This is a genomic window from Streptomyces sp. NPDC032721, assembly GCF_055579625.1.
Genome location: NZ_JBVIMX010000011.1, coordinates 1 through 55,634 on the forward strand (window position 1 = coordinate 1; position 55,634 = coordinate 55,634).

At 71.5% G+C, this 55,634-nt stretch carries 55 protein-coding genes (1 of these 55 running past the window's edge); 37 read left to right on the forward strand and 18 right to left on the reverse strand.

The window, feature by feature from the left end; genetic code table 11:
- Positions 1-49: 49 nt before the first annotated feature.
- Positions 50-1,723 carry a cell division protein PerM gene (locus tag ACZ5PB_RS23035; protein WP_468693873.1) on the forward strand — a complete coding sequence of 558 codons (1,674 nt, stop codon included), beginning with the start codon at positions 50-52 and terminating at the stop codon, positions 1,721-1,723.
- 70 nt (positions 1,724-1,793) lie between these two features.
- Here ACZ5PB_RS23035 and ACZ5PB_RS23040 read toward each other — a convergent pair whose 3' ends face one another.
- Positions 1,794-2,684, reverse strand: a complete 891-nt coding sequence (locus ACZ5PB_RS23040) for a hypothetical protein (RefSeq protein ID WP_468693606.1) — start codon at positions 2,682-2,684, stop codon at positions 1,794-1,796.
- Positions 2,685-3,024: 340 nt separating this feature from the next.
- Between ACZ5PB_RS23040 and purN the strand changes: the two genes are divergently transcribed.
- The gene (gene purN / locus ACZ5PB_RS23045; RefSeq protein ID WP_468693874.1) at positions 3,025-3,675 is read left to right on the forward strand and encodes a phosphoribosylglycinamide formyltransferase; all 651 of its coding nucleotides are present in this window, start codon (positions 3,025-3,027) and stop codon (positions 3,673-3,675) included.
- Entirely contained in the window at positions 3,659-5,215 is a 1,557-nt protein-coding gene (purH, locus tag ACZ5PB_RS23050) for a bifunctional phosphoribosylaminoimidazolecarboxamide formyltransferase/IMP cyclohydrolase (RefSeq protein ID WP_468693607.1), read from the forward strand. Before purN ends, purH begins: the two co-directional genes overlap by 17 nt.
- Positions 5,216-5,323: 108 nt before the next feature.
- Here the strand turns inward: purH and ACZ5PB_RS23055 are convergent, their stop codons facing one another.
- The 4 genes from ACZ5PB_RS23055 to ACZ5PB_RS23070 form a co-directional block, all read right to left on the reverse strand.
- Positions 5,324-5,728 (reverse strand): hypothetical protein, encoded by a 405-nt coding sequence (locus ACZ5PB_RS23055; RefSeq protein ID WP_468693608.1) that lies wholly within the window; start codon positions 5,726-5,728, stop codon positions 5,324-5,326.
- Between the two features lie 111 nt (positions 5,729-5,839).
- Complete coding sequence (locus tag ACZ5PB_RS23060; protein WP_468693609.1) at positions 5,840-7,402, reverse strand: serine/threonine protein kinase; 1,563 nt, start codon at positions 7,400-7,402, stop codon at positions 5,840-5,842.
- A complete protein-coding gene (locus tag ACZ5PB_RS23065; RefSeq protein ID WP_468693610.1) occupies positions 7,399-8,151 on the reverse strand; it encodes an FHA domain-containing protein in 753 nt (250 codons plus the stop codon). The genes ACZ5PB_RS23060 and ACZ5PB_RS23065 overlap by 4 nt, the downstream gene beginning before the upstream one ends.
- A 159-nt stretch (positions 8,152-8,310) precedes the next feature.
- Positions 8,311-9,081: an RDD family protein gene (locus ACZ5PB_RS23070; RefSeq protein WP_468693611.1), complete on the reverse strand. Its 771-nt coding sequence runs from the start codon at positions 9,079-9,081 to the stop codon at positions 8,311-8,313.
- A gap of 242 nt (positions 9,082-9,323) precedes the next feature.
- Here ACZ5PB_RS23070 and ACZ5PB_RS23075 point away from each other — a divergent pair, with 242 nt between their 5' ends.
- Positions 9,324-10,193, forward strand: coding sequence for a bifunctional methylenetetrahydrofolate dehydrogenase/methenyltetrahydrofolate cyclohydrolase (locus tag ACZ5PB_RS23075; protein ID WP_468693612.1), 870 nt, complete (start codon positions 9,324-9,326; stop codon positions 10,191-10,193).
- A 20-nt stretch (positions 10,194-10,213) separates the two neighbouring features.
- The gene (locus tag ACZ5PB_RS23080) at positions 10,214-10,852 is read left to right on the forward strand and encodes a DUF3017 domain-containing protein (RefSeq protein ID WP_468693613.1); all 639 of its coding nucleotides are present in this window, start codon (positions 10,214-10,216) and stop codon (positions 10,850-10,852) included.
- 98 nt (positions 10,853-10,950) lie between these two features.
- Here the strand turns inward: ACZ5PB_RS23080 and ACZ5PB_RS23085 are convergent, their stop codons facing one another.
- The gene (locus tag ACZ5PB_RS23085; protein WP_468693614.1) at positions 10,951-11,412 is read right to left on the reverse strand and encodes a hypothetical protein; all 462 of its coding nucleotides are present in this window, start codon (positions 11,410-11,412) and stop codon (positions 10,951-10,953) included.
- A 341-nt stretch (positions 11,413-11,753) separates the two neighbouring features.
- Here ACZ5PB_RS23085 and ACZ5PB_RS23090 point away from each other — a divergent pair, with 341 nt between their 5' ends.
- The 16 genes from ACZ5PB_RS23090 (at position 11,754) to ACZ5PB_RS23165 (ending at position 29,746) form a co-directional block, all read left to right on the forward strand.
- Positions 11,754-12,518 (forward strand): helix-turn-helix domain-containing protein, encoded by a 765-nt coding sequence (locus ACZ5PB_RS23090; RefSeq protein ID WP_468693615.1) that lies wholly within the window; start codon positions 11,754-11,756, stop codon positions 12,516-12,518.
- Positions 12,519-12,577: 59 nt separating this feature from the next.
- On the forward strand, positions 12,578-13,501 hold the full coding sequence (locus ACZ5PB_RS23095; RefSeq protein ID WP_468693875.1) for a helix-turn-helix domain-containing protein: 924 nt from the start codon (positions 12,578-12,580) through the stop codon (positions 13,499-13,501).
- Between the two features lie 411 nt (positions 13,502-13,912).
- Positions 13,913-15,247, forward strand: a complete 1,335-nt coding sequence (locus ACZ5PB_RS23100) for a helix-turn-helix domain-containing protein (protein ID WP_468693616.1) — start codon at positions 13,913-13,915, stop codon at positions 15,245-15,247.
- A gap of 315 nt (positions 15,248-15,562) precedes the next feature.
- The gene (locus ACZ5PB_RS23105) at positions 15,563-16,552 is read left to right on the forward strand and encodes a malate dehydrogenase (protein WP_468693617.1); all 990 of its coding nucleotides are present in this window, start codon (positions 15,563-15,565) and stop codon (positions 16,550-16,552) included.
- A 142-nt stretch (positions 16,553-16,694) separates the two neighbouring features.
- Positions 16,695-17,381: a hypothetical protein gene (locus ACZ5PB_RS23110; protein WP_468693618.1), complete on the forward strand. Its 687-nt coding sequence runs from the start codon at positions 16,695-16,697 to the stop codon at positions 17,379-17,381.
- Positions 17,382-17,461: 80 nt separating this feature from the next.
- Positions 17,462-17,710, forward strand: coding sequence for a helix-turn-helix transcriptional regulator (locus tag ACZ5PB_RS23115; protein ID WP_468693619.1), 249 nt, complete (start codon positions 17,462-17,464; stop codon positions 17,708-17,710).
- Entirely contained in the window at positions 17,710-18,228 is a 519-nt protein-coding gene (locus tag ACZ5PB_RS23120) for a hypothetical protein (protein WP_468693620.1), read from the forward strand. Before ACZ5PB_RS23115 ends, ACZ5PB_RS23120 begins: the two co-directional genes overlap by 1 nt.
- A 219-nt stretch (positions 18,229-18,447) precedes the next feature.
- Entirely contained in the window at positions 18,448-20,352 is a 1,905-nt protein-coding gene (locus ACZ5PB_RS23125; RefSeq protein ID WP_468693621.1) for a hypothetical protein, read from the forward strand.
- Entirely contained in the window at positions 20,339-20,713 is a 375-nt protein-coding gene (locus ACZ5PB_RS23130) for a hypothetical protein (protein ID WP_468693622.1), read from the forward strand. Before ACZ5PB_RS23125 ends, ACZ5PB_RS23130 begins: the two co-directional genes overlap by 14 nt.
- Positions 20,714-20,716: 3 nt before the next feature.
- Positions 20,717-21,538 carry a hypothetical protein gene (locus ACZ5PB_RS23135; protein WP_468693623.1) on the forward strand — a complete coding sequence of 274 codons (822 nt, stop codon included), beginning with the start codon at positions 20,717-20,719 and terminating at the stop codon, positions 21,536-21,538.
- A gap of 244 nt (positions 21,539-21,782) precedes the next feature.
- Entirely contained in the window at positions 21,783-22,115 is a 333-nt protein-coding gene (locus tag ACZ5PB_RS23140) for a hypothetical protein (protein WP_468693624.1), read from the forward strand.
- Between the two features lie 267 nt (positions 22,116-22,382).
- Positions 22,383-23,834: an aldehyde dehydrogenase family protein gene (locus ACZ5PB_RS23145; RefSeq protein WP_468693876.1), complete on the forward strand. Its 1,452-nt coding sequence runs from the start codon at positions 22,383-22,385 to the stop codon at positions 23,832-23,834.
- 186 nt (positions 23,835-24,020) lie between these two features.
- Positions 24,021-25,604 carry a GMC family oxidoreductase gene (locus tag ACZ5PB_RS23150; protein WP_468693625.1) on the forward strand — a complete coding sequence of 528 codons (1,584 nt, stop codon included), beginning with the start codon at positions 24,021-24,023 and terminating at the stop codon, positions 25,602-25,604.
- Entirely contained in the window at positions 25,604-26,716 is a 1,113-nt protein-coding gene (locus ACZ5PB_RS23155) for a quaternary amine ABC transporter ATP-binding protein (protein ID WP_468693626.1), read from the forward strand. The genes ACZ5PB_RS23150 and ACZ5PB_RS23155 overlap by 1 nt, the downstream gene beginning before the upstream one ends.
- An 88-nt stretch (positions 26,717-26,804) precedes the next feature.
- Positions 26,805-28,778, forward strand: coding sequence for an ABC transporter permease (locus ACZ5PB_RS23160; protein ID WP_468693627.1), 1,974 nt, complete (start codon positions 26,805-26,807; stop codon positions 28,776-28,778).
- A complete protein-coding gene (locus ACZ5PB_RS23165) occupies positions 28,775-29,746 on the forward strand; it encodes an ABC transporter substrate-binding protein (RefSeq protein ID WP_468693628.1) in 972 nt (323 codons plus the stop codon). The genes ACZ5PB_RS23160 and ACZ5PB_RS23165 overlap by 4 nt, the downstream gene beginning before the upstream one ends.
- A gap of 68 nt (positions 29,747-29,814) precedes the next feature.
- Here ACZ5PB_RS23165 and ACZ5PB_RS23170 read toward each other — a convergent pair whose 3' ends face one another.
- The 3 genes from ACZ5PB_RS23170 to ACZ5PB_RS23180 all read right to left on the reverse strand — a co-directional run bounded on the left by ACZ5PB_RS23170 (position 29,815) and on the right by ACZ5PB_RS23180 (position 32,387).
- Positions 29,815-30,438: a histidine phosphatase family protein gene (locus ACZ5PB_RS23170; RefSeq protein ID WP_468693629.1), complete on the reverse strand. Its 624-nt coding sequence runs from the start codon at positions 30,436-30,438 to the stop codon at positions 29,815-29,817.
- Positions 30,439-30,720: 282 nt separating this feature from the next.
- On the reverse strand, positions 30,721-31,659 hold the full coding sequence (locus ACZ5PB_RS23175; protein WP_468693630.1) for a hypothetical protein: 939 nt from the start codon (positions 31,657-31,659) through the stop codon (positions 30,721-30,723).
- 149 nt (positions 31,660-31,808) lie between these two features.
- Positions 31,809-32,387: a TetR/AcrR family transcriptional regulator gene (locus ACZ5PB_RS23180; RefSeq protein WP_468693631.1), complete on the reverse strand. Its 579-nt coding sequence runs from the start codon at positions 32,385-32,387 to the stop codon at positions 31,809-31,811.
- Between the two features lie 99 nt (positions 32,388-32,486).
- Between ACZ5PB_RS23180 and ACZ5PB_RS23185 the strand changes: the two genes are divergently transcribed.
- The 5 genes from ACZ5PB_RS23185 (at position 32,487) to ACZ5PB_RS23205 (ending at position 35,453) form a co-directional block, all read left to right on the forward strand.
- On the forward strand, positions 32,487-32,933 hold the full coding sequence (locus tag ACZ5PB_RS23185) for an anthrone oxygenase family protein (RefSeq protein ID WP_468693632.1): 447 nt from the start codon (positions 32,487-32,489) through the stop codon (positions 32,931-32,933).
- 41 nt (positions 32,934-32,974) lie between these two features.
- A complete protein-coding gene (locus ACZ5PB_RS23190; RefSeq protein WP_468693877.1) occupies positions 32,975-33,400 on the forward strand; it encodes a DUF4267 domain-containing protein in 426 nt (141 codons plus the stop codon).
- Positions 33,401-33,536: 136 nt separating this feature from the next.
- Positions 33,537-34,469 (forward strand): SDR family NAD(P)-dependent oxidoreductase, encoded by a 933-nt coding sequence (locus tag ACZ5PB_RS23195; protein WP_468693633.1) that lies wholly within the window; start codon positions 33,537-33,539, stop codon positions 34,467-34,469.
- Between the two features lie 141 nt (positions 34,470-34,610).
- A complete protein-coding gene (locus ACZ5PB_RS23200; protein WP_468693634.1) occupies positions 34,611-35,036 on the forward strand; it encodes a hypothetical protein in 426 nt (141 codons plus the stop codon).
- 3 nt (positions 35,037-35,039) lie between these two features.
- Complete coding sequence (locus ACZ5PB_RS23205; RefSeq protein WP_468693635.1) at positions 35,040-35,453, forward strand: transcriptional regulator; 414 nt, start codon at positions 35,040-35,042, stop codon at positions 35,451-35,453.
- Between the two features lie 110 nt (positions 35,454-35,563).
- Here the strand turns inward: ACZ5PB_RS23205 and ACZ5PB_RS23210 are convergent, their stop codons facing one another.
- The 4 genes from ACZ5PB_RS23210 to ACZ5PB_RS23225 all read right to left on the reverse strand — a co-directional run bounded on the left by ACZ5PB_RS23210 (position 35,564) and on the right by ACZ5PB_RS23225 (position 39,157).
- Positions 35,564-36,202: a hypothetical protein gene (locus tag ACZ5PB_RS23210; protein ID WP_468693636.1), complete on the reverse strand. Its 639-nt coding sequence runs from the start codon at positions 36,200-36,202 to the stop codon at positions 35,564-35,566.
- A 386-nt stretch (positions 36,203-36,588) separates the two neighbouring features.
- On the reverse strand, positions 36,589-37,713 hold the full coding sequence (locus ACZ5PB_RS23215) for a sensor histidine kinase (RefSeq protein ID WP_468693637.1): 1,125 nt from the start codon (positions 37,711-37,713) through the stop codon (positions 36,589-36,591).
- On the reverse strand, positions 37,710-38,435 hold the full coding sequence (locus ACZ5PB_RS23220) for a response regulator (RefSeq protein ID WP_468693638.1): 726 nt from the start codon (positions 38,433-38,435) through the stop codon (positions 37,710-37,712). The genes ACZ5PB_RS23215 and ACZ5PB_RS23220 overlap by 4 nt, the downstream gene beginning before the upstream one ends.
- Before the next feature lie 212 nt (positions 38,436-38,647).
- Entirely contained in the window at positions 38,648-39,157 is a 510-nt protein-coding gene (locus tag ACZ5PB_RS23225) for a carboxymuconolactone decarboxylase family protein (RefSeq protein WP_468693639.1), read from the reverse strand.
- 46 nt (positions 39,158-39,203) lie between these two features.
- Between ACZ5PB_RS23225 and pdxR the strand changes: the two genes are divergently transcribed.
- Positions 39,204-40,625, forward strand: coding sequence for a MocR-like pyridoxine biosynthesis transcription factor PdxR (gene pdxR, locus ACZ5PB_RS23230; protein WP_468693640.1), 1,422 nt, complete (start codon positions 39,204-39,206; stop codon positions 40,623-40,625).
- 19 nt (positions 40,626-40,644) lie between these two features.
- On the opposite strand, the gene ACZ5PB_RS23235 is transcribed toward pdxR, so the two are convergent.
- Positions 40,645-41,043 carry an STAS domain-containing protein gene (locus ACZ5PB_RS23235; protein WP_468693641.1) on the reverse strand — a complete coding sequence of 133 codons (399 nt, stop codon included), beginning with the start codon at positions 41,041-41,043 and terminating at the stop codon, positions 40,645-40,647.
- Positions 41,044-41,370: 327 nt separating this feature from the next.
- Between ACZ5PB_RS23235 and ACZ5PB_RS23240 the strand changes: the two genes are divergently transcribed.
- Both ACZ5PB_RS23240 and ACZ5PB_RS23245 read left to right on the forward strand, forming a co-directional pair.
- Complete coding sequence (locus ACZ5PB_RS23240) at positions 41,371-41,679, forward strand: hypothetical protein (RefSeq protein ID WP_468693642.1); 309 nt, start codon at positions 41,371-41,373, stop codon at positions 41,677-41,679.
- Between the two features lie 2 nt (positions 41,680-41,681).
- Entirely contained in the window at positions 41,682-42,872 is a 1,191-nt protein-coding gene (locus ACZ5PB_RS23245) for a glutathionylspermidine synthase family protein (RefSeq protein WP_468693643.1), read from the forward strand.
- 48 nt (positions 42,873-42,920) lie between these two features.
- On the opposite strand, the gene rocD is transcribed toward ACZ5PB_RS23245, so the two are convergent.
- Entirely contained in the window at positions 42,921-44,186 is a 1,266-nt protein-coding gene (gene rocD, locus ACZ5PB_RS23250; RefSeq protein WP_468693644.1) for an ornithine--oxo-acid transaminase, read from the reverse strand.
- 233 nt (positions 44,187-44,419) lie between these two features.
- Between rocD and trpS the strand changes: the two genes are divergently transcribed.
- Positions 44,420-45,430, forward strand: coding sequence for a tryptophan--tRNA ligase (trpS, locus tag ACZ5PB_RS23255; protein WP_468693645.1), 1,011 nt, complete (start codon positions 44,420-44,422; stop codon positions 45,428-45,430).
- A gap of 163 nt (positions 45,431-45,593) precedes the next feature.
- Positions 45,594-46,175 carry a 2'-5' RNA ligase family protein gene (locus ACZ5PB_RS23260; protein WP_468693646.1) on the forward strand — a complete coding sequence of 194 codons (582 nt, stop codon included), beginning with the start codon at positions 45,594-45,596 and terminating at the stop codon, positions 46,173-46,175.
- A gap of 35 nt (positions 46,176-46,210) precedes the next feature.
- Here the strand turns inward: ACZ5PB_RS23260 and ACZ5PB_RS23265 are convergent, their stop codons facing one another.
- The gene (locus ACZ5PB_RS23265) at positions 46,211-46,966 is read right to left on the reverse strand and encodes a decaprenylphospho-beta-D-erythro-pentofuranosid-2-ulose 2-reductase (protein WP_468693647.1); all 756 of its coding nucleotides are present in this window, start codon (positions 46,964-46,966) and stop codon (positions 46,211-46,213) included.
- Between the two features lie 47 nt (positions 46,967-47,013).
- Positions 47,014-48,384 (reverse strand): FAD-binding oxidoreductase, encoded by a 1,371-nt coding sequence (locus ACZ5PB_RS23270; RefSeq protein ID WP_468693648.1) that lies wholly within the window; start codon positions 48,382-48,384, stop codon positions 47,014-47,016.
- A gap of 144 nt (positions 48,385-48,528) precedes the next feature.
- Between ACZ5PB_RS23270 and ACZ5PB_RS23275 the strand changes: the two genes are divergently transcribed.
- Positions 48,529-49,446, forward strand: a complete 918-nt coding sequence (locus ACZ5PB_RS23275; protein WP_468693649.1) for a YihY/virulence factor BrkB family protein — start codon at positions 48,529-48,531, stop codon at positions 49,444-49,446.
- On the opposite strand, the gene ACZ5PB_RS23280 is transcribed toward ACZ5PB_RS23275, so the two are convergent.
- Positions 49,394-50,617: a D-alanyl-D-alanine carboxypeptidase family protein gene (locus tag ACZ5PB_RS23280; protein ID WP_468693650.1), complete on the reverse strand. Its 1,224-nt coding sequence runs from the start codon at positions 50,615-50,617 to the stop codon at positions 49,394-49,396. The genes ACZ5PB_RS23275 and ACZ5PB_RS23280 overlap by 53 nt on opposite strands.
- Positions 50,618-50,786: 169 nt before the next feature.
- Here ACZ5PB_RS23280 and ACZ5PB_RS23285 point away from each other — a divergent pair, with 169 nt between their 5' ends.
- The 5 genes from ACZ5PB_RS23285 to ACZ5PB_RS23305 form a co-directional block, all read left to right on the forward strand.
- Positions 50,787-51,032 (forward strand): SCO4848 family membrane protein, encoded by a 246-nt coding sequence (locus tag ACZ5PB_RS23285; RefSeq protein ID WP_468693651.1) that lies wholly within the window; start codon positions 50,787-50,789, stop codon positions 51,030-51,032.
- Entirely contained in the window at positions 51,029-51,571 is a 543-nt protein-coding gene (locus ACZ5PB_RS23290) for a hypothetical protein (protein WP_468693652.1), read from the forward strand. The genes ACZ5PB_RS23285 and ACZ5PB_RS23290 overlap by 4 nt, the downstream gene beginning before the upstream one ends.
- Positions 51,572-51,685: 114 nt before the next feature.
- Positions 51,686-52,990 (forward strand): metallophosphoesterase, encoded by a 1,305-nt coding sequence (locus ACZ5PB_RS23295; RefSeq protein WP_468693878.1) that lies wholly within the window; start codon positions 51,686-51,688, stop codon positions 52,988-52,990.
- A 162-nt stretch (positions 52,991-53,152) separates the two neighbouring features.
- Positions 53,153-54,718 carry an ABC transporter substrate-binding protein gene (locus ACZ5PB_RS23300; RefSeq protein ID WP_468693653.1) on the forward strand — a complete coding sequence of 522 codons (1,566 nt, stop codon included), beginning with the start codon at positions 53,153-53,155 and terminating at the stop codon, positions 54,716-54,718.
- Positions 54,719-54,854: 136 nt separating this feature from the next.
- Positions 54,855-55,634 carry the start of an alpha-N-acetylglucosaminidase gene (locus ACZ5PB_RS23305; RefSeq protein WP_468693654.1) on the forward strand. The gene runs 1,401 nt beyond the window's last position, so 780 of the gene's 2,181 nt are visible here — the first part of the coding sequence; the start codon lies at positions 54,855-54,857; its stop codon lies beyond the right edge, outside the window.

Below are 55,634 nucleotides of genomic sequence, written 5' to 3' on the forward strand. Positions count from 1 at the left end.
CGCCCCCCGGCACCCCCAATCCGCCTGGGTCGTCTGCCTGTTGCGCGGGATGCTGGCCGCCGGGCTCGGGCTCGGGACGTTCGCCGTGGTGGTCATGGTGATGTGGATCAGCTCGCCGTACCCGGACGCGGGGGCCGGGGCCGCGCTGCACATCGCCGCCGGACTCTGGCTCCTCGCGCACGGCGCCGATCTCGTACGGACGGAAACCCTCAACGGCGCCGCCGCCCCCGTCGCGCTGACCCCGATGCTGTGCGCCGTACTGCCCCTGTGGCTCGCGCACCGCGCGGCCAGGGACGCGCTGGAGGAGGACGGGGAGGGTGGGGAGGACGGTGCGGAGGGTGCGCGGTCGGACGGCGTGCGGAGCGTGCCGTCCGGGTGGGCGGCATTCGGCGGGGTGACGGCCGGATACCTGGCCGTCGGGTTCGCCGCCGCGCTCTACGCCTCCGACGGCCCGCTGCCCGCCGTGCCCGCGACCGTCGCCGTGTGGCTGCCGCTCGTCGTGTGCTTCGCCGCCGCCGCAGGGGTGTGGAGTGCGTACGGCCGGCCGTACGGACCGCTGCCCGCCTGGGTTCCGCGTGAGGTGCGGCGGGCCCTGGTGCGGCCGTGGCTCGCGGCGGCGGGGCGGGCCGCCGTGGCCGCGACGACGGTGCTGGTGGGCGGTGGCGCGCTGGCCGTCGGGGCGTCGCTGGCGCTGCACATGGACCTGGCGCAGGAGTCGTTCCTGGATCTGGCGGGGGAGTGGTCGGGGCGTTTCTCCGTACTGCTTCTCGCGCTGGTGCTGGTGCCGAACGCCGCCGTCTGGGCGGCTTCGTACGGCATCGGGGCCGGGTTCGGGCTCGGCACGGGAGCCGTCATGACACCACTGGGGAGCACGGGCGTCGCCGCGCTCCCGCACTTCCCGCTGCTCGCGGCACTCCCCCAGGAGGGGCGGAGCACCCCGCTCAACTGGGCAGTGGTGGCGGTGCCGTTGGCCGCCGGGCTGACGGTCGCCTGGTTCACGGTACGGGTGGCCGCGCCCGCGTTCGCCGTACGGGAAGAGGCGTGGGGGCGGCGGCTGACGGCGGGCACCGCCGCCCTGGGAGCGGCGGGCTGCGGGGCGGCCATGGCGCTGCTCGCGGCGGCGTCGGGCGGGGCGCTGGGGGTGGAACGGCTGGCGGAGTTCGGGCCGGTGTGGTGGCAGACGGGGCTCGGGGCCGCGCTGTGGGCGGCGGGAGTGGGGGTGCCGGGGGCGCTGGTGTTGCGGGCGTGGCGGGTGAGGGAGCGGTCGCCCTGGTCGTTCGGGCTTGCGCGGCTCAGGAGTTGGGGGACGGGGAGCTGGTGGCGGGGGAGCCGTCGGAAGGGGAGCTGGGCCTTCTGGCGGCGAGGTGCCGAGGGTTCGACGGGTTCGGGCCCGGCTCCCGGTCCGGAGATCGTGGAGCCTCCGGGCCCGCCGCCGGCGTTCGCTCCGCTGGTGGGTGCGGCGGTCCCCGTGCCGTCCCAGGGTGAGGACGCGGAGCCCGGGTGGCACGAGAGCGGGGCGCGCGAGGTGCGGTGGGCCGCGTTGCGCGAGGCGTCGGGCGGCCTGATGGCGCAGTTGCCCGAAGAGCTGCCCGAAGAGTTGTCCGAGGAGGAAGCGCGGCCGGGGGTCGGGGCGGACCCGAACCCGAACCCGGCAGCCGAGCCAGCCCCGCAGCAGGACAAGCCGCCCGTCAGTGAAGCGAGCGGCAGCAGCGCCGGCGACTAGCGGCGACTAGTAGCGACTGGCAACGGGTGCCTGCCTCACCGCAGGCACCCGCACCCTTCTGCGCCGCTCCCTACTCCTTGACCCCGAAGACCGGGACCAACGACTTCGGCAGTTCGTCGTTGCAGGACAGCTGCGCGGACTTGGTCAGGGAGTCCGCGACGCACGTGTAGTAGTCCCGGTACACCATCTGCACCGTGAACGTGCCCGCCACGATCGCCAGCGCCAGTACCGCCGTCACCAGACCGCTCACCGCGGCCGTCGTCTGCGGACGGGTGGAGGCGGGCGGCCCGGCCGGTGCCGGGGCGGGGGCGACTGCCGTGGCCGCCGAAGTGGCGTCCGGCTTCGGCTTGTTGCGGAGCGAGCTGATGCCCCAGTACAGCGCCAGCGCACCCAGCAGCAGGGCGATCTCCCGCTGGGTGAACACCGCGAAGAAGAACGCCCACATGCCCGCCAGCAGCGCGTAACGCGCGCGCCGCTGGGCCGGGTCCGTCGGGTCCCAGCGCAGCCCGGTGCCCCCGGGGCCCGCGCCGTTCCCGCCATCGGGTCCGCCCTGGTCGCGACCGTTGCCGCCGTTGCCTCCCGTACTGCCGAAGGGACCGTCGCCGCGCCCCGGTTGACGGGTGCTCCAGCGGCTGCCGCCGGAAGCGGAGCGGTCGGAATCGGAGGAGCCCTCGGACCCTCCGTTGCCCCCGTTGCCCCCATTGCCTCCGTTGACCGGCTCGCGCGGTTGCCACGGCTGGTCCGGCCTGCCCTCGGGCGGCGGCGCGAACGGGTTGTCCTCCTCCGAAGAGCCCTTCGAGGACGGTGAAGAGGCGGACGCAGAGGACGGCCCCTCCCGGAGCGCCAGTGCCACCCCCCGGCGGTCGGCGGGAAGGCCACCGGCCGCCGACGGCAGCAGGGGTTCCGGCAGCGGCGGGAGCGGGCGGCGGAGAGCCGCGGTGCGGCGGCGTCGGTCCGTCATCTGGTGAACGTCTTCCCCTCAAGCCCTCCGGCGGCTCCCGGAGCGTTGTGCTCCGCAATGCGGAAGGCGTATGTCGGCTGGTCCCCGCTCCCACGGCCGCCCCTGCGCACGGGCAGGGCGGTGACGGGACGGAGTCCTGCCCTGACGCTACCTCCCGTGCGTGCACCCGTCCCGTGGGGGCGGCCCGGTGTGCCGGTATCGTTGCGAGCGGCCGTCGCCTTCGTAGGGTTCCCCGTATCGCGGGGCGCATTCGATTCGTACGACCACACAAACCGCACCACCCGCGAGAAAGAGACCCGCCGTGGCCTCCCCGCCCCCCTCCGCCGCCGCTGCCACGCCTGTGGCGGCGACCGAATACCTGCCGAAGACCCCCGCCCGCCTCGTGGTCCTGGTCTCCGGCTCCGGTACGAACCTCCAAGCGCTGCTGGACGCCATCGCCGCCGACCCGCAGGGCTACGGTGCCCGGGTCGTCGCCGTCGGGGCCGACCGCGACCACATCGTGGGCCTCGAACGGGCCGAGAAGGCCGGGCTGCCCACCTTCGTCGTCAAGGTGAAGGACCACGCCACCCGCGAGGAGTGGGACGCGGCCCTGGCCGCCGCCATCGCCGCGCACGAGCCGGATCTCGTCGTCTCGGCGGGCTTCATGAAGATCGTGGGCAAGGAGTTCCTCGCCCTCTTCGGCGGGCGGACGGTCAATACGCACCCCGCCCTGCTGCCCAGTTTTCCCGGCGCCCACGGTGTCCGCGACGCACTCGCGTACGGCGCGAAGGTCACCGGGTGCACCGTCCACTTCGTCGACGACGGCGTCGACACCGGCCCGATCATCGCCCAGGGCGTGGTCGAGGTGCGGAGTGAGGACGACGAAGCCGCTCTCCATGAGCGCATCAAGGAAGTCGAGCGCACGCTGCTCGTCGAGGTCGTGGGGCGTCTGGCCCGGCACGGCTACCGCATAGAGGGACGAAAGGTACGAATTCGTGAGCACGGTGCTTAAGCCCATCCGTCGCGCGCTGATCAGCGTCTACGACAAGACCGGTCTTGAGGAGCTCGCCCAGGGCCTTCACGCGGCGGGCGTCGAGCTGGTGTCGACCGGCTCCACCGCAGCGAAGATCGCCGCCGCCGGGGTGCCCGTCACCAAGGTCGAGGAGCTCACCGGGTTCCCCGAGTGCCTGGACGGCCGGGTCAAGACCCTGCACCCGCGCGTGCACGCCGGCATCCTCGCCGACCTGCGCCTGGAGGACCACCAGCGGCAGCTCGCCGAGCTGGAGATCAAGCCCTTCGACCTGGTCGTGGTGAACCTCTACCCGTTCACGCAGACCGTCGCCTCGGGCGCGAGCCCCGACGAGTGCGTCGAGCAGATCGACATCGGCGGCCCCTCGATGGTCCGCGCCGCCGCCAAGAACCACCCGTCGGTCGCGGTCGTCACCAGCCCCGAGCGGTACACGGACGTCCTCGCGGCCGTCGCCGAGGGCGGCTTCGACCTCACCGCCCGCAAGCGCCTGGCGGGCGAGGCCTTCCAGCACACGGCCGCTTACGACGTGGCGGTCGCGGCCTGGTTCGCCGACGACTACGCCGCGGCCGACGACTCCGGCTTCCCCGACTTCATCGGCCGGACGTACACCCGCAAGAACGTCCTGCGGTACGGCGAGAACCCGCACCAGGGCGCCGCGCTCTACGTCAACGGCGAGGGCGGTCTCGCCGAGGCCGAGCAGCTGCACGGCAAGGAGATGTCGTACAACAACTTCACCGACACCGACGCCGCCCGCCGCGCCGCCTACGACCACACCGAGCCCTGCGTCGCGATCATCAAGCACGCCAACCCGTGCGGCATCGCGATCGGTGACGACGTCGCCGAGGCCCACCGCAAGGCGCACGCCTGCGACCCGCTCTCCGCGTTCGGCGGCGTCATCGCCGTCAACCGCCCGGTCAGCGTCGCCATGGCCGAGCAGGTCGCGGAGATCTTCACCGAGGTCATCGTCGCCCCGGCGTACGAGGACGGGGCCGTCGAGGTCCTGGCCCGCAAGAAGAACATCCGCGTGCTGCGCTGCGACGGCGCCCCCTCGGACACCGTCGAGGTCAAGACGATCGACGGCGGCGCCCTCCTCCAGGTCACCGACCGCCTCCAGGCCGACGGCGACGACCCGGCCAACTGGACGCTGGCCACCGGCGACGCCCTGTCCGCCGAGGAACTCCAGGAGCTCTCCTTCGCCTGGAAGGCCTCCCGCGCGGTCAAGTCCAACGCGATCCTGCTCGCCAAGGACGGCGCCAGCGTCGGCGTCGGCATGGGCCAGGTCAACCGCGTCGACTCCGCCAAGCTGGCCGTCGAGCGGGCGGGCGAGGAGCGGGCGCGCGGTGCGTACGCCGCCTCGGACGCGTTCTTCCCGTTCCCCGACGGCCTGGAGATCCTGCTGAACGCCGGCATCAAGGCCGTGGTCCAGCCGGGCGGTTCGGTCCGCGACGAGCTGGTGGTCGAGGCCGCGAAGAAGGCGGGCGTGACCATGTACTTCACGGGCACGCGCCACTTCTTCCACTAGTACGCACAGGCAGTACGCACACGTAGTACGCACACGTACGTGACGGAAGCCGTGCCCTCCCCCGAGGAGCACGGCTTCCGTCACGTACGGCCGGTCGGCTGCGGTCGGTCAGCAGCGCGGCAGCCCCGGGATCGGCTCCCAGTTGCCGCCCTTGCTGAACGCGGTGGCGCTCACCCAGACGTTCTTGTTGCCCTTGTCGTCGTCGGTCTTCGCCCACCAGTCGTTCTTGTTGCCGTGCTCGTCCTGGTGGGGCTGGCCCTTGACCTGGCAGTAGAAGTAGTTGCTGCCCGCCCAGAGCACGCCCTTCCTGGCGGAGTTGGTGGTCGGGGACGCGTAGCTGTACGCGTTCCGCCAGGTGTTGAAGTAGTACTTCCCCTGGATCTGCGCCTGGGACGAGGCTGCCGGAGCGGACGTGGCGGCGGTGTCGGCCTGGGCGACACCGGGCGCCAGCAGTGCGGCGGCCCCCGCGACCGTGGCACCGAGGACGGCGATCATCGAACGGGTCGTGCGCATCTTTTCCCCCTGTGAGGTGATGAGTTGCGTGGTGCTGTGGTGCGCTGCCGCCTCATCGGCGGCACGACAACACCATCGGCCCGCAGCCCCGCCCCCGGTACCTCGGATGTCTCAGGGTGCCCGCACGCCGGGCGGCGCGTACTCCTTGAGGTAGTGGGAGATCCTGTCCGCGTGGGGCCGGAGCTTCGCCGGAGCGCCGCCCCACTCGTTGACCCGGGAGGCGGAGGAACGATGGGCGAGGGCGCCGGCCACCTGGGTGGGGACGTTCAGACCGGGCCACAGCTCCGGGGTGATCGCGCACAGGTACCGGCCGAGCGCCGGAATGGACTGCTCCGGCGGGAAGGGCGGTTTCGGGTTGCCGGTCGCGGGCCGTTCGTCGCTCTTGAGCCAGTACCGCACCACCCGGGGCGTCCAACGGGCGATCCCGTACTCGTCGTTGGCCGGATCGGCGAGATCAGGGTCGAAGTCGCTCTCCACCTTCAGGATCGCCGCGATCTGCGCGGGCGTGACGTCCTTCTCGCCGCACTGGTGCGCCGAGTCGACGATCAGCCGCCGGTACGCCACCGGGATGCCCTTGTCGGTACGGAGTTCGGCCGCGCCGTACGCCGACTCCGGCGGCGGGGTCTCCCGCAGCGCCCAGAACCCCAGCCCGCCTCCCACCAGCGCCACCGCGACCCCGGCCGCCCACAGGGCCCGCACGGCCCGCCGGGAGCGGGGGCGCAGCCTGGGCAGGCCGGGGGAGGGGGCGGAGCCGGTGATCTCCTCGATGCGTCGCAGCAGTGCGGCGGCGGTGTGCGCGGAGCGCGCCTCGTGCGTCGGCGCGAGGCAGTCGGTGACGATCTGCCGCCACTCCGGCGGCAGTCCGGGGTCCAGACGCAGCTCCGACTGCCCGCGTGCGTAGCTGAGCAGTGCTTCCGAGCGGGCGGCAGGGCCCGCGCCCCCGCCGCTGCTGCCGCCCGGCAGCGGCGCTCTTCCCGTCAGTACCCGGTGGGCCAGTACCCCGAAGGCCCAGATGTCCGTCGTCGGCCGCACCTGCCGCCCGCCGCTGTCGCTGATCTCCGCCCAGAGCAGCTCCGGCGGCGTGTAGTCGGGGGTGGCGAAGGCGGGCGCGTAGGCGTGGGTGCCGTCCATCTCGGCGGCCAGGTTGAAGTCGCCGAGCCGGACCGTGCCGTCGGCCATCAGCAGGACGTTGCCCGGCTTGAGGTCGCCGTGCACCCAGCCCGCGTGGTGCAGCTGGTGCAGCCCCTCGCAGACCTGGGCGAGCAGCGCGGGCCCCGCCGCGGGCACCGCCTCCCTGGCGAGGAGTATGTCGAGCGAGCCCTCCGCACGTTCCAGTACGAGGACGGTGGCGCCGTCCAGTTCGGGGCGGTCCGGGTCGTCGACGGTCAGGGCCTCGTACATCCGGATCAGCCGGGGACGGGACAGCTTGCGGTGCATGGCCAGCTCGCGCTGGGCGAGCTCGCGCAGGTGTCCCAGCTGGCGCGGGGTGCGGGTGCCGGTCGGCAGGAACTTCAGCGCGGCCTCGGCGGGCAGGCCCGGGGCGGCCCCCGACACCTTGGCCGCGGCGTACACACTGCCGAAGGCCCCGGCGGCGAGCGGCTCGCGCACCTGCCAGGAGCCGATGCGGTAGCCGGACGGGACGGTGACGGCGAAGCGGCCCTCGTCGGTGGTCATCCGTTCGCCGGCTCCCGCTCCAGCAGGGCGAGTTCGGATTCCCGTACGAGGTCGAAGCGGAGGGCGAGCGAGACCAGGGACTCCTTCTTGCCGTTGAGGCGCGGTCCGGCGTCCGCGGTGTCCGGGGGCTGCTTGAGGCGCAGCTTGACCGCGAGGTAGTCGATGTTCCACTGCACGGAGGTACGGGAGGCGGCGGGCCAGCCGGGCGCGAGCCGCTCCGCCACCTGGTCGACCGTGGGCAGCGGGGCGTGCGGCTCGCCGCGCAGCCGGGGCTCGCACAGCGCGACCAGTACGGCGAAGTACCGCTTCGTACGGTCGAGGGCGAACGCCGGGGCGGTGAGCGCCCCCTCGGGGGAGCCGCCGCCCTCCACGTAGTCGTGCCGGGGGGCCCACACCTCGAAGCCGAGCAGCTCCCCGGCGGCCGGCAGCACCACCCGGGAGAACTCGAACGGCACGGGTGCGTCGAGCCTGCCCGGGGCGATCTTGATGTGCTCGCCCGCGCCCTCCGGGTTCTCGACCACGTACGTCTGCCGGGAACTGAGGTTGCTCAGCGTCCAGAAGGCGCCGCTGGCCCGGATCTCACCGGCGGAGCGGGAGATCCCGTCGTGCGCGAGGGTCAGGTGGGGCGTGCTGGTGCCGTCGTCGCGAGGCGGCGGCGTACGGCCGAAACGCAGGGCCTCGCCGGGCGCGAGCCGGAACTGATCGTCGGGGCCCGTGCAGTGCGCGGGCACGACGATGATGCTGTACATGCTGGAGTCCTCCCCGTCCGGCCGGGACCGGAACCCGAGCCAGGGTAGGGAGCGGAACGCTCCGGCATAAGACGGAAGGCCGCCAATTCCTCACAACGAGCGAGGAATTGGCGGCCTTCACAGGGCCTCACCGGAAGGTTTACTTCCGGAAGTGGTCCCTTACTTCTTGATGACGATCGTGCTGCCCGCACGGTCGTGCCAGCCCTGGAGCTTGCCCGAGTTGTCGAAGAACGGGGACAGGTAGACCAGGAGCGTGCCAAGACCGCAGAAGAGCGAACCGACCATCGGGATGATCCAGCGGATGAAGCCGGCACCCAGACCGGGGGCCTGACCGGTGGACTCCTTGACGACCTTCACACCGAGGACCATCTTGCCGAGCGTGGCGCCCCAGATGGAGACCATCAGCCACTCGTAGAGCAGCGCGATCAGGGCGAAGACGGCGATGGCGCCGAAGAACGCGGCGATGATGCCGACGCTGGCCTCGGTGGCGTCGTTGACGCACTGGGTGTAGGCGGCGGTGCCGTACTCCTTGCCGGAGCAGTCGTCGATGCTCTCCGAGGCGCCGACCAGACCGGCCAGGCCGATCGCCGAGAAGATCGCGTACAGGATGCCGTACGCCACGGCGTCGAGCGCGCGGGCGCCCAGACGCCGTCCCATCGTGGCCAGTTCGACGGTTCCCAGACCGGGCACGTTGATGTAGCCGTTGTTGGCCTGGAGGGTGCCGCCCGGGCCGCCCATCGGCTGGCCCGGCTGCGGGTAGCCGTAGCCCTGCTGCGGCGGGACGCCCTGGGGGGCCTGCTGCGGGTAGCCGTACGCGGGCTGGCCCTGCGGGGGCTGCTGCGGGTAGCCGTAACCGGGCTGGCCCTGCGGCGGCTGCTGCGGCTGGCCCTGGGGCTGGCCGTACGGGTTGTTGGGGTCGCCGAAGCTCACGAGCGATTCCTCCGTTGGTGGTGCTTGGGGACGTTGCGGGACAAGCGGAGGAAGTTACGTGGATCGAGCGGTGTGCCCCCCTGCGCTGCCGCGGACCTGCGGGCCACATCGTTGTATTACGGTCAGTCTTTTGTCCAGCCGGAAACCACAGGTGTTGTGCAAGTGCAACGTTTGATTCCAGCCGGTGACAAAGTGAACGGCGGGAATTGGAACCCTGACCCGCTCTCCGCGAAGATGGGGGCATGACTGCCCAGATTCTCGACGGCAAGGCCACCGCAGCCGCGATCAAGTCCGAACTCAACGGCCGCGTCGCGGCCCTGAAGAGCAAGGGGATCACTCCCGGGCTCGGCACGCTGCTGGTCGGCGACGACCCGGGCAGCAAGTGGTACGTGGCGGGCAAGCACCGCGACTGTGCCCAGGTCGGTATCGCCTCCCTCCAGCGCGAACTGCCCGAAACCGCCACCCAGGAGGAGATCGAGGCCGTCGTCCGGGAGCTCAACGAGAACCCGGAGTGCACCGGCTACATCGTCCAACTCCCGCTCCCCAAGGGCATCGACACCAACCGCGTCCTGGAGCTGATGGACCCGGCCAAGGACGCCGACGGCCTGCACCCGATGAGCCTGGGCCGCCTGGTCATCGGCGAGCCGGGCCCGCTGCCCTGCACCCCGTACGGCATCGTCCAGCTGCTCCGGCACCACGGGGTCGAGATCGCGGGCGCCCACGTCGTCGTGGTCGGCCGAGGCATCACCATCGGCCGGCCGATGCCCCTCGTCCTGACCCGCAAGTCCGAGAACGCCACGGTCACCCAGTGCCACACCGGCACCCGTGACCTCTCCTCGCACCTGCGCCAGGCCGACATCATCGTGGCCGCCGCCGGTGTGCCGCACCTGATCAAGCCCGAGGACGTCAAGCCGGGCGCGGCCGTCCTGGACGTCGGCGTCAGCCGCGACGAGAACGGCAAGATCGTCGGCGATGTCCACCCGGGCGTCGCCGAGATCGCGGGCTGGGTCGCCCCCAACCCGGGTGGTGTCGGCCCGATGACCCGTGCCCAGCTGCTGGTCAACGTCGTTGAGGCGGCGGAGCGCGCCGCCGGTACCACCGACGCGGGCTGACGGGAAAGGGACCGACGTCCATGAACGGCAAGGCGGACGACCGCAGCGAGGACCGCGCCGAGGACCGCGCCGAGGCGGGTTCCGCGGGAGCGAAGGGGGCCACGGCAGAGGCGAAGGTGAAGGCTGAGCCGGAGACGGAACCGGAGACGGAACCGGAGACTGCTCCGGAGTCGGAGCCCGAGTCCCAGCCCCAGTCCGATGCCGAGCCGGAGCCCGTCGCCAAGGGTGCCGTCAGTGCGCCCGGTCCCGACGGGCCCGTCAAGACCACCCGGCGCTTCCCGCTGCTCACCCGGGACACCGCCCGTCCCGAGGGCGGTGGCCGGGCCGCCCCCGGGGACGCTCCGGCGCCCGCCCGGCAGTGGCCGCTGATCACCGTTCTCGGGGCGACCGGGATCGGGCTGCTGCTCGTCGCGGTCGACGCGTTCGAGATCGGCTTCCGCCTCGGCACCCTCCTGATCGGGCTCGCACTGCTCACCGGTGCCGTCTTCCGGTGGGTGCTGCCGTCGGTCGGGATGCTGGCGGTCCGCTCCCGCTTCACCGACATCGTGACGTACGGAGTACTCGGTCTCGCCATCACGCTGCTGGCGCTGATGACGCAGCCCAAGCCGTGGCTGACGCTCCCGTTCCTGGAGGAAGCGGTCCGCTTCACGGTGCGCTGAGACGCGGTCGTACGGCAGAACAGGACGGTGGCCCGGTCCCTCCCCCCGCGGAGAGGACCGGGCCACCGTCTTCTTCGTACGCGCCCCGCGCCAGCCGGTTACCGGCAGGAAGGGCTGTTGCGGATGTTGATCGCGTACGGCATCCAGCCGGGGTTGACGCGGTAGCTGCGCCCGGGCCGCGCGCACTCCCAGTGCTTGCGGCTGCCGTTGTAGCGCTGGAGGTAGATGCGGGCGCCGTCGTCGCGGCGGGTGTTGATGACGATGTTGGCCGAACGGCCGCGCGGGCCGAGCCACTGGAAGCCGCGGTCCTTGTACGCGGCCTTGAACGTGTTGCCCCGGTAGAAGCAGACGCGCGGCCAGGCGCAGTAGCGCTGGGCGTTGACGTCCGCTGCGGCGACGGCGGACGACGCGAGCGCCGACGCCTCCGCGGAGACGGACTTGGCCGCCTTGGTCTGGGCGGCGGGCGCGGCCGCCGCGCCGGGGGCCGCCCCGACGGCGAACAGTCCGCCGACCGACAGGGCCGCTGTCGCGAGTGCGACGGCACGCTTCTGGGATCGCATGAGTGGTTCCTCCCCGTTGGCTGTGCTGAGCCGTGCTGTGCTGAGCTGTGCTGGGCACCACACTGCGGGGCCACTTCCGGTCGCCGCCACAGTGCCGGGGCCGGCCGGGTGAGCGTGGGACGTCCCACGTCGCCACCTGCGGGGACGCCCCGTCCCAGGACGTCGTGCTGGGACGGCGGGGACGTACGGAGTGCTCGGAGAATGTCCGGAACCCGCCCCGGCGGCGCGAAACCGGGAACCCTCCCGACGGTCCTCCGCATCATCAGTGAGGACTGCCGGGGCGGGCACTCGCGGTGCGCGCCCCGGCTCGGGGGAGCAGCACGAGCGCGTACGGGGTGGTCATGTCGCGTTGGAAGGCAGTGCCGGCGGAGCTGGGGGAGCGGGACCGTCAACTGGTCGTCCAGCTGAGGAGGTTGAAGGACCACATCGGGCTGAGTCTGGCCGCCCTGGAGGCCCGGACGACCAGCAGCCGTTCGTCCTGGGAGCGATACCTCAACGGCCGCACGCCACCGCCGAGAGAAGCGGTCGAGCAACTGGCCCGGCTCTGCGGCGGCGACCCGACCCGGCTGCTCGTCCTGTACGACGTCGCCGCACGCGAACGAGGAGAGCAGCGGGCACCCGCGCAGCCCCCGGCGGAAGCGGAGGACGAGGGACCCGGCGCGCCCGGGGCCGCACCCGTCCGCACCCTCCGGCTCGGTCCGCCCCTGTGCGCCGTCGCGGCCCTCGCCCTGCTGGTCGCCTTCGCCGCCGGGTACGCCCTCGCCGTGGAGCTGCGCGGCGACGGGGGCGCGGCGCCGCAGGACTCGGCCTCGTACCCCTACACGTACGAGGAAGGTCGCACGTACTCCTGCCGGATCGGGCGCAAGGACGGTGACCTCTACGCGGGGCACAGCCTCAGCCGGGACGCGCTGCTGACGACGAACAGCAGCGGCCGGGACGTCGTCGAGGCGCAGTGCCTGCTGCGCTACCACCACCTCGACCCGGGCACGGTCGACGGGCTGTACGGGGCGCGGGTGACGAGCGCGGTCGAGGTCTTCCAGCGGGAGCACCGGCTGGTCGTGGACGGGGTGATCGGGGAGCACACCTGGCGGGAGCTGCGCCGATGAGCGGGGGCGCGGGTGCGAAAGGCGCCGAAGGTGCCGAAGGTGCGCGGAAAGTGGTCGGGATGGTCGGTGACTGTGCCCATCTCGCACAGGAGTTGCGGGAGTTGAAGGCCCGTACGGGGCTCAGTCTGGCCGCGCTGGCCGAACGGACCCCGTACAGCAAGTCGTCCTGGGAGCGCTATCTCAACGGCAAGAAGCCGGTCCCCAAGCAGGCCGTCGAGGCGCTGTGCGCGGTGGCGGGGGAGCCGTGCGCGCGGCTGCTCGCGCTGTGGGAGCTGGCGGATGCGGCGTGGAGCGGGCGGGCGGCCGGCCCGGCCGCGGCAACCCCTCCCGCTCCCGCTCCCGCTCCCGCTCCCGCTCCCGGTGCCGGTGCCGGTGCCGGTGTCGTACGGCGGCGGAGGTGGAGGCCGTACGGGCTGCTCGGCGCGGGGGCGGTGCTCGGTGCGACGGCCGCACTGCTGGGTGTCGGAGCCGTCAGGGGCGGAAACCCGCAGGTCATCGAGAGCCCGGCGCCCACCGGATCGGCCACCGGGGCGGCCGGTGTCGAGGCGGGCTGCCTCGGGGTGCAGTGCGAGGGACGCACCCCGATGGGCATGGGGTGCGGTCAGCAGGGCGCCGCGACCTCGCTGGTGGACCGGTACGCCAGTGAGGGGCAGCGGCTGGAGATCAGGTACAGCGAGATCTGCCGGTCGATGTGGGTACGGGCCTCACACCTCAAGGTCGGCGACAAGGTCGCGCTCTACCCGGCACTCAAGGACGAGAGCGCTACGAAGGGGAGCACGCGGGACGGTACGCGCGGCAGCACCCCCGCAGAGTCGGGCGAAGGGGACGAAAGCGGAGGAAAGGTGATGCGCGCGGAGGCCGTTGATGTGGGGGATGCCACAGGCTGGGTGGTCACGGCGATGACCGCGCCGCGCGATCCGTCCGGTGCGCGGGTCTGTTTGGAGCCTGCGACCGGGGGGACCCCGGAGTGCTTCGACAAGTGATCCAAACGTGATCGACAAGTGCAACTGGGCGGAACCATTCTGAGGTTGAGTGGCGTCTTGGAGTCCGACGTTCCGTTGTGGATCATCGTAAAGATCTTGATTCGGGTGAAGGTGTCGGAAGGTTGGACTTGTAGGGACATAGCGGGAGGCCGGAGAGGAAGGTCAGGGCTCCGGCAAACCGCACACAGCAACGATGGGACACTGGTACAGGCGATCGGGACGGGAGGCGCGCAATGGGGTGCGCCGGTGTTCCGATTTGCTCCCGTGCGCTCCCACCCCAGGAACTGACATCCTGGCTTCGCGCATCCCTCTGGGTACGCCAGGTTTCCCCAGGTTCGAAGGGACATGGGCAGGGGGCAGGGAAAGAGCGCGGGGCACATCAGGAACGTACGGGGGGACAAGGGGGAAGCAATGCCTCGTTGGAAAGCGCTGCCGGAGGGACTCGACCCGCAGGTCAGGGAGTTCGCGAACCAGCTGCGCAGGCTCGTGGACCGGAGCGGCCTCAGCGTCGCGGCCGTCGCGGACCGCACCGGATACAGCAAGACGTCCTGGGATCGCTATCTCAACGGACGGCTGCTCGCGCCCAAGGGCGCGGTCGTCGCGCTGTCCGAGGTGACCGGGAGCAATCCCGTTCACCTCACCACCATGTGGGAGCTCGCGGAGCGCGCCTGGAGCCGCTCCGAGATGCGCCACGACATGACGATGGAGGCCATCCGGATCTCCCAGGCGCGCGCCGCGCTGGGCGAGTTCGGCCAGCCCGAAACGAAGAACGGGCGCGCCCGCAAGCAGAGCAGCGCGGCGCCGCCGTCGCGTCCGGGTGCGAGCGGTCCTTCGCGTACCTCCGGGAACGCGCCGAGGGCTGCCCGGCCTTCCGGTCAGACCCGGCCGTCGGGCCAGACCCGGCCGGCGCGGCCGGACAACGACGCGCTGGACATGACCACCAACCTGTCCACCGGGCTGCCCAAGCAGCGCTCCGGACAGGGGCAGTCGGCCACGTCGTCCGGCCCTTCGGCGGCACGTGGTGCGGGCGCGGGTGTGGGTGCGCGGAGCACCGGCCGTCCCGAGCACGAGCGGGACTACGCCAGTGACTTCGAGCGCGGCTTCAACCAGGGGCAGAGCTACAACAGCCCCTCGGCGTCCTCCTCGGCCTCGTCGTCGGGCGGCGGCTACAACCGCCCCTCGGCACCCGAGTCGCCGCGTCCTTCGCACCAGCCGCCGCCGGACTCGGCGCCGGACCGCCAGCGTCAGCGGCGCAAGCTGACCATGTTCCTGGCGGGCGTCGTCGGTGCGCTGCTGGTGATCGTGGCCGCCGTACTGCTGACGGGCGGCGACGACAAGGAGAAGGACCCGCAGGCGGGCAAGACGCCGACGTCCTCGCAGAAGACCCCCGCGCCCAAGCTCCCCGCAGGGGTCAAGTGCAGCGGCGACGCCTGCGAGGGCAAGGACCCCGAGGCGATGGGCTGCGGCGGCGAGTACGCCATCACGTCCGCGCGCGGCACGGTCGGGTCCGCGAAGATCGAGGTCCGCTACAGCAAGACCTGCGGTGCGGCCTGGGCCCGGATCACCGGCGGCGCGTCCGGCGACAAGGTCACCGTCTCCTCGGACTCCTCGGCGGCCGGCCGCAAGGGCGTGGTCGGTGCCGACACCGACGCCTACACGCCCATGGTCGTCGCGGCGACGGCCGACGAGGCGAAGGCCTGCGCGACGCTGGCGTCGGGCAAGAAGGGCTGCACGGTGGCGGAGTAGAACTTCTTCCGCAGTACGGGGAATGCCCCGCGCCCTTCGGGGCAGGGGCATTGCATCCCCCCACGGGCGGTTCACCAGCCCGACACGGCCGTTCGCGCACTCCCCCCTTGCGCGGACGGCCGTCGGCGTTCCCCGGGAGTGCCCAAGGGCCCCGTAAGCCCCCGGAAGGCATCGGTGTGCGGCGTCCCACACGGGGTCGGGAGACCGCGCCCCCCAGGGTCCGATAGCCTGGCGGGCGGATATCTCTCCACATCGAGATATCCCGCACTCAGGGGCAGGAACCCCCGCCACTTCGCTTGTCTTACGGAGATCGCCATGACCCGCACTCCCGTGAATGTCACCGTCACCGGCGCGGCCGGACAGATCGGCTACGCGCTGCTCTTCCGCATCGCCTCCGGTCACCTGCTCGGCCAGGACGTGCCGGTCAAGCTGCGTCTCCTGGAGATCCCGCAGGGCCTGAAGGCCGCTGAGGGCACCGCCATGGAGCTCGACGACTGCGCCTTCCCGCTGCTCCAGGGCATCGAGATCACCGACGACCCGAACGTCGGCTTCGACGGCGCCAACGTCGCCCTCCTCGTCGGCGCCCGCCCCCGCACCAAGGGCATGGAGCGCGGCGACCTGCTTTCGGCCAACGGCGGCATCTTCAAGCCGCAGGGCAAGGCCATCAACGACAACGCCGCGGACGACATCAAGGTCCTCGTCGTCGGCAACCCGGCCAACACCAACGCGCTCATCGCGCAGGCCGCCGCCCCGGACGTACCGGCCGAGCGCTTCACCGCGATGACGCGCCTCGACCACAACCGTGCGCTCTCGCAGCTCTCGAAGAAGACCGGCACCCCGGTCTCCGAGCTCCGCAAGCTCACCATCTGGGGCAACCACTCGGCCACCCAGTACCCGGACATCTTCCACGCCGAGGTCGCCGGCAAGAACGCCGCCGAGGTCGTCAACGACGAGGCATGGCTGGCCGACACCTTCATCCCGACCGTCGCCAAGCGCGGCGCCGCGATCATCGAGGCCCGTGGCGCGTCCTCGGCCGCCTCGGCCGCCAACGCCGCCATCGACCACGTCCACACCTGGGTCAACGGCACCGCCGCCGGCGACTGGACCTCGATGGGCATCCCGTCGGACGGCTCGTACGGCGTCCCGGAGGGCCTCATCTCCTCCTTCCCCGTCACCTGCAAGGACGGCAAGTACGAGATCGTCCAGGGCCTGGAGATCAACGACTTCTCCCGCACGCGCATCGACGCGTCGGTCCAGGAACTCAAGGAAGAGCGCGACGCGGTGCGCGAGCTCGGCCTGATCTAGTTCCAGCAGTACGGCTTCGGCCCCCGCGCCCCTCATCGGGTGCGGGGGCCGTTGTCGTGCGGTGGGCTTACCCTCCGTGGGCCGTCGACCTACGATGTTGCCCCGCTCGTACGGGAGTTCCTATGGAGGGGGCTCGGTGCCGGTGCGCGACGAAGAGGGCGACGGGAACGAGGGCAAGGCGCGGCGCAGGGGCCGGGTGACTCCGGTCGGCGCGCTGATGGTGCTGGGCGGTCTGGTGCTCGGGGTGGGGACCGGGTGGCTGGTCAACGGGGGTGCCCCGTCTTCCCCGAACCTGTCCCTGTCCCCGCCCCCGTCCTCACCGAGTGCCCTTGTCGGTACGCCGTCCCCGAAGCCCGCGCCCACGGCCACCGCCGCCCCACCCGTCCCCACCCCCACCGTCCTGGCCGACTTCGCCGTGGTGCGGGATCCCTCCGGGGTCACGCTCGCCGTCCCCACCGGCTGGCGGCGCACGGAGGCGGCATCGGTGTACTACCGCTCGCCGGACGCCCCGTACACCAGGTTCCTCCAGTTCTGGCCGCTCACCGAGCGGGACATCAGCGCGACCATGGCCCTGCGCGTCACGGTCGACACCCACCGCTACCTGCCGGGGTTCGAGCTCGAAGCCCTGCACCCCACGACCCGGGGTGCCGCCGAGCTCCGCTACTCGTACGACAGCAGCCGTGCCGGACGGCGGCTGACCTTCCTCCAGCGGGTGTTCACCGCCGGGGACGGGCGGAGTTACGCCTTCGCGGTCGTCGGGCCCGCCGACGACTGGCCCTGGCAACGGACCACCCTCCGGGCCGCGCTGGCCCCCTTCGCGGTGTCCTGAGCACTCCCGAGCACTCCCGATCACCCCTGAGCAGCCATCAGCTATTGCGCACCTGCTCTCGAATGTAGTACTTCTTATACATGAGCGAGCAGGTGCACAACAGAATGGCTGTCGTGAGGGCCGAGCGGAAAGTGTCGCGGCAGGCTCTCGCCGAGGCGGTCGGCGTTCACTACCAGACGATCGGCTACATCGAGCGCGGGCAGTACAACCCGAGCCTCGATCTGGCCCTGAAGGTCGCCGCCTTCTTCGAGCTGCCGGTGGAGGCGCTGTTCTCCCTGGAGCCGTTCGGTTCGCTCACGCAAGAGGTCTACGGGAGGAAAGCTCAGTAATGGACGCCACGGCCACGCGCTACGACCGGCGCATGCACGCACTGATGAACGACCCCAGGGGCAAGGCCCTGCACGCCACCGCCGGCCGCCGCAGGGCCGCCGTCGCGGCGCACGTCGCGCTGACCGTCGCCTCGGTCTGGCTGGCGGTGCTGACGTTCGCCCACGACCAGAACTGGGCGGCCTTCGCGCTCCTCGGCGTGGGCCTCGTCTGGTGCTTCGCCACCGGTGTGCTCAACGGCGCCACCCACGGGATGTTCGAGCTCCGCGCCCGGGCCCTGGACGAGCGGCAGCTGATGGAGCGCGACCGGGCGCGGGGGGCCGCGCACAAGATGACGGGCGCGCTGGTGTTCGGGGCGGCGGCCGGGCTGTGGCTGGCGGCGGTGTTCACGGACGGGCAGCTCAGCCGGGCCTATGTCGCGCCGCTGCTGGCCGGAGTCTTCGTACTGCACTGGATGATGCCGCTGTGGATGGCCGGGCTGATGGTGCAGGACGAGCCCGACGACGACCCGGAGGCGTGACGGCGACGCCCCGCCCCCTGCCCCTGGCGCCTTCGTACGCCTGAACGCCCCCGGCCACTCGTCCGGGGGCGTTCCGCACGTTTTGGGCTTACCGGGTGGTGGAGGCGGTCCTATGCTGTGAGCCCGTAAATCTCCCCGATGTACCAAATTGCTTGATACGTACGGGAGTTCGCGTTCGGCGAGATTCGGCAAGATTCCGCAAGATATCGAGGCCTCCCGATGAGCCAGGCCGCAGGCCCCCCACCGGTACCCCCCTCCATCCCCGGGCAGCAGCCGGGGCAGCCCGCGTCGCCGCCGGGGGAGCGGACCCCGGTCGACCCCTCCCTCAGCGAGGCGACCCGCCTCCTGTGCACCGGGGCGTACGTCCACCACGCCTTCCGCGCGAAGGTGATCGACGAGCTGTACGTCCACGAGGAGCGCTTCGCCGCCCCCTCGTACGGCATCGACGCGGTCCGCGTACTGGCGCACGCGCTGCGGGCCCGGCGGATCGAACTCGCCTGGGCGGTGGCGATGCTGGCGCTCTGGGTGCTCGCGACCAAGCTCACCGGTGGCACGTTCCTGCTGCTGCTCGTCCCGTGCGCGCTGCTGGCGCTGGCCCCGTACGTACGGGGGACGGGCAAGGAGGCGATCGCACCGCGCAAGGCCGGTGCCCTGGTGATCCGCTGGTACGGGCGGGTGCTGCTGACCTTCATGCTGCTGACGTACCTGGCACAGGGCCTCGGCGGCGCGGGGCGGGGCGACCCCGACGGCTACTACGACCTCGACGACTACTACGGCCCCTACGATCCGTCCGGTGAGCCCGCCCCCCGGCCGGAGCCGGACTGGCTCGACGACCTGGCCGGGTGGTTCCACGACCTGCTGGTCGCGATCCTGCCGGGGAAGATCGGCGGCGTGCTGGCCGTCGAACCCGGCCTGGCCTGGCTGACGTTGGGGGCCTTCGTGCTCACGACGGCGGCCGTGGGCGTGCAGCGTGCGCAGTTCGTACGGATCATGACCAAGGATCTGTCGGTACGCACCTTCGGTGATCTGCGCAACGACCCGGCGGAGGAGTTCACCGGCAGCCGCTTCGAGCGGCTGAGCAAGCGGATCGCCGTCGAGCAGCAGTCGCCGCTGATCATGTACGGGGCGGCGGAGCCGTTCCGGGGGGCCGGACTGCCGTTCCAGACGTGGGAGTTGGCGGTCGAGCTGAAGCCGCGCGAGGACGCGCCGCAGGCTCCCGTACCGATCGACAACCGGACCATCCTGGACCGGATCCGCCCGCTGGTGGAGGAGCTGCGCACGCCGTCCCCGCACGATTCGCGGGAGCGGTCGGACGCGGTGCGCGACCGGCTGCGCGAACTCGTCGTCGACGAGTGCGTGTTCCTGCCGGTCGCGGGCCTCGGGGCGCGCGCCCACGCCCCGTACGGCGAGGACCACTTCCGGCGCCACCTCGCGGGCGCGGTCGAGGAGGGTGGCGAGACCCGCCGCCACTTCCTGCGGATCCGGGTCGGCGGCTGGAGCGAGGAGGTCGTGGTCACGGTCTTCGTACGGGTGCACACGCAGGGCGGGATGCTGATGCTGGAGATCGCCCCGCACGTGCTGCTGCCGGTGCTGCCGGCCTTCGCGGAGGCGGGAAAGGAGGCGCACCGGTTCCGCCGCAACAACTGGTTCGGCCGGGCGGCCTGGGCGCTCGCGCACACTCCCGCGGTGCCGGTGCGGTCGGTGATCGCACTGGTCGGCGGTCTGACCGGCAGCTGGCAGGTGATCGCGGGCGGACACGGCAGGGCGCTGCCGGAGGGCCCGGAGGAGTCGGTGCGCGAGCTCGGCCAGGACGCCTCGGTGTCGCTCTTCCAGGGCATGGACGCGACCCGCTATCTGAAGAGCATCCAGGACCGGGTGGCGGGCGGGGTCAAGGCGGCGCTGTACGAGGCCGGCTGGCAGACCGGCGAGTTCGAGCAGAAGGTCATCAACATCGGCAACGGCGGCGTGCTGATCGGCTCGGTGACCAACAGCGCGGTGGGCGTCGGCAAGGGCGCCAGCGCGGCCACCACCAACGCGGGCGCGATGCCCGGCAGTCCACGTACGGGAACGAAGGGCCCCAGGGGCCCGTCTCAGGGAGGGAACCCCGGCCATGCCAGATCATGAGAATCCGTCCGTCCAGATCGGGAACGTCGACCGCAGCGCGGTGTCGATCGGCGCCCACAGCCACGCGGAGACCCGCAACGAGGAAGTGGTCGCGCAGCCGGTGGACGAGGCGCAGGCCAGGCTCCTCGCCGAGGTGCGGAACCTGAGGGCGGACCTCGCGCGCCTGCACCGTACGGAACCGGTCGAGATCCTCGACGCCGAACTGGTCGACACCGAGGCGGAGATCACCGCCACGGGAGCGGCGGGCCCGCCCCGCCTGGCCCGGCTGCGCGCCGCACTGACCACCGCCGAGGGGTTCACGGCGATGCTCGCATCGGCGGCAGCCGTGGGCCAGGCGGTCGGCCTGCTGGCGGGGGGCTGAGCGGTGCCCCCCGGGGGCGGGGCCACGGAGGGCCCCGGCTTCTGGAACGAGGAGACGCAGCGCTGGGAGGCACAGTCGGGCCCTTCGTCGGAGGCACACCAACCGCACTGGTCGTACGAGGAGACGCAGACGGCCTTCTCCGTACCGCCCGCACTACTACCACCACCGCCACCGTCACCGTCACCGGAGCGGAACCGGACGCGGATCACCCTGCTCCAGGTGGGGGTGGTGGCGCTGGCTCTGGTGGTGGGGGCGGGGACGGCGGTGTGGCTGGTGCAGCGCGACGAAACGGAGGGCAGAGCGGGCCCGCCACCGACGACCCTGGTGAGCACCCCGCCCCCTCCCACACCCACCCCTTCTCCCACCCCTTCCCCGGACGGATACGTGATCACGAAGGACGCGTCCGGGATCGAGCTGGCGGTGCCGCGTGGATGGGTGCGCGAGCAGGGCAACGGGGACAGCGTGTTCTACCGGAGCCCGTCGGCGGGCAGTACGGAGTTCCTCCAGTTCTGGGTGATCAGCGAAGTGGGGTTGACGTCGCGGGAGTTGCTGGACATCACGGTGCTGAACCGCTCCGAGAGCCCGGGCTACGAGCTGATCCGCCTCCAGCCACTGCCGGGGGCACGGCACGCGGAGACGGAGGAGCTGGTCTTCGAGTACGACAGCGAGGACGCGGGGCGGCGGCTGCGGATGGTGGAGTGGGTGTTCAGGGCGGAGGACGGACAGCAGTACGCGTTCCTGGGCGCGGGCAGCGAGGACTCCTGGCCCACCCAAAGGGACCTCCTCACCCACGCGACAGACGCCTTCGCCGTACCAGGCACCTAGGGGCGCGGGGAACTGCGCGAGCAACCCACCCCCACCCGCACATCCGAACCCCTGGCCCCGCGGAGCGGTTCAGGTGAAGGGGTGGGGAGGGGCATCGCCCGCCGCAGGCGCGACACCCTCCACCCGCCCGGGCCGCGCGCCCACGCCCCGTACCTCAGAACTTGATCAAGTGGTGATGCCTCGCGGGAGAATCCGGGCACGCTCGATACGCGTGCCCGCACCCCAACCCCCACGGAGCCCCCCCATGAGCCTCTTCCGCGCCCAGCCCGACACCCTCCTCGTCACCCTCAGCGAGCGCGACACCCTCCTCGAAGCCCTCCGCACCGCCGCAGCCGCCGCCGACGCCGCCGACCGCCCCGGTCTCGACCGCGCCGTGGCGATCGTCGAGGCCACCCCGTCGCCCGACCCCGCCGAGCTGCGCGGGCGCTGGGCCCGGGAGCGGATCGAGGGGGCCGGGGTCGAGGTGCGGGCCGATTCGGTGGTGGCGGTCAAGGCGCTGCGCCAGGCCGAGCGCGGGCTGAGCCTGGCCCAGGCGGTGGCCCTCACCAAGGAGGCCGCCGCAGTCGGACCGCGCTGATCCGGCCACCCGGCCGACCACCCGCCGACCATTCGCCGACCCACCCGCCACCCCTCCTCCCACCCCCATATCGGACCCGATCAGGCCTTATGTCCTTGCTGTAAGTGACTCATGGCACTTTCGGTGACGTAATCGGCATGGTTTTCGAGCCCGGGGGGAGGGGTCCTGCCGCCAGTTCCGCTGGCAAGGAACAAATCGGTAACGGAAGGCGAAAACGACGTGTCGGCTGAAAAGACCATCCATGTGGGCGGGGTGTGGCAGGCAGCCATGTCCGGCGCCACGCGCGACATCCTCGACCCCGCGGACGCGAAGCCGTTCGCCGTGGTCGCCGAGGGTGGAGCCGAAGACGTCGACGCCGCCGTGGCCGCCGCGCACCGCGCGTTCGACGGCGGACAGGGCGCCTGGCCACTGACCCCCACCACCGAGCGCGCCGCCCTGCTGCGCCGCGTCGCGGACCTCCTCCAGCGCGACCGCGAGGAGCTCGGCCGCCTGGAGGCGCAGGACGCGGGCAAGACCGTGGAGGAGGGGCGCGTCGACATCGACTGCGTCACCGACGCCTTCCGGTACTTCGCCGACCTGGTGACGAACGAGAGCGGCGGCCGGGTCGTCGATGCGGGCTCCCCGGAGATCCACTCCGTCGTCGTGCACGAGCCCGTCGGCGTCTGCGCCCTGATCACCCCCTGGAACTACCCGCTGCTCCAGGCCAGTTGGAAGATCGCCCCGGCCCTCGCCGCGGGCAACACCTTCGTGATCAAGCCCAGCGAGATCACCCCCATGACGACGGTCGCGCTGATCGCGCTGCTCGTCGAGGCGGGCCTGCCCGAGGGAGTGGCCAACGTTGTCACCGGACCCGGTGCCTCCGTGGGCGCCCGGATGTCCGAGCACCCCGACGTCGACCTGGTCTCCTTCACCGGTGGCCTGATCAGCGGTACGAAGGTGATGCAGGCGGCCGCCGAGACGGTCAAGAAGGTCGCCCTGGAGCTCGGCGGCAAGAACCCCAACGTGGTCTTCGCCGACGCCTGCGCCACCGAGGAGGGCTTCGACACCGCCGTCGACCAGGCGCTGAACGCTGCCTTCATCCACAGCGGCCAGGTCTGCTCCGCCGGTTCGCGCCTGATCGTCGAGGAGTCGCTGCGCGAGCGGTTCGTCGCCGAACTCTCCCGCCGCGCCGAGAAGATCCGCATCGGCCGGGGCACCGGCGAGGGCGTCGAGTGCGGACCGCTGGTCTCCGCCCAGCAGTTGGAGAAGACCGAGTACTACGTCGCCGCCGCCCTTCAGGAGGGCGCCGTGCTGCGCGCGGGCGGCAAGCGCCCCGAAGGCCCGGGATACGAGGGCTACTTCTACCGCCCGACCGTCCTGGACCAGTGCCACCGCGAGATGCGCGTCGTGCGTGAGGAGACCTTCGGGCCGATCCTCACGGTCGAGACGTTCACGACGGAGGCGGAGGCCATCGCCCTCGCCAACGACACCGAGTACGGGCTCGCGGGCGGCGTCTGGTCCGCCGACGCGGGGCGGGCGCGCCGGGTGGCCGCCAAGCTGCGGCACGGCACCGTGTGGATCAACGACTTCCACCCGTACCTGCCGCAGGCGGAGTGGGGCGGCTTCGGGAAGTCCGGCGTCGGCCGGGAACTGGGCCCCACGGGTCTCGCCGAATACCGCGAGTCCAAGCACATCTACCAGAACCTGAACCCCCAGCCGGTCCGCTGGTTCACGGGCTGACCGCCTCGTAGGAGCAGGGCCGGGGGCGAGCCGCAGCGCTGGTCGCGGCTCCGCCGGGGCCGCCCCCTTGCCCGCCCGTTCCGCCCCCGGGGGCGGCCCCGCCGCCCAAGAGGGCGGCGGGCGTCGGCCCCCCACCCCCCCATTACGCGCCAGCACCTTCCCAGTTCACGAACAGGAGCACCCCCCATGTCCGACCACGTCCACGAGTACGACTACGTCGTCATCGGCGGCGGCACCGCAGGATCGGTAATCGCCTCCCGCCTCACCGAAGACCCCTCCGTCCGAGTAGCCGTCATCGAGGGCGGCCCCTCCGACGTGGACCGCCCCGAAGTCCTCACCCTGCGCCGCTGGATGGGCCTCCTCGGCGGCGAGCTGGACTACGACTACCCCACCACCGAGCAGCCCCGCGGCAACTCCCACATCCGCCACAGCCGCGCCCGCGTACTCGGCGGCTGCTCCTCGCACAACACCCTCATCGCGTTCAAGCCGCTCCCGTCCGACTGGGACGAGTGGGAGGCGAACGGCGCCGAGGGCTGGGGCGCGTCGGCCATGGACCCGTACTTCGCCAAGCTCCGCAACAACATCGTCCCGGTCGACGAGAAGGACCGGAACGCCATCGCCCGCGACTTCGTCGACGCCGCACAGTCGGCGCTCGGCGTCCCGCGCGTGGAGGGCTTCAACAAGAAGCCCTTCGAGGACGGCGTCGGCTTCTTCGACCTCGCGTACCACCCCGAGAACAACAAGCGCTCGTCCGCGTCCGTCGCGTACCTGCACCCCTTCCTCGACCGCCCCAACCTCCACATCATGCTGGAGACCTGGGCACACAAACTGGAGCTGGCAGCGGGCGAAAACACCACCCGCGCCCGGGGCGTCCACGTCACCACCAAGGACGGCGACGAGGTCCTCGTCCGCGCCACCCGCGAAGTCCTGGTCTGCGCGGGCGCGGTGGACACCCCCCGTCTGCTGATGCACTCCGGCATAGGCCCGGCCGCCGACCTCGAAGCGCTCGGCATACCGGTCACCGCCGACCTCCCCGGCGTCGGCGAGAACCTCCTCGACCACCCCGAGTCGGTCATCGTCTGGGAGACGCACGGCCCCATCCCCGAGAACTCGGCGATGGACTCCGACGCGGGCCTGTTCGTGAAGCGGGACCCCGAGAGCGCGGGCCCCGACCTGATGTTCCACTTCTACCAAATCCCGTTCACCGACAACCCGGAGCGGCTGGGCTACCAGCGCCCCGAGCACGGCGTGTCGATGACCCCGAACATCCCCAAGCCGCGCAGCCGGGGCCGGCTCTACCTCACCAGCGCCGACCCGGCCGTGAAGCCCGCCCTCGACTTCCGGTACTTCACCGACGAGGACGACCACGACGGCCGCACCCTCGTCGACGGCATCCGCATCGCCCGCGAGATAGCCAAGTCCGAACCCCTCGCGGGCTGGCTCAAGCGCGAGGTCTGCCCCGGCCCCGAGGTCACCTCCGACGAGGACATCAGCGAGTACGCCCGCAAGGTCGCGCACACCGTGTACCACCCGGCAGGCACCTGCCGGATGGGCGCCGCGGACGACCAACTCTCCGTCGTCACCCCGGACTTGAAGATCAAGGGCCTGGACGGCATCCGCATCGCGGACGCCTCCGTCTTCCCGACCATGCCCGCCGTCAACCCGATGATCGGGGTCCTGATGGTCGGCGAGAAGTGCGCGGAGCTGCTGAAGCTCGACCAGCGCGACGACCTCGACAAGCAACCGACCGTCTCCGGAGGTGCCGCGTAATGAGTACGTCGACCGATGTGAAGCCCGACCCCACGCCCGAGCCCACGCCCGAGCCCAAGCCCGAGCACCCCGTCTTCTCCGTCAAGAACCTCTGGAAGGTCTTCGGCCCCAAGGCCGACAGGATCCCCGGCGACACCGGCCTCACCTCCCTCTCCGCCGCCGAGCTGCGCGAGCGCACCGGCTGCACGGCCGCCGTGCGCGACGTCTGCTTCGACGTCCACAAGGGCGAGGTCTTCGTCGTCATGGGCCTCTCCGGCTCCGGCAAGTCCACCCTGGTCCGCTGTCTGACCCGGCTGATCGAGCCGACCTCCGGCGCACTCGCCATCGACGGCGAGGATGTCCTCGCCATGGACAAGTCCCGGCTGCGCGAACTCCGCCGCCACCGTGCCGCGATGGTCTTCCAGCACTTCGGGCTGCTCCCGCACCGCAGCGTCCTCGACAACGTCGCGTACGGCCTGGAAGTCCAGGGCATGGGCAAGTCGCAGCGCCGCGCCAAGGCCACCGAGGTCGTCGCCAAGGTGGGCCTCGACGGCCTGGAGGACCGCCGCCCCGGCCAGCTCTCCGGCGGCCAGCAGCAGCGCGTCGGTCTGGCCCGCGCACTCGCCGTGGACCCCGAGGTGCTGCTCTTCGACGAGCCGTTCAGCGCGCTCGACCCGCTCATCCGCCGCGACATGCAGGAAGAAGTCATCCGCCTGCACCGCGAGGAGGGCCGCACGATGGTCTTCATCACGCACGACCTGAGCGAGGCGCTGCGCCTCGGCGACCGCATCGCCCTGATGCGCGACGGCGAGATAGTCCAGCTCGGTACGCCCGAGGAGATCGTCGGCTCCCCGGCCAACGAGTACGTCCGCGACTTCGTCCGCGACGTCCCGCGCGAGCAGGTCCTCACGGTCGCCTCCGCGATGCGCGTCCCCGAGCCGGGCGACGCCGAATCCGGCCCCGCGGTGGCCCCCGACGCGGTCGTCTCCGAAGCCATCGAGGCCCTCGTCCGCACGGGCGAGCCGACGGCCCGGGTGATGCGCGACGGCAAGCTCCTCGGCATCATCGACCGCGAGTGCCTCCTGAACGTGGTCGCCGGCACGGCGGCCCCGGCCCCGGCGGTGACCGCCTGATGAGGTACGCCAGTACGACCTGCCCGACCCGTACGACCTGCCCCACCGGCACGACCCGTACGGCACCCCCGGGCCAGGTGATCGCCGTATGAGCACCATGACCACCACCGCCTCCCCGGCCGCCAAGTCCCGGGACGGACAGCCCAGTTGGCGCGAGCGCCTGACCAGCCGCCCCGCCCTCCTCAAGCTCGGCGTGCTCCTCGTCGTCGCGGCCGTCCTCGTCCCCGTCGCGCACTCCCGCTGGGCCTCCGGCACCTGGCCCGCGGCTCTGACCGTCGATCTCGCCGAGCCCCTCGGCAAGGTCAGCGACTGGATCATCGACAACCGTGACGGCCACCCCCTCTTCCTCTACTTCTTCGGCCACATCTCCAACGCCGTGGTCCTCTCCGTCCGCGCCGTCTACCTGGTGCTGCTCGCCCTCGGCTGGGCCGGCACCACCGCACTGGCCGCGCTCGTCGCCTGGCGTGCGGCAGGGGCGAAGCTGGCCGCAGGCACCGTCGCGGCCCTCGCCGTCTGCGGGCTGCTCGGCATGTGGGTGCCGACCATGCAGACCCTGGCGCTGATGGCGGTGGCCGTCGCCGCCTCCGTCGCCCTGGGCGCACTGCTCGGACTGGCCGCGGGCCTCTCCGACCGCACCTTCCGCATCCTGCGCCCGGTCCTGGACACGATGCAGGTGCTCCCCGCCTTCGCGTACCTCCTCCCGGTCGTCCTGATCTTCGGCATCGGCGTGCCAGCCGCGGTCCTGGCGACCGTCGTGTACGCCGCCCCGCCCATGGCCCGCCTCACGGCGCTCGGTCTGCGCGGCGCCGACAAGGGCGTACTGGAAGCGGTCGAGTCGCTCGGCGCGACCGCACCCCAGCGCCTCCTCACGGCCCGCCTGCCCCTCGCCCGCAAGCAACTCCTCCTGGGCCTCAACCAGACGATCATGATGGCGCTCTCGATGGCCGTCATCGCCTCCGTCATCGGCGCCGCGGGCCTCGGTGACCGCGTCTACCAGGCCCTGGCCTCGGTGGACGTGGGCCAGGCCCTCGCCGCGGGCCTGCCCATCGTCCTGATGGCGATCGTCCTGGACCGGGTCACGGCGGCGGCGGGCGCGGGCGACCGCGAACCGAACCGCTCCTGGCTCCCGGCCGCCGCCGGCGTACTCGTCGTAGCGGTCGTCGCGGTCGGTACCCGCCTCGCGGGCGCCCTCCTGTGGCCGTCCTCCTGGTCGGTCGAGATCGCCCCGACGGTCAACAAGGCCGTCGGCTGGATGACCGACCACCTCTACTCCGGCGTCCCCGTCATCGGCGGCACCGCCGACTGGGCCGGCCACTTCACCACCTGGATCCTGGACCCGGTCCGCTCCGGCCTCCAGTCCCTCCCGTGGTACGCGGTCCTGCTCCTGGTCGCCGCGCTCGCCTGGGTGATCGGCACCTGGAAGTCCGCCCTGACCGCCGTCCTCGCGATGGGCGCCATCGGCGTACTCGGCGTGTGGAAGCCCTCCATGGACACCCTGTCCCAGGTCCTGGCGGCCGTGGCGGTCACCCTCGTCCTCGGCTTCGCGATCGGCATCGCCGCCGCCCGCAGCAGCCGCCTGGAGCGGATCCTGCGCCCGGTGCTCGACGTCATGCAGACGATGCCGCAGTTCGTCTACCTGATCCCCGTCGTCGCGCTCTTCGGCGTGGGCCGCGCCCCGGCAGCCGCCGCGGCCGTCGTCTACGCCCTCCCGGCCGTCGTACGCATCACCACCCAGGGCCTCCAGCAGGTCAGCCCCGCCGCCCTGGAATCGGCCCGCTCGCTCGGCGCCACCAGCGGCCAGCAGCTCCGCCAGGTCCAACTGCCGCTCGCGCGCCCGTCGTTGCTCCTCGCCGTGAACCAGGGAGTCGTCCTGGTCCTCGCCGTCGTCATCATCGGCGGCCTGGTCGGCGGGGGAGCCCTCGGCTACGACGTCGTGTTCGGCCTCGCCCAGGGCGACCTGGCAACGGGTCTGGTGGCCGGTGCGGCCATCGTCTGCCTGGGCCTGATGCTCGACCGCGTGACACAGCCGTCGTCCCGCGCGGCCGGCAAGGAGGACGCATGAACATCCACCGTCGTACGACACTCAAGGCCGCGGCACTCGGCGCGGCGGCCCTCCTCCTCACCGGCTGCGGTGCGGCGGACATGACCCAGCAGGCATCCCCGTACGCGGACGCGGCGGGCGCGAAGACGGTCACCCTCTCCGTCCAGTCGTGGGTCGGCGCACAGGCGGACGTCGCCGTCGCCAAGCTCATCCTGGAACGCGAGATGGGCTACCGGGTCGACACCGTCCAGGTCGACGAGGTCCCCGCCTGGGACGCCCTGAGCCAGGGCCGGGTCGACATGATCATGGAGGACTGGGGCCACCCGGACCAGGAAGCCCTCTACGTCAAGGACAAGAAGACCATCGTCCCGGCGGGCGAGGTCGGCGTCATCGGCCACATCGGCTGGTTCGTCCCGAAGTACTTCGCGGACAAGCACCCCGACGTCACGGACTGGCGGAACCTCAACAAGTACGCCGACGAGTTCAAGACGGCGGAGAGCGGCGGCAAAGGCCAGCTCCTGGACGGCTCGCCGTCCTACGTCACCAACGACAAGGCCCTCGTCAACAACCTCAAGCTGGACTACCAGGTCGTCTTCTCCGGCTCCGAGGCCGCGCAGATCACCCAGATCCAGCGCTTCGCCAAGGAGAAGAAGCCCTTCCTCACCTACTGGTACAAGCCGCAGTGGCTGTTCGAGCAGGTGCCGATGGTCGAGGTGAAGCTCCCCAAGTACACGGACGAGTGCGCGGCGAAGGCCCCCGAAGCCATCGACTGCGAGTACCCGACCACCCCTCTCATGAAGTTCATGAACGCCAAGTTCGCCAAGAAGGGCGGCAAGGCGGCCGAGTTCCTGAAGAACTTCAAGTGGGACGCCAAGCAGCAGAACGCGGTGTCCCTGATGATCGCCGACCAGAAGCTCTCCCCGGAGGCGGCGGCGGAGAAGTGGGTCGCGGACAACGAGTCCGTCTGGAAGGCCTGGTTGCCGAAGTAGCCGGCCGCCCGAAGGGTGGGACGCTCTCGACCGAGAGCGTCCCACCCTTCGCTGCCGGTACGAACCCCTCACACATGAAACCCGGGCGGAAACCCCGTCCAGCGCAGTTCGGCGGGCAGATGCCGCATGTCGTTGGAGAGGAGAACGGAAGCGGGCCGGCCGGGCGCGTACCGGATCACCGTGAGCGCGGCGTTGCACTGATTAAGGCCGAGCCAGCGCCACTCGGGCGCGTCCATGGCGTGCCGGACGAGCCAGCCGACCAGGAAATTGTGGGTGACGACCAACTCATGCCGCACCTCGTCACCGTCCACGGGCCCGGTGAACCGCTCCAGCGCCTCCCGCGCCAGTACGGCCCCCTGCTCCCGCTCCCCGGCCGAGAACTGCCCGAGGAACCCCTCGAACAACTCCCGTGACTCCACCGGAAGTTCACCACTCTCCGGCACATACGGCACGTAGTCCCCGGCAACCTCCGAGGCGTGCAGCGGGACACCCTTCAACTCCCCCGCGACCAGCCGCGCGGTCTCCGCCGCCCGCGCCAGCGGGCCGTGATGAACCACCGAGAACGGCACGCCCCGAAGCCGCTCCCCGAGCAGCACCGCCTGCCGCCGCCCGTTCTCCGTCAGCCCGCTCTCATCCGCCGTGGCCTCGCCATGCCGTACGAGATACAGATGCCGCGCGGCCATCCCGCTCATTCCGAACTCCCTCGCCCCACCAATGGATCTTGCATACCCCTGGCGGGACGCCACTGGAGCCGATACCGGTTCCGCGACGCCCCTTCTGTACGAACCTGCGAGATCCGCACCCGAACCCACGGGGTGGGAGAGCCACGCGACGAGCACGAGATGGAGCGATGACGGCGGCGGTCCTGTGCGCGGGGCTGCTGGTGACGGGGTGCGGAGAGGGGGAGCTCGAAAACCTCCCCGCACATCCGAAGCCCGACGACTCCACGGACTAGCTTTTCACGACGCCGGTTGTTACTGCTCCTGGTCGGGCTCCGAAGCCCACAGGCGGGTCACGTCAGTGATGGTCACGGACAGGTCCACCCACTGGTCGAGCACCGCAAGGTCGGTGCAGGCGGTGATCCGGGTGCGGTCTTCATCGGTGAGGGGTACCTGACGGAGGTCGAGGATGCGCAAGACGCTCTGGGCCTTACCGACGGCCTCCCCCTCGGCTTTGCCCTCGGCCTTTCCCTCCGCCTTGCCCTCGCCCTTGCCCTCCAGGTAGGCCGTCTCCCGGTAGGTGCCGCGCCCGGGGAAGTAGGTGACCACGCTCATCATTTTCCTCCAGGTCGCTCTGGCCGGGCTGTCGCCGAGGCCGATTTCCAGTAGCTCCGAGTAGTACTCGGCGGACTCGCTGTCCGCCGATCCGAGGGCGATGGCGAGTGCTTCCAGTATGGCCGTGGAGTCGGCTGCTCTGCCATGTGTCATTGCCGAGAAGGTGGCCAGGGCCAGGTCCTGTGCCGCTTCGGCACTGTCCGTGATGATCGGGACATTGTCCGGGCCCAGGACGAGGGGGTGTGTGGTCTGGGCCGTCCAGTCGTCGAGTCCCATACGGAACGGCCCGGCGGCCCATTTCGCGGTGGACCGGTCCTGGCAGACGACCAGGAGAAGTGCCGGGCAGTCGTACTTCGCGTACAGGTAGGCCAGGTAGTAGGCCCAGCTGGAGGCCTTCTCCGGCTTCTTCCCTCCCTGTGCCTCGATGGCGAGCAGAAAGGTCGGGCCGTCGCAGGCCGTGACGCGCAGAACGCTGTCCACGCGTCTCTCCAACGGCCGGATCTCGGTCGCGTCCGCCGACAGGACTTCTACGGACGCACGCTTCGGCAGAGGCAGGCCGAGCAGCCGAAACACTGGGGTCAGGAGTTCCGGCCGCTCCTGGAAGATCCGGTGCGAGGCCTCGTGCGGTGAGGTGACCATGGTCGGGAACCTAGGGGTCGCGGGGCAGGGGCGTCCGGCCGATATGTGGGACTCACTCGTTCGGGGCGCGACGGAAATCTGACGCGGCCTCCCGCCGGGCCGCCCGAGTCGCCCGGTCGTCGTCATGTCACGGCGTCAGAGGTCGTGGCTCAGGTCACGGGGAGCCGGTCCACCAGCACCTTCAGCCGTGACTCGGTCTCCTCCGCAGGCAGCCGTCCCGACCGGGTCAGGGTCGCCACCCCGTGCAGCGACGCCCAGAACACCTCGGTGAACAGCCCCGGCGCGACGCCGTCCCCGGCGGCCTCGCCGAGGGTCTCCAGCAGTGCGGCGAACGCGTCCTTGAGAGGGCCCGGAGTCTCCTCCTGTGCGTACGCCAGCCCGCCGTCGAGCTGGAACATGGCGTCGTAGACCGCCGGGTGGCGGGCGGCGAAGTCGAGGTAGGCGTGGGCCAGGGCGGCGACCCGCTCGCGCGGACCGTCGGCGGCGGCGGTCGCGGCCCGTACCGCCACGGCCATCTCGGTGGCGCCCTGGAGGGCGACGGCGCCGATGATCTCGCGTTTGCCGCGGAAGTGGCTGTAGAGGACGGGCTGGCTGTACTCGATGCGCTCGGCGAGCCGGCGGGTGGTGACCGCGTCCCAGCCCTGCTGCTCGGCGAGTTCCCGGGCCGTCGAGACGATGAGGCGCTCGCGCTCCGACCGTTCGCGTTCCTTGCGTTCCTGTACTGACATGACTCGATCCTAGCACCGCTAGACAAAAGAGCGGCAGTAGGGCTAGCGTTGCCTCATCAGCTAGCAGCGCTAGACGCACTAGGGATCCAGGGGATCGTCATGCTCAACGCACTTGAGGTAGTCACCACCGTGGTCGTCGGCGTGATGGTGGGGGTGGAGTTCTCCGTCGCCTTCGTCATCAACCGGATCCTCGACGCCCTCCCGGAGGACAGCGGCCAGCTCGGCCGTGCCCACGGGGGCCGGATGCTCGGCGCCGTGATGCCGTTCTGGTACATCGGCTCGCTCGTACTGGTCGGCATATGGGCCGCCGCCGGGTGGCAGGTGGCCGGCACCGGCCTCGTCGTCATCGCCGGGGCGCTGCTGATGCTCAGCGTGGTCATGTCGCTCCTGCTGCTCGTCCCGATCAACAACCGGAACAAGACCTGGACCCCCGAGAACCGGCCCGCGGACTGGAAGCAGCAGATGAACCGCTGGGAGCGCTGGCACTACGTCCGCGTCGCCGTCATCATCGGCGCCTTCGCCCTGCTGGTCACCGCCCTCGTCTGAGCCAACGAAGCCTCGTAAGGAGAAGACCCGTGTCGCTGAACGTGTCGCTGAAGAAGATCAATACTGTCCTGGCCGCCGCCTTCGTCCTCTTCATCCTCTGGTTCGGGACGGAGTTCATCCTCAGCCCGGAGACGACGGCGCCGACCTTCGGCCTGCCGACCTGGCCGTCCGGTGACGGCGGCGGCTTCCTGGTCATCAAGGGGATCCGCGACGTCGTCATGGCCCTGGGCCTGGGCATCCTCCTGGTGACGGGCCACCGCCGGGCGCTGGGCTGGGTGCTGCTGGTGGAAGCCCTCGCCGCCTACGGCGACATGACCACCGTGCTGTCCCACCACGGCTCCGTCGCCACCGCGCTCGGCATCCACGGCCTGACCGCGACGCTGATGGTGCTCAACGGCCTGCTGTTGCTGCACGAGACCCGCAGGGCCGCGTCCGCTCCGGCACTGTCCGCCCCGCAGCCCGCCTGAGCGGGGAGGGGAGAGGGTGTCGGCGGTCTGTGGGGCGGTGGCCCTGGGATGTCGGTGGTCTGTCGGCGGCGGGTGTGACCTTGGGCGGGCCGGTGCTCCCCGTGAGCACGTTGCCCCGCACGAGGAGTCCGCCGCCATGTCTTCCGTATCACCGTCCGCCGAGGGCAGTACCTACCTGGTCACCGGGGGCAACGCCGGGATCGGCTACTTCGTGGCGGAACAGCTCGCCGCCACCGGCGCCCTCGTCGTACTCGGCAGCAGGGACTCCGCGAAGGCCGACGCCGCCATGGGCTCGATCCGTGCGCGGGTCCCCGGGGCGCGGCTGCGCCACCTGCCGCTCGACCTCGCCGATCCGGCGTCGCCGAAGACCGTTGCGGACGGCCTGGGGGCTCTGGGTCTGGACCGGCTCGATGCCGTGGTCCACAACGCCGGGGTCGCGCTCGACGACCCGCCGCGCCGCGAGACCGCCGACGGCCACGAGCTGATGTTCGCCACCAACCACCTCGGCCACTTCGCCCTCACCCAGCACCTGGCCCCTCTGCTGTCGGCGGCACCGGCGGGCCGCGTCGTGACGGTCGGCAGCTTCGCGGCGCGCTCCGAACGGCTGGACCTCGACGATCCGCAGTCGACGCGGGACTACCGCCCCAAGCGGACCTACGGCCGGTCGAAGCTGGCGCAGATGTGCTTCGGCTTCGAACTCGACCACCGGCTGCGTGCCGTCGGCAGTACGGTCCGCAGCGTGGTCGCCCACCCCGGCGGCGCACTCGACTCCCTCACCCCGTCCCGCCCGCCGGTGCACGTGACCACCCCCGGCACCCGGCTGCGTGCCCTGCCCGCGGGGCTGCTGGTGCAGGGCAAGCACGCCGGAGCCCGGCCCGTCGTCCGTGCCGTGCTCGACCCGGCGGTACGGGGAGGGGAGTTGTGGGGGCCGAGGGTGTTCGGACTGCGCGGCGCGCCACGGCGCGAGCCGGTGCCCTCCCACATGGCCGACCGGGCGGTCGCCGCCCGCCTGTGGACCGTGAGCGGCGAGCTCACCGGCACCGACGACCCACACCTCGGCTTCCGCTAGGCGCGAGCCCCGCCAGGCGCGGGCCCCCGGTGCGCTCGCGTCGTCAGTGCTTGACCGAGCCCGCCGTGTCCGCTGCGGCTCCGGAAGTGCCGACAGCCCACCTAGTTGCACATCTCGTAACTAGCTGCCAGCATGGTAACCATGACGCACAACGACCCCCTCCCCGGCCCCGCCGACCAGCTGGCGGTGATCACCGCAGCCCCCGATCTGAGCCGGCCGGCCTCCCCGGGCGAGCGAGTGGTGGGCGTGGCCACGCTCGTCGGCCTGTACGGCGGGCTGGTCGCCGCGCTGGAGTTCGACCTGCCTCGCCCCGCCGGCATCCTGGTCTTCGTGGCAGCCCTCGTCCTGCTGCTCCGCTGGAACGGCCATCACGACAACGCTGCCCGCAGGCGGCCGCACACCCGCCTGGAGAACGGCGCCCGGCTCTGTGCCGCCGCCCTTGTCGGCATCCCCGGCATCGGCCTCGTCTTCGGTGACGGCCCCGACACCTTCGCCGCCCACCTCGTCGCCGCGGCGTTCCCCACCGTCGCCGCCGCCGTCTACCTCGTTCTGCGCTGGAGGAAGTGACCGGTGGCCGACAACGCACAGGAACGGCAACCGCGCGAGGCGCTGGTCAACGCCATCCACTCGCCGACCCGCCTCGCCATCCTCGCCACCCTCAACCGCATCCAGCACGTCGCCTTCGCCGACCTGCGCGACAGCCTGCACCTGAGCACCCCCGAACTCTCCCGCCAGCTCGCGATCCTGGAGAAGGAAGAGCTCGTGGAGATCGCCAAGTTGCGGGTCAAGCGTGTCACCGTCACCCACGTCCGGCTCTCGGAGAGTGGACGCGAGCGTTTCGCCGCGTACCTCGACTCCCTGTACGCCATCGTCGGCAATGGCGACGGGGCCGACGGGCGGCAGTCGGGCGCCGAGACACGCACGACACCGGCGAACACGGCGTACCCGGAAGGGGCGCATGCGAACGGGGCCTCCGGTGCATGACACATGACACCGGAGGCCCGCCCCCGCCGCACCACCTGACGGGACCTGCTTCACCACCCTGAGAGGGCGAGACCACTCACCGCCTCAACCAGGCGATGCGGTACGGGAATTCAGCCCGCCAGAGCGAACGAGGCGGCATCACGGCCCGCGAAGGACACCGGCGTGAAGCCGGAGCCTTCCGCCACCGCCTCGGGGGCCGTCTCCGGGGCCGTCGGAGCGCCCTTCCAGATGCAGTAGACCGCGGCGGCGGCCAGGATCGCGGTCGCGCCCGCGACCCCGCCCTTCACCGTGATCTTCAGGCCTCGCTTGGCGGCCTCCTTCAGGCCGATCTCGGCGACCTTGCGCCAGTTCTTGGCCCTGATGTGCTTGTCGAGCTCCTTGGAGACGCCGCCCAGGCCGCCCAGGCCGATTGCGTCCAGCAGGCAGCTGCCGTACGAACGCTGCACGCCCTCAGGGGTGTCCGTGCCCGTGAAGTACGGCTTGAGGGCGTCGGCGAGCTCGACGCCGAACTTCGCCTTGGTGGCCTCGTAGTCGAAGTTGCCGTTCGCGTCGAGGTGTTCCCCCTTGTCGATCGCCTCAAGGTAGGCGGCCGCCTGGTCGATCTGCTCCTGCGTGACCTGCTCGGCCCGGTCGGCCGCACGGGTCGGGCCCCCGTCGGCCGCGTAGGCCGTGGAGACACCGGTCGCGCCGATGGCGAAGGCGGTGACACCGGAGATGACGACGGTGCTCAGTCGCGTACGCATGTTCATCTGTGCTTGTTTCCTTGCGTGTTCGTGCACAAGGAGGGTGAAGGCGTGGTGATGCCCGGCCGAGCGAAACCACACGCTTCGCTCGGTCCCCCCCCCCTGGGGCACTGCGGTTTCCGGCGTCTGGTCAGAACGGCCGGAAGTGGATGGCCTGGACATGTATGTAGTGGTCGACGTATGCCGGATCGCTCCGGCGTACGCTCGGTTCCCCCACCGCGACAGTCCCCCGAGTGTCTTGGTCGAGACCCCGGGACGGCGCGGCGAACGTATCTCCGCCGAGCCGGCGCACTCAATCCCGCGCTGCCTTGTTCGGCGCCGTAAATTACCTATGTCTGTTTTGTGTGGCCACCTGGCGGGGGTCCGCCGCCCGAGGGGCCGACCCTGTCCGCTCAGTGCAGGTCAGGCTGTCGATGCGGCCCCCGGCAGGGCAGCTCCGCATGCACCACGAAGCCGCCGTCCGGGGTGGGGCCGACAGTCACGGTGCCGCCCAGGAGGGCGGCCCGCTCCCGCGCGCCGAGCAGCCCGTGGCCGGCCGAGGGCACGGGCGCGGGAAAGGAGCCGACCGAGGGCCCGTTGACCACCTCGATCTCCAGCGGGCCGCAGTCCGACGCGGCCGACACAGTGACGCTGATGGCGCTGCCCGGCGCATGCTTGGCCGCGTTGGTCAGGGCCTCCTGGACGATCCGGTAGGCGGCATGCTCCGTGGCGGGCGGCGGCGCGGGCATGCGCGGCGGCAACCGGCGCTCGATCTGCACCGCGAGCCCGCTGGCCGCGATGAGGGCGGGCAGATCGGCCAGGCCCGACAGCCCGCCGCCCTCCGCGCCGCGCAGGACGCCCAGCATGGTGTGCAGCTCGTCGAGGGTCTTGCTGCCCAGCTCGCCGATACGCTCGCCGCTGCTCCGGGCTTGCGGGTCCGCAGACGTGAGAGCGAGCGCCCCGGCCTCCATGGCGATCAGACTCACCTGGTGGGACACCACATCGTGCATCTCATGGGCCATCCGGGCACGCTCGGTCGCGACGGCCTTCTCCGCCACGAGTCTGCGCTCCTGCTCCCGGCTCTCGCTCAGTTCCGCCAGCCGGCCGGCCAACTGCCGCCGGGTGTGGGCGAGCCGCCCCAGAGCCGTCGGCCCGGCGCTGAACAGGGCGGGGCCCAGGAGGGCGGCGGCCCAGTGGTGCACCGACAGGGTGCGCGCCGCCACCAGTGCTGCGGGGGTCGCGGCAGTCAGGAACATCACGACGGCACAGCCGTAGACGAGCGGCGGGCGCGAGAGCGCGGCGGCCGCGGTGCCGAGGGCGGTCATCGGCGCCAGCCACAGATAGCCGCTGACGGCCGCGGGCAGCGTGGCGAGGAGGGCCACCACGGGCCACCGTCCGCGCAGCACCAGAGCGCAGACCGCGAGCACGTAGGTGGCGGCCGTCACCGGCCCGACCTGGTCGACCACGGTGATCATCTCTGCGGCGGCCGCCCCGACGACCGCGGCCTCCACGGCCCACACAGGCGGGCGGATGCTCATGGCTGCTCGGTGCCGCCGGCGGTCCCGGGAGCGGTCGCCGCACGGCCGTCCACGAGGGGCTGGGCCAGGACCGCCGCCTGGATGCGGTTGGCCGCGCCGAGCTTGGCGAGGACGGAGCTGACGTGGTCCTTCACCGTGGACCGACTCAGAAAGAGGCGGCTCGCGATCTCCGCGTTGGTCAACCCGGTGGCCAGCAGCACGAGCACGTCCCGCTCCCGGTCGGTGAGCTGCCCGCCGCGGAGCCGGGCGGCAGCGGCCCCGGGCGGCGCCCCGCCGCCGCGTGCCACCCCGAGCCTCCCGGTGACCGGGGCCATGGCCGGGCGTACGACCGAGTGCGTCACCCGAGAGGACAGGGCGCTTCCTCCTGCGGCGAGCAGCCGCACCCCCGGGATCAGTTCCCGGGCCGCGGCGTCCTTGAGGAAGAAGCCGACAGCACCCGCGGTCAGCGCTCGCGCGACGTTCTCGTCGGTGCCGAAACCGGTCAGCATGGCCACGGCCGGCGGAGCCGCAAGGCCGCGTAGGGCAGCGAGGACGCTGAGGCCATCGAGGCCGGGCATGTGAATGTCGACCAGCGCCACATCGGGCCGGTGCAGTTCGGCCTGCGCCACCGCGTCCGGTCCGTCACACACCGCTGACACCCTGATGTCGTCGGCGCTCTCCAGGATGCGCTGCAGTCCGTGGCGCAGGAGCACGTCGTCGTCGACGACCATGACATTCACCATGGGCACAGCCGCTCTGCCCCTCCCGGTCTGAACCAACGGTGCTCACCGCTCCCTTACGCCGACATCGCCTCAGCTCGGCGCGGGGCAGCTCTTGCCCGCACGCACCGCCGTCCGGCTCGACCGCGAGTCTTCCACGCCTTACACATAAAGCGCTAAATCGGATGTAAGGGAAAAGCTCCTCATGGCCGCGATCAGCTGGTGTCGGACGGGCGTTAGCGGTGCGAACCCGCCGTGTAGTGCCCCGGCACCATCCGCGTCGACACCGCGAAGCGGTTCCACGCGTTGATGGTGTTGATCGCGGCGATCAGGTGCGCAAGCTCCACCTCGTCGAAGTGCTTCGCGGCCTTCCCGTACACCTCGTCCGGTACGAAACCGTCCGTGAGCACCGTGATCGCCTCGGTCAGCTCGATCGCCGCGATCTCCTTCGCCGTGTAGAAGTGCTGCGACTCCTCCCATGCGGAGAGCTGGATGATCCGCTCCACGCTCTCGCCCGCGGCGAGCGCGTCCTTGGTGTGCATGTCCAGGCAGAACGCGCAGTGGTTGAGCTGCGAGGCGCGGATCTTGACCAGCTCGGCGACCACCGGGTCGAGGTGCTTCCGGGTGGCCTTCTCCAGCTGGAGCATCGCCTTGAAGACCTCGGGCGCGTGCTCGGACCAGTTCATCCGGGGGGTGTGCTCGGGGACGGTGGTGGCGGTGGCGGGGGTGTTCTCGTTCGTCGTCATGGTTCTACGGTACGGAGCCGAAGGACCAGCGGTATGGTCCATTCCCGTGACGGATTCCTGGGCCAATTTCAAGGCCGACTTCGGCGCAGACCTGCATCTGGACCTCTCGGGAGCGGGCCCGCGCACCGGGCTGCGCGACGCGTTGCGCGACGCCCTGCGCGAGGCCGCCCGCACCGGTCGGCTGGCCCCCGGCACCCGGCTGCCCTCCTCCCGTACCCTCGCCGCCGACCTCGGCATCGCCCGCAACACCGTCGCCGACGCCTACGCGGAACTCGTCGCCGAGGGATGGCTCACCGCCCGCCAGGGCTCCGGCACCCGCGTCGCCGCCCGTGCCACCACCGCCCCAAAAGCGGCGCAGCCCGCCGGGCCGCGCCGGCCACCGGCCCGCCCCACCCTCAGCCTCTTCCCCGGCGCCCCCGAACTGGCCTCCTTCCCGCGCGCCGAATGGCTCAAGGCGTACCGCAAGGCGCTGACCGCAGCCCCGTACGAGGCACTCGGGTACGGCGACCCGCGCGGCAGGCCCGAGCTGCGCACCGTCCTCGCCGAATACCTCGCCCGCGCCCGGGGCGTGCACGCCGACCCGGAGCGCATCGTGATCCGGTCCGGCTACGTCAACGCGCTGACCTTCCTCGCCCAGGCCCTCCGGCGCCGTACGCCCGCCGCCAGGGCGGTCGCCGTGGAGTCGTACGGGCTGCCCTTCCACTGGGACTGCTTCCGCGCTGCCGGGCTGCGTACCCCCGCCATCGGGCTCGACGAACTCGGCTCCAGGACCGAGGAGTTGAATGGTCTGAGCGGGGTCGGCGCGGTGCTGCTGACCGCCGCGCACCAGTTCCCGACCGGGGTCGCCCTGCACCCCGAACGGCGGGCGGCGGCCGTCGACTGGGCGCGGCGCACCGGTGCGCTGATCCTGGAGGACGACTACGACGGCGAGTTCCGCTACGACCGCCAGCCGGTCGGCGCACTCCAGGGCCTGGACCCCGGCCGGGTCGTCTACCTCGGCACCACCAGCAAGAGCCTCGCGCCGGGGCTCCGGCTGTCCTGGGCGGTGCTGCCCGAGGAGCTCGCCGGGCTGCTCTCGCCGCACGACAACACCTCCAGCTCGCTCGAACAGCTGGCCCTCGCCGAGTTCATCGCCTCCGGTGCGTACGACCGGCACGTACGCGCCATGCGGCTGCGCTACCGGCGCCGCCGCGACGATCTGGTGGCCGCCCTCGCCGAGCGCGCCCCGCACATCAAGGTCTCCGGGATCGCCGCCGGGCTGCACGTCGTCCTCGAACTCCCGCCGGGCACCGAGCAGTCGGTGATCCGCGCCGCCCACTGGCAGGGCCTGGCGCTGGAGGGCCTGTCGGCGTACCGGCACCCGGACGCGCCGGGGGAGGGCGGGGAAGGGGTGATGGTCGGCTACGCCCGGCCGACGGACAGCGCCTGGGCGCCGACCCTGGAAGCGCTGCTCAGGTCCCTGCCCTGAGCAGCGCCCCAGTGCCGGTTCACCAGCGCGCCTCCTCGGCCAGCAGTTTTCCGCTCCGGCTCGCGGCCAGCAGCCGTCGTACGGCGGCCGAGGCGGCGGCCAGGACCAGCCGCCGTCCGCCCCGCCGCCAGGCCAGCAGCGCGTTGAGGAAACCGGAGTCGCAGAAGGTCACCCGGGAGGCGTCGACGATCAGCCGGGTGTGCCCGAACGAGGCGGCCGAGGCGAGCAGCGCGCTCAGCGGGGCGGCCGAGAAGTGGTCGATCTCGCCCTGTACGGCGACCCGGAGGGTGGCGCCCTCGGTGCGGCACGAGGCGATCACTTGCGTGGAGCGGGGAGGTGCGGCACAGCGGCCCATCGGGCCTCGGCCGGTGCGGATCGAGATCGGCAGTATGTGGGAGGGGCTTGCAGTGGTGTTCACGCCGTCTGCAACGAGCCCCCGCCGTCCCGGGTACTGGCGGCGGCCAGGGATCACCCGGCCGCGCGCACCACGAGGAAACAGAAGCCCCGGCCGGACGGGGGAGACCGGCCGGGGCGGTATGAGGGGGCGGGGTGAAAATCCCGCACATAGGTGAAGGATAAACCATCGACCGGGCACTCTCTCCCAGCGGCCCCCGTCGGGCAAATCCACCCACTTCGCACTTCCGTCCCGTTACCCCTCTCACCGGAGTTCCTCTGGGCCGGACGGCCCTCTAGTGTGTCGACGGTCCAGAGTGAGCAGAAGAGCAATGCGGGGGAGTGGCCGGGCATGGCACGGCGCAAACTGAGGTCCAGCACAGTGGTGCTCGGCGGCATGGGAATGCTGGCCCTGAGCCTGTCCGCCTGCGGTTCCGAACCGGACCAGCGCTGCGTGGACCCCGTCACCCAGGAAGAGCTGCCCAGCTACGAGTGCGAGGACGACGACGACGGCGGCGGCAGCAGCGGAAGCAGCGCCAGCCACTCCGGCGTCTACTACTACGGCGGCACCGTCAGCAACCGCCGCGTCTCCGGCGGCAGCTTCGACAAGCAGGCCGTCGACAGGGGCGGCTTCGGCTGCTCGGGCTCCGGCGGCGGCTGACCGTGAAGCGCCACACCATTGACCCCCGCCCCGACTGGCAGCGGATCGTCGAGGAACAAGGGGTCATCTACCCCCTGACCCGCTACCCCGACGACACCCTGCGCCCGTACTGGGACGAGAGCGCGTACTACTCCTTCACCCTGCCCGAGGTCGAGGCGCTCGAAGAGGTCGTCGAGGAACTGCACACCATGTGCCTGGCCGCGGCCGAGCACATCGTCACCCACGACCGCTTCGCCGACCTCGGCATCACCGACCCCAAACTGGCGGGACTGATCGCCGAGTCCTGGCGGCGGCGCGCCGAACTCCCCTCCCTGTACGGGCGGTTCGACCTGCGCTACGACGGCACCGGCCCCGCCAAGATGCTGGAGTACAACGCCGACACCCCCACCTCCCTGGTGGAGGCGGCCAGCCCGCAGTGGTTCTGGATGGAGGAGCTGTTCCCCGGCGCCGACCAGTGGAACTCGCTCCACGAACGCCTCGTCGACGCCTGGAAGAAGCAGGCCAGGCTCCTTCCGCCGGGCCCGCTGCACTTCGCCCACTCCGAGGGCGACGAGCTCGGCGAGGACCTGATGACCGTCGCCTACCTGCGCGAGACCGCCGAACAGGCCGGCATCCGCACCGAGGCCATCTCCGTCGAGCAGATCGGCTGGGACCGGCTCTCGCGCCGCTTCGTCGACGAGAAGCTCCGCTTCATCCGCAGCTGCTTCAAGCTCTACCCGTGGGAGTGGCTGGCCACCGACCGGTTCGGCCCGCACGTGCTGTCCACCCTCGACAACGGCGGCGGCACCGGCACCACCTGCTGGATCGAGCCCGCCTGGAAGATGCTGCTGTCCAACAAGGCGCTGCTCGCCATCCTCTGGGAGCTCTACCCCGGCCACCCCAACCTGCTCGCCTCCTACCTCGACGGACCGCGCGAGCTGGCCGCCGAGGGCGGCCCCGGCTACGTCGCCAAGCCGCTGCTCGGCCGCGAGGGCGCCGGAGTCACCGTCCACGAGGCGGGCGCCCCGGCCCCGGCTCCGGCCGAAGAGCCCGTCTGTTACCAGGAGTTGGCCCCGCTGCCCGACTTCGACGGCAACCGCACGGTGCTCGGTGCCTGGGTGGTCGAGGACGAAGCGGCGGGGCTCGGCATCCGGGAATCGTCCGGCCTGGTCACGGACGAGTACGCCCGCTTCCTGCCGCACGTCATCCTGTAGCGGGTCAGCTGCGGGTCAGCTGCGGGTCAGCTGCGGGTCCGCAGCGGGTTACCCGCCCAGCACGGCGCGCAGCTGGTCGAGCCCCCAGTCCAGGTCCTCCTTGCTGATCACCAGCGGCGGGGCGATCCGGATCGTCGAACCGTGGGTGTCCTTGACCAGTACGCCCCGCTCCATCAGCCGCTCCGAGATCTCCCGGCCGGTGCCGATCGCCGGGTCGATGTCGACCCCGGCCCACAGCCCGCGCCCGCGCACCGCCCGTACCGCGCCGTCGCCGACCAGGAGGTTCAGCTCGTGGTGCAGGTGCTCGCCGAGCTCGGTGGCCCGCTGCTGGAACTCGCCGCCGCGCAGCATCGCGATCACTTCGAGCGCGACCGCACAGGCCAGCGGGTTCCCGCCGAACGTCGACCCGTGCTCGCCCGGCCTGAACACCCCCAGCACATCCGCCGAGGCGACCACCGCCGACACCGGCACCACACCGCCGCCGAGCGCCTTGCCGAGCACGTACACATCGGGGACGACCCCCTCGTGCTCACAGGCGAAGGTCTTCCCGGTGCGGCCGAGCCCGGACTGGATCTCGTCGGCGACGAACAGGACGTTCCGCGCGCGGGTCAGCTCCCGTACGCCCGCGAGGTAGCCGGGCGGCGGGACCAGCACGCCCGCCTCGCCCTGGATCGGCTCCAGCAGCACGGCGACGGTCTCGTCGGTCATCGCCGCCTCCAGAGCGGCCAGGTCGCCGTACGGCACGATGTCGAAGCCCGGGGTGTACGGGCCGTAGTCGGCGCGGGCCTCCGGGTCGGTGGAGAAGCTGACGATCGTCGTCGTACGCCCGTGGAAGTTGTCGGACGCCACGATGATGCGGGCCCGGCCGTCCGGGACGCCCTTCACCCGGTAACCCCACTTGCGGGCGGTCTTCACGGCCGTCTCGACGGCCTCCGCCCCGGTGTTCATCGGCAGCACCATGTCCTTGCCGCAGAGCTCGGCGAGCTCCGCGCAGAAGGCGGCGAACCGGTCGTGGTGGAAGGCGCGTGAGGTGAGCGTCACTCTGTCCAGCTGGGCCTTGGCCGCGTCGATCAGGCGGCGGTTGCCGTGGCCGAAGTTGAGGGCCGAGTAACCGGCCAGCATGTCGAGGTAGCGGCGGCCCTCGACGTCGGTCATCCAGGCGCCCTCGGCCTCGGCGACGACGACGGGCAGGGGGTGGTAGTTGTGCGCGCTGTGCGCCTCGGCGGAGGCGAGGGCGGCGGCAGCGGTGGTGACAGCCGTGGTGGCGGCAGCGGTGGTGGCGGTGGTGGCGGTGGTGGCGTCCGAAGTCGACACGGGAGCTCCGATCGTCGTTGAAACCGTCCGGCGAGGGGCGCGGACGGCGCCCCTTTGTATCGTCGGTCACAGACCCGGCCCGGAAACCTTCCCGCGCCGCCTGCCGTGCCGCTTCCCCCGCCGCTTGCCCCGCCGGTTTCCGCGCCGCACCGCTCCGACCGCACGCACCCGGGGGGCCACCGCCGGGGCGGACCCCGGCGGATCGGGGGGCCGGTACCTGAGAGAATGGCCCCATGGCCTCTCGACCCCGTGTGCTTTCCGGTATCCAGCCCACCGCAGGCTCGTTCCACCTCGGCAACTACCTCGGCGCGGTGCGCCAGTGGGTGGCGCTCCAGGAGACGCACGACGCCTTCTACATGGTCGTGGACCTGCACGCCATCACCATCCCCCAGGACCCGGTCGCGCTGCGTGCCAACACCCGCCTCGCCGCCGCCCAGCTGCTGGCCGCCGGGCTCGACCCGGACCGCTGCACCCTCTTCGTGCAGAGCCACGTCCCCGAGCACGCGCAGCTCGCCTGGGTGATGAACTGCCTCACCGGATTCGGCGAGGCCGCCCGGATGACCCAGTTCAAGGACAAGTCCGCGAAGCAGGGCTCCGACCGCACCAGCGTCGGCCTCTTCACGTACCCCGTCCTCCAGGTCGCCGACATCCTGCTCTACCAGGCCAACCAGGTCCCGGTCGGCGAGGACCAGCGCCAGCACATCGAGCTGACCCGCGACCTCGCGGAGCGCTTCAACACCCGCCTCGGCGAGACCTTCACCGTCCCGGAGCCGTACATCCTCAAGGAAACGGCGAAGATCTACGACCTCCAGGACCCGTCGATCAAGATGAGCAAGTCGGCGTCCACGCCGAAGGGCCTCATCAACCTGCTCGACGAGCCGAAGGCCACCGCCAAGAAGGTCAAGAGCGCGGTCACCGACACCGACACCGTCATCCGGTTCGACCCGGTGGGCAAGCCCGGCGTCTCCAACCTGCTCACCATCGCCTCGACCCTCACCGGCAAGACCATTGCCGAGCTGGAGGCCGACTACGAGGGCAAGATGTACGGCGCCCTCAAGACCGACCTCGCGGAGATCATGGTCGACTTCGTGACGCCGTTCCGGACCCGCGCCCAGGAATACCTGGACGACCCGGAGACGCTGGACTCGATCCTCGCCAAGGGCGCCGAGAAGGCCCGCGCGGTCGCCGCCGAAACCCTCGCGCAGGCCTACGACAAGATCGGCTTCCTGCCCGCGAAGCACTGACGCGGCACTCCCGCGAAGCACCGACGCGGCACTGAGGCGCGGAGGGCGGCGCAGCTCACACGAGCCCCGGACCTTGGACTCTGGCACCAAGGCCCCTGTGCCCGCCACACTGCACTGCGACAGCATCATTCACCGACCCGTACCGACGACGGAGGAGAACGACGTGGGGACCGTAACGCTCGGCGTTTCGATCGCGGTCCCGGAGCCGTACGGCAGCCTGCTCCAGGAGCGGCGCGCGGCCTTCGGGGACCCTGCCGCACACGGCATCCCCACCCATGTCACCCTCCTGCCGCCGACCGAGATCGACGCGGAAGCGCTGCCCGCCGTGGAGGCCCACCTGGCGGCGCTCGCCGACTCGGTGCGGCCCTTCCCGATGCGGCTCTCCGGCACCGGCACCTTCCGCCCGCTCTCGCCGGTCGTCTTCGTGAAGGTCGTCGAGGGCGCGGCGGCCTGCGCCTGGCTCCAGAAGCGGGTCCGCGACACGTCGGGGCCGCTGGTGCGCGAGCTCCAGTTCCCGTACCACCCGCACGTCACGGTCGCGCACGGCATCAGCGAGGAGGGCATGGACCGGGCGTACGAGGAGCTGTCCTCGTACGCCGCCGAGTGGTCCTGCGTCTCCTTCGCCCTGTACGAGCAGGGCGCCGACGGAGTCTGGCGCAAGCTCTGCGACTACGTCTTCGGCGGCGGCACGCAGGGCGGCGTACCGCCCCAGGGCCTGCCGCAGGGCACCCCGGCCCTGAGCTGAGGCGCCGGCCGTACGGACAGCGGGACTGCCCCGCCCTACACCGGGATCCGCCGGAACAGCGGCCTCGGTACGTGCCGCAGCGCCGACATCACCGCCCGCAGCGCCCCCGGCACCCACACCACCTCCGCCCGCCTGCGCAGCCCCGCCTCGATCGCCAGGGCCACCGCCTCCGGGGTCGTGGCCAGCGGCGTCTCCTCCATCCCCTGCGTCATCCGGGTCCGTACGAAACCGGGCCTGACCACCATCACGTGCACGCCCGTGCCGTGCAGCGCGTCGCCCAGGCCCTGGGTGAAGGCGTCCAGGCCCGCCTTGCTGGAGCCGTAGATGAAGTCCGAGCGCCGGGCCCGCTCGCCCGCCACCGAGGACAGCACCACCAGTGAGCCGTGGCCCTGGCCCTGGAGGGCGTTCGCGCAGACCAGGCCCGCCGAGACGGCGCCCGTGTAGTTGGTCTGGGCGACCCGTACGGCAGCCATCGGATCGGCCTCGTCACGGGACTGGTCGCCGAGCACCCCGAAGGCGAACAGCACCATGTCGATGTCGCCCTCGGTGAAGACCTTGCCGAGCACCTCCTCGTGCGAGGCACTGTCCAGCGCGTCGAAGGCGACGGTACGGACGTCCGCGCCGAGCCCCGCGAGCTGGGCGGCCGCCGCGTCCAGGGCGGGCGAAGGGCGGCCCGCCAGCCACACCGTCCGGGTGCGGCGGGCGATCAGCCGGCGGGCGGTGGCCAGCGCGATCTCGGACGTACCGCCGAGGACGAGCAGGGACTGCGGGGCGCCGAAAGCATCCTTCACGAGGGTCTCCTTCGAGTGGTGGGTCGTTGCTCTTTACGGGCGGGCACTCACAGGCCGAGCCGGCGCGACAGGTCCGAGGTGAAGACCCCGCGCGGGTCCAGCTCCGCCCGCAGCGCCCTGAACCGCTCCAGCCGCGGGTACATCGGTGCCAGCACCTCCGGCCGCACCCGCGCGTCCTTCGCCAGGTAGAGGCGCCCGTCGGCGGCGGCGACCTCCGCGTCCAGCCCGTCGAGGAAGGAACCGAGGCGCGGCATGCCCGCCGGGATGTCCAGGGAGAGCGTCCAGCCGGGCACCGGGAAGGACAGCCACCCCGGATCCCGGTCGCCGAACCGCCCCAGCACCGCGAGGAACGACGGACAGCCGCGCCCCGAGATCCGCCCCACGATCCGGCGCAGCGCCTCCTCCTGCCCGTACGGCACGACGAACTGGTACTGGACGAAGCCGCCGCGCCCGTAGAGCCGGTTCCAGTGCGGGACGCCGTCCAGCGGATGGAAGAAGGCGGAGATCCTCTGGAGTTCGCCGACCCGGGAGCGCGGCGCCCGCCGGTACCGGAGCTCGTTGAGGACCGCGACCGACCGCCTGCCGAGCAGCCCTTCGGGTACGAAGGCGGGCGCGGCAGGCAACTGCCTGGGCCGGAACACCAGGGGGTGGCGGCGGGCCCTCGGCGGAAGGACGTCCAGCGGGGCGTGATCGCCCCGGGTGAGCACCCCGCGGCCCATCGAGGCTCCCTTGGCGAGGAGGTCGATCCAGGCGACCGAGTAGCGGTACAGGTGGTCGGTCTCGGTCAGCCGGGTCATCAGGTCGTCGAGATCGGCGGCCCGTTCGGTGTCCACCGACATCAACGAGGTCTCCACGGGCAGGAGCCGGACGCTCGCGGAGAGGATCACCCCGGTCAGCCCCATGCCGCCGGCCGTCGCGTCGAAGAGGTCGGTGCCGGGCAGCACGGTCCGTACCTCCCCGTCGGCGCACAGCAGTTCCAGCGACGTGACGTGCCGGGTGAAGCCGCCGGAGACGTGGTGGTTCCTGCCGTGGATGTCCGAGCCGATCGCACCGCCCACCGTCACGTACCGGGTGCCGGGGGTCACCGGCACGAACCAGCCCAGCGGCAGCAGCACTTGCATCAGCCGGTGCAGGCTCACCCCCGCGTCGCACACCACCACCCCGGCCTGCGAGTCGACCGAGCGGATGCGGTCCAGACCGGTCATGTCGAGGACCGAACCCCCCGCGTTCTGCGCGGCATCGCCGTACGCCCGGCCGAGCCCCCGGGCGATCCCGCCGCGCGCCCCGCAGCCGCGCACCGCCTCGGCCGCCTCCCGGTAACTGCGGGGACGGACCACGAATGCGGTCGTCGGGGCGGTGCGGCCCCAGCCGGTGACGGAGCGGAACGGATCGTCGGCGAGTGCGATGTCGTCAGCCATGAGCGCGACGGTATCGCCCCAAAAGCATTCCAATTGAGAGATATGGAACGTTTCGGCGGAACGGGTGGCTGATCGGGTGTCACGCTGGAACGGGGTACCCGCAGGCTGGTTTCCCGTACGCACCCGGAGGCAGGTACACGGATCATGGACTGGCTGAAGAACCTCCCGATCATCGGGCCGCTCGTCACGCGCCTGATGGGCACGCACGCCTGGCGCACGTACGAGACCCTCGACCGTGCGAAATGGAGCAGACTCGCCGCGGCGATCACCTTCATCAGCTTCCTGGCGCTCTTTCCGCTGATCACGGTGGCCGCCGCGGTCGCCGCCGCCCTCCTCGGCAAGCAGCAGGTCAGCGACCTCAAGGAGAAGATCGCCGAGCAGGTCCCCGGCATCTCCGAACAGCTCGACATCGACGCGCTGATCGCCAACGCGGGCACCGTGGGACTGGTCGCGGGCGCGCTGCTGCTGTTCACCGGCATCGGCTGGGTCGGCTCGATAAGGGAATGCCTGCGCGCGGTATGGGGACTTGACGGCGTCGACGAGGGCAACCCCGTCCTGCGCAAGGCCAAGGACGCCCTCGTCCTGCTCGGCCTCGGTGGCGCCGGACTCGCCTCGATGATCGCCTCCGCCGTCGGCTCCACGGCGGTCGGCCAGGTCGCCCGCGCCCTCGACATCCCGGAGTCCGGCGCGGGCGGCGTACTGCTGCGGATCGCCGCCCTGCTGGTCGCGGTCGGCGCGGACTTCCTGCTCCTGCTGTACGTCCTGACGCTGCTGCCCGGAGTCCAGCCCGAGCGGCACCGGCTGATCACCGCGGCCCTGATCGGCGCGGTCGGCTTCGAACTGCTGAAGATGCTGCTCGGCGGCTATATGAGCGGCGTCGCCTCCAAGAGCATGTACGGGGCCTTCGGCGTCCCGGTGGCACTGCTCCTGTGGATCAACTTCACGGCCAAACTGACGCTGTGCTGCGCCGCCTGGACAGCGGCGCTGCACAGTTCACCGTCCGAACAGGTCAGCGACGGGGAAGCCGACGGGCCAGTGCCGGCAGGGGCCACCGCCGATTGACCAGGAACACCGCACCGGCCAGCAGCACCAGCACCCCGCCCGCCACCGCGAGCGCGATCCCGGCCCCGCTGGAACCCTCGTCCGCCGAGGCCAGCTTCACCGGGGCGGGCGAGGCGCTCTTCTTGGCGGCGGGCGGGGCGTTCTTGCCGGAGCTGGTGTCCACCGAGCGCGGCGCGACCAGCTCACCGACCGGCTTGACCTTGCCCGACGCGGCGAAGCCCCAGTCCAGGAGCAGGGCCGTCTCCTTGTAGACGGCCTGGGACTCGCCGGACTCCGGGTTCATCACCGTCACCAGCAGCACCCGCTCGCCGCGCTGGGCGACACCCGTGAAGGTGGCCCCGGCGTGGGTGGTGTTGCCGTTCTTGACGCCCGCGATGCCGGGGTACGGGGTGACCCCGTTCTCGCCCGTCATCAGCCGGTTGGTGCTCTGGATCTCGAAGTAGTCCCGCTTGCCGCCGGGCAGCATCTCGCCGGGGAACTTGGCGCGCGCGGTGGCCGCGTACTCCCGGAAGTCCTTCTTCTGCATGCCGGAGCGGGCGATCAGCGTGAGGTCGTACGCGCTGGAGACCTGGCCGGGGGCGTCGTACCCGTCGGGCGACAGGACCTGGGTGTCCACGGCCTGCAACTCCCGCGCGTGTGCGTTCATGTCGGCGACCGTCTTGGCCTTGCCGCCGTTCATCGCCGTCAACGCGTGCACGGCGTCATTGCCCGACTTGAGGAACACCCCGAGCCACAGGTCGTGGACCTTGTACGGCAGGTTCTCCTTGACGCCCACCTCGCTGCTGCCCTCGCCCATGCCCTGAAGGTCCTTCTGCTTGACCGTGTAGACCTGGTCCTTGGGCAGCCGGGGCAGCACCGTGTCCGCGAACAGCATCTTCAGCGTGGACGCCGGTGCCAGCCGCCAGTGCGCGTTGTGCGCCGCCAGCACCTCCCCGCTCTCCGCGTCCGCCACGATCCACGACCGCCCGGACAGGCCCTTGGGCAGTACGGGGACCCCGGGGGCCTGATTCACCTGCGTCCCCGCCTTCCCCAGCCGCTCACCGCCGACCGCCGACATGGCGGCGGGGGGCTTGGGCTTGTCGTCGGCGCGGGCAGCCGGAACGACGAGGATCGCGGGCAGCAACAGGGCGGCGGAGGCGACCGCGAGGGCGGTCCTTTTCACGGCAGACACGGACGTGAACGTACAGGGCCCCGCTGTGCTTCCGGCCACCGCGTGGCAGACCCGCCGGGACAGCCGCCGGGACAGCCCAAGGGCAGCGCCGCCCCCACCGGCCCCGGCGCCGCAGCCACCTCCACCACCCCGCGCGGCCCGGTCCCCGGACGACGGCGATACTGAGCCCATGAAGCTCAACCGCACTTTGTCCTGGTTCCTGCTCGCCTTCGGCGTCTGGAGCTGGTTCATCTGGATCACCTTCGTCAGGAACTTGATCAAGGACGGCAGCGGGCTCGCCTTCGACGACGCCGGTGACCCGACCGCCTATTTCTGGGTCCACCTGCTGCTCGCCGTGACGTCCTTTCTCCTGGGGACGGGCATCGGCGTGATCGGGTTCCGTTCGGTACGGGCACTGCGACGCGAACGCGCATGAGGCTGCGCGGGGCCGGGATCCTGGCCGCCGTCGGGGCGGGCATGGCGCTGACCGGCTGTTCGTCGTACTCCGAACTGGACTACGTGAACGACTACGTGGAGCACCGGCCGCTGCGGGCCGTCGGATACCCGAGCACCGGAAGTCTGGAAATGGTCCAACGGGTGGTCTGGCGGCTGGCCGACGGTGACGTCGACGCCCTGGCCGCACTGTCCGCCGAGGACCTTCCCGTGGAGGGCGAGGCCCGTGACCGGGACATGGCGGAGAAGACCGCCCGCAACTGGATCCGCACCTTCGGCGAGGCGGCCAAGGGCGAGGTGGCCGCGGACTTCTACGGGGAGGGTTCCGTACGGCAGTCCGTGGTTCTCTACTTCAGGGCGACGGGCCAGGTGAAGGAGATCCACGTCCGCGTCGGCTCCGCCCAGAGCTGGGGCGTCAACCTGACCGAGCCCGACCCCGAGGAAGCGGCGGCCGCCCCGGCGGACGCGCCCCGCGAACCGGGCGGCTCCGGGTCGGGCGAGGGGGAGAGCGAGGCCGGCTGAGTGGGTGCGCGAGGGGCGCGTGAGTGGCCCAAGTGGCGTTCCGGGGGCCCTCGGTAGGGTTGTCGGAGGGCCCGTCCGGTTAGGGCGGGGGAGTGGAAGTGGATCGCCGTGACAGTGGTCGTCGTACTGGTCCTGCTCTGTGTGGTGGCGCTGCTGGGGGCCGTCCACTGGTACGTGTGGAAGCGGCTGGTGCGGGACACCACCGGGCCCGGCCGGCGGGGGCGGCGGCTGCGGCGGGCCGGGGCGGTGGCGGTGGCCGTGCTTCCGCTGCTGTCCGTGGGGGCGTTCGTGTCCGGGCGGCTCGGGGTGCCCTTCTGGCTCCAGCAGGTGCTGGCCTGGCCGGGGTACCTGTGGCTGGCCCTGCTGCTGTACGTGACGCTGGCGCTGCTCGTCGGGGAGGCCGTGCGGCCCCTGCTGTGGCGGTGGCTGCGGAGACGTGAAGTGCCCGTTCCTGAGCCGGAGTCGGCCGTCCGCGCCGTGCGCGCCGTGCCGGTCGTGGAGGGGGCGGGCGTCGGGGCGGGGGCCGGTGGGGTCGCCGAGGCCACCGTGGTGGAGGAAACAGCAGCGGAGCCCCGGGGCGCATCCGCCCCCGGTCCCTCGCGGCGGGTGTTCATCTCGCGGTCCGTCGGGCTCGCCGCCGCCGTCGCCGGAGCCGGGACCGTCGGGTACGGGGCGTACGGCGTGCTGCGCGGGCCGCAGGTCAAGCGCGTCACCGTGCCGCTCGCCAAGCTGCCCCGCGCGGCCCACGGCTTCCGTATCGCCGTCGTCAGCGACATCCACCTCGGTCCGATCCTCGGCCGCGCCCACACCCAGCGCATCGTCGACGCCATCAACTCCGCCCAGCCCGACCTGGTCGCGATCGTCGGCGACATGGTGGACGGGACCGTGGCCGACCTCGGCCGGGCCGCCGAGCCGCTCACCCAGCTCCGCGCCAGGCACGGGAGTTTCTTCGTCACCGGCAACCACGAGTACTACGCGGGAGCGGGCCCCTGGCTCGACCACGTGAGGGAGTTGGGGCTGCGGCCCCTGGAGAACGCCCGGGTGGAGATACCCGGCTTCGACCTCGCCGGGGTCAACGACGTCGGCGGCGAAGCCTTCGGCCACGGCCCCGACTTCGGCGCCGCGCTCGGCGACCGCGACCGCTCCCGGGCCTCCGTACTGCTCGCCCACCAGCCGGTGCAGATCCACCAGGCCGTACGGCACGGCGTCGACCTGCAGCTCTCCGGTCACACGCACGGCGGACAGCTCTGGCCGGGCAACCTGATCGCGGAGCTGGCCAACCCGACGGTGGCCGGTCTGGAGAGGTACGGCGACACCCAGCTCTACGTCTCGCGCGGGGCCGGCGCCTGGGGTCCGCCGGTGCGCGTCGGGGCGCCCTCCGACATCACCCTCGTACAGCTCGCCTCGCGGAACGCCTGATTCCGGCATACCGGGACACTGCCACTCCTACCACTCGGGCCACTTCTGGAAATTGGCCCTTCCTCAGCCACAATTCGTGTGATTAGGTAAATGAATCGTGGGGTGGGCGTGTAGAACTTCCGCCATGCCCCTGGGTGGGGTAGTGCGAGGAGAACAACTCACATGCGGTCGACGGGATCCATCCGCCTGCGCATCATCGTCACGGCGGCGGTCGTGGCGGCCGCGGCGGTCGGCGGATGGCAGCTGCTGCCCTCGGCGGACGACGAGGTCGCGGCCATCAAGGTCGGCACGACGGACAAGGTGTCGTCGCTCGACCCGGCCTGGGCGTACGACGCGGGCTCCTGGGCCCTCTACAGCAACCTCTACCAGTCGCTGATGACGCTCAAGACCGGCTCGTCGGAGCCGACCCCGGACGCGGCCAAGAGCTGCTCCTTCGTCGGCCAGAAGCTCATGACGTACCAGTGCGAGCTGAAGGACGGGCTGACCTTCTCCAACGGCAACCCGATGACCGCCGACGACGTCAAGTACAGCTTCGACCGGATCCTGCGGAACAAGCCGGAGCAGGGCCCCCGTTCCCTCTTCACCTCGCTGAAGTCGGTCACCGTCGACGGCAAGAAGATCACCTTCAACCTGCACTCCGGCGACGCCACCTTCCCCTTCAAGGTCGCCTCCGGCGCGGGCGCCATCGTCGACCGCAGCAAGTACCCGGCGCAGGGCGAGCGCAAGGACGCCGGGGCCGACGGCTCCGGACCGTACCTGATGACCTCGTACGAGAAGGACAAGGTCGCGCACCTCGCCCCCAACCCCCGCTACAAGGGGGCCGTGCCGAAGACCGGAACGCCGGTCGACGTGCAGTACTACGAGGAGTCCGAGGACCTCCAGAAGGCCTGGGAGGCCAAGGACGTCGACGTCACGCACCGCCAGCTGCCGCCGAAGATGCTCGCCGGCCTCAACGTGGGCGACCCGAACGTGCGGATCAGCCAGGTCGAGGCGTCCGAGATCCGCAACATGATCTTCAACGTCCGCCAGGGGTCGCCGTTCGCCCGGGCGGAGGTCCGCCGGGCCGCGTCCTACCTGATCAACCGGCCGGTGCTGGCCCGCGAGGTCTACCACAACACCGTCGACCCGCTCTACGACGCCATCCCCAAGGGCATCACCGGCCACAGCACTCCCTTCTTCGACGCCAACTCCAAGCCCGACGCGGCCAAGGCCAAGGCCGAACTGGACAAGGCCGGCGTGCAGACCCCGGTCAGGTTCAACCTCGCGTACGCCAAGGGCGGTGCCACCCAGCCGGAGGCCGAGGAGCTCAAGAAGCAGCTGGAGGCGGACGGGCTGTTCTCCGTCGAGCTCATCCGCGAGGACGAGTGGGAGGACTTCCAGGCGGGCTACAAGGCGGGCAAGTTCGACGCGTACAACGTCGGCTGGGTCGCCGACTTCCCGGACCCGGACAACTACAGCCAGCCGCTCGTCGGCAAGGACAACTCCAACGTCAACGGCTACTCCAACCCGCAGGTCGAGAAGCTGATCGTCCGCACCCAGGGCGCCTCCCGGCGCACCGACGCGGTCGAGGACTTCCAGGCGATGCAGCGGATCGTCGCCCGGGACGTCCCGCTGGTCCCCCTCTGGCAGAGCAAGGACTACGTCCTGAGCAGCGGCCAGATCGGCGGCGTCCAGTACCTCTCGGACGGCACCGGAGTCTGGCGCCTGTGGGAGCTCACCCGCCTCTAGGGTCGCTACGGGAATCCGTGCGCGGCCTCGGCGAGGGCCCCGCGGAAGAGTCCAAGTGCCGGGCGCAGACGGTCCCTTGACCGGTCCGGGGCGTGCTGGTTCCTTCGGGGGAGTGCCCCGCCGTCCCGGAGGAAACATGCGTCTCTCCCGTCGTACGCTGCTGACCGCCGCCCCCGCCGCCGCCGGCGTTGCCGCCCTGGGCGCCGGACCGGCCGCCGCCGCGCCCCCGGCGGGTGCCGCCGCCCGGGCGCTGGCCAGGCTGCTGCCCCGCCACCACCACCAGGTCACCTTCCGCACCGTCCCGCACAAGGACGGTGCGGACGTCTTCCGGGTGAGCGGGCGGGCCGGGCAGATCCTCGTCGAGGGCAGCACCCCGGCCGTCCAGCTCACCGGGTTCCACACCTATCTGCGCACGGTGGCGCACGCGCACCTCTCCTGGAACGGGGAGCAGACCGGCCGACTCCCCGACCGGCTCCCCGCCGTCCCCGCACCCCTCACCAGAGCGGCCAACGTCGCCCACCGGTTCGCCCTCAACGACACCAACGACGGCTACACCGGCCCGTACCACGACTGGGACTACTGGGAGCGCGAGCTCGACCTCCTCGCCCTGCACGGGTACAACGAGGTTCTCGTCTACCTCGGCGCGGACTCCGTCTACCAGCAGACCTTCCGTCAACACGGCTACACCGAGGCCGAACTGGCGGAGTGGATCCCGGGCGCCGCCCACCAGCCCTGGTGGCTGCTGCAGAACATGTCCGGCTTCGGCGGACCCGTCTCCCGCCCTCTCCTCGCCGCCCGCGCCCGCCTCGCCCGCCGGATCGCCGACCGGCTGCGCGAGCTCGGCATGACGCCGGTGTTCCCCGGCTACTTCGGCACCGTCCCGCCCGGCTTCGCCGACCGCCACCCCGGCGCCCAC

Excerpts from the sequence above, each read along its gene's own strand:
- ACZ5PB_RS23035 (WP_468693873.1), top strand. The coding sequence starts at position 50 with ATGCTGGCCGCCGGGCTCGGGCTCGGGACGTTCGCCGTGGTGGTCATG.
- ACZ5PB_RS23040 (WP_468693606.1), bottom strand. The coding sequence starts at position 2,684 with ATGACGGACCGACGCCGCCGCACCGCGGCTCTCCGCCGCCCGCTCCCG.
- ACZ5PB_RS23055 (WP_468693608.1), bottom strand. The coding sequence starts at position 5,728 with ATGCGCACGACCCGTTCGATGATCGCCGTCCTCGGTGCCACGGTCGCG.
- ACZ5PB_RS23060 (WP_468693609.1), bottom strand. The coding sequence starts at position 7,402 with ATGACCACCGACGAGGGCCGCTTCGCCGTCACCGTCCCGTCCGGCTAC.
- ACZ5PB_RS23065 (WP_468693610.1), bottom strand. The coding sequence starts at position 8,151 with ATGTACAGCATCATCGTCGTGCCCGCGCACTGCACGGGCCCCGACGAT.
- ACZ5PB_RS23075 (WP_468693612.1), top strand. The coding sequence starts at position 9,324 with ATGACTGCCCAGATTCTCGACGGCAAGGCCACCGCAGCCGCGATCAAG.
- ACZ5PB_RS23080 (WP_468693613.1), top strand. The coding sequence starts at position 10,214 with ATGAACGGCAAGGCGGACGACCGCAGCGAGGACCGCGCCGAGGACCGC.
- ACZ5PB_RS23085 (WP_468693614.1), bottom strand. The coding sequence starts at position 11,412 with ATGCGATCCCAGAAGCGTGCCGTCGCACTCGCGACAGCGGCCCTGTCG.
- ACZ5PB_RS23090 (WP_468693615.1), top strand. The coding sequence starts at position 11,754 with ATGTCGCGTTGGAAGGCAGTGCCGGCGGAGCTGGGGGAGCGGGACCGT.
- ACZ5PB_RS23095 (WP_468693875.1), top strand. The coding sequence starts at position 12,578 with ATGGTCGGTGACTGTGCCCATCTCGCACAGGAGTTGCGGGAGTTGAAG.
- ACZ5PB_RS23100 (WP_468693616.1), top strand. The coding sequence starts at position 13,913 with ATGCCTCGTTGGAAAGCGCTGCCGGAGGGACTCGACCCGCAGGTCAGG.
- ACZ5PB_RS23105 (WP_468693617.1), top strand. The coding sequence starts at position 15,563 with ATGACCCGCACTCCCGTGAATGTCACCGTCACCGGCGCGGCCGGACAG.
- ACZ5PB_RS23115 (WP_468693619.1), top strand. The coding sequence starts at position 17,462 with ATGAGCGAGCAGGTGCACAACAGAATGGCTGTCGTGAGGGCCGAGCGG.
- ACZ5PB_RS23120 (WP_468693620.1), top strand. The coding sequence starts at position 17,710 with ATGGACGCCACGGCCACGCGCTACGACCGGCGCATGCACGCACTGATG.
- ACZ5PB_RS23125 (WP_468693621.1), top strand. The coding sequence starts at position 18,448 with ATGAGCCAGGCCGCAGGCCCCCCACCGGTACCCCCCTCCATCCCCGGG.
- ACZ5PB_RS23130 (WP_468693622.1), top strand. The coding sequence starts at position 20,339 with ATGCCAGATCATGAGAATCCGTCCGTCCAGATCGGGAACGTCGACCGC.
- ACZ5PB_RS23140 (WP_468693624.1), top strand. The coding sequence starts at position 21,783 with ATGAGCCTCTTCCGCGCCCAGCCCGACACCCTCCTCGTCACCCTCAGC.
- ACZ5PB_RS23145 (WP_468693876.1), top strand. The coding sequence starts at position 22,383 with ATGTCCGGCGCCACGCGCGACATCCTCGACCCCGCGGACGCGAAGCCG.
- ACZ5PB_RS23150 (WP_468693625.1), top strand. The coding sequence starts at position 24,021 with ATGTCCGACCACGTCCACGAGTACGACTACGTCGTCATCGGCGGCGGC.
- ACZ5PB_RS23155 (WP_468693626.1), top strand. The coding sequence starts at position 25,604 with ATGAGTACGTCGACCGATGTGAAGCCCGACCCCACGCCCGAGCCCACG.
- ACZ5PB_RS23160 (WP_468693627.1), top strand. The coding sequence starts at position 26,805 with ATGAGCACCATGACCACCACCGCCTCCCCGGCCGCCAAGTCCCGGGAC.
- ACZ5PB_RS23165 (WP_468693628.1), top strand. The coding sequence starts at position 28,775 with ATGAACATCCACCGTCGTACGACACTCAAGGCCGCGGCACTCGGCGCG.
- ACZ5PB_RS23170 (WP_468693629.1), bottom strand. The coding sequence starts at position 30,438 with ATGAGCGGGATGGCCGCGCGGCATCTGTATCTCGTACGGCATGGCGAG.
- ACZ5PB_RS23175 (WP_468693630.1), bottom strand. The coding sequence starts at position 31,659 with ATGGTCACCTCACCGCACGAGGCCTCGCACCGGATCTTCCAGGAGCGG.
- ACZ5PB_RS23180 (WP_468693631.1), bottom strand. The coding sequence starts at position 32,387 with ATGTCAGTACAGGAACGCAAGGAACGCGAACGGTCGGAGCGCGAGCGC.
- ACZ5PB_RS23185 (WP_468693632.1), top strand. The coding sequence starts at position 32,487 with ATGCTCAACGCACTTGAGGTAGTCACCACCGTGGTCGTCGGCGTGATG.
- ACZ5PB_RS23195 (WP_468693633.1), top strand. The coding sequence starts at position 33,537 with ATGTCTTCCGTATCACCGTCCGCCGAGGGCAGTACCTACCTGGTCACC.
- ACZ5PB_RS23200 (WP_468693634.1), top strand. The coding sequence starts at position 34,611 with ATGACGCACAACGACCCCCTCCCCGGCCCCGCCGACCAGCTGGCGGTG.
- ACZ5PB_RS23210 (WP_468693636.1), bottom strand. The coding sequence starts at position 36,202 with ATGAACATGCGTACGCGACTGAGCACCGTCGTCATCTCCGGTGTCACC.
- ACZ5PB_RS23215 (WP_468693637.1), bottom strand. The coding sequence starts at position 37,713 with ATGAGCATCCGCCCGCCTGTGTGGGCCGTGGAGGCCGCGGTCGTCGGG.
- ACZ5PB_RS23220 (WP_468693638.1), bottom strand. The coding sequence starts at position 38,435 with ATGGTGAATGTCATGGTCGTCGACGACGACGTGCTCCTGCGCCACGGA.
- ACZ5PB_RS23225 (WP_468693639.1), bottom strand. The coding sequence starts at position 39,157 with ATGACGACGAACGAGAACACCCCCGCCACCGCCACCACCGTCCCCGAG.
- ACZ5PB_RS23240 (WP_468693642.1), top strand. The coding sequence starts at position 41,371 with ATGGCACGGCGCAAACTGAGGTCCAGCACAGTGGTGCTCGGCGGCATG.
- trpS (WP_468693645.1), top strand. The coding sequence starts at position 44,420 with ATGGCCTCTCGACCCCGTGTGCTTTCCGGTATCCAGCCCACCGCAGGC.
- ACZ5PB_RS23270 (WP_468693648.1), bottom strand. The coding sequence starts at position 48,384 with ATGGCTGACGACATCGCACTCGCCGACGATCCGTTCCGCTCCGTCACC.
- ACZ5PB_RS23275 (WP_468693649.1), top strand. The coding sequence starts at position 48,529 with ATGGACTGGCTGAAGAACCTCCCGATCATCGGGCCGCTCGTCACGCGC.
- ACZ5PB_RS23285 (WP_468693651.1), top strand. The coding sequence starts at position 50,787 with ATGAAGCTCAACCGCACTTTGTCCTGGTTCCTGCTCGCCTTCGGCGTC.
- ACZ5PB_RS23290 (WP_468693652.1), top strand. The coding sequence starts at position 51,029 with ATGAGGCTGCGCGGGGCCGGGATCCTGGCCGCCGTCGGGGCGGGCATG.
- ACZ5PB_RS23300 (WP_468693653.1), top strand. The coding sequence starts at position 53,153 with ATGCGGTCGACGGGATCCATCCGCCTGCGCATCATCGTCACGGCGGCG.